At 40.0% G+C, this 57,671-nt stretch carries 60 protein-coding genes, 3 tRNA genes and 1 pseudogene (2 of these 64 only partly in view); 48 read left to right on the plus strand and 16 right to left on the minus strand.

Features of this window, described 5'->3' with window-relative positions; all coding sequences use genetic code 11:
- The 22 genes from SD427_RS05110 to SD427_RS05210 form a co-directional block, all read left to right on the plus strand.
- On the plus strand, positions 1-334 hold the end of the coding sequence (locus tag SD427_RS05110) for a ParA family protein (RefSeq protein WP_056214863.1). 440 nt of this gene lie to the left of the window's left edge; 334 of the gene's 774 nt are visible here — the last part of the coding sequence; the start codon falls outside the window, past its left edge; the stop codon is at positions 332-334.
- Positions 335-369: 35 nt separating this feature from the next.
- On the plus strand, positions 370-1,260 hold the full coding sequence (locus SD427_RS05115; RefSeq protein WP_320560203.1) for a ParB/RepB/Spo0J family partition protein: 891 nt from the start codon (positions 370-372) through the stop codon (positions 1,258-1,260).
- A complete protein-coding gene (locus tag SD427_RS05120; protein ID WP_320560204.1) occupies positions 1,261-1,902 on the plus strand; it encodes a DUF5683 domain-containing protein in 642 nt (213 codons plus the stop codon).
- 66 nt (positions 1,903-1,968) lie between these two features.
- Positions 1,969-2,670, plus strand: coding sequence for a 4-hydroxy-tetrahydrodipicolinate reductase (gene dapB / locus SD427_RS05125; RefSeq protein WP_320560205.1), 702 nt, complete (start codon positions 1,969-1,971; stop codon positions 2,668-2,670).
- A gap of 109 nt (positions 2,671-2,779) precedes the next feature.
- Entirely contained in the window at positions 2,780-4,435 is a 1,656-nt protein-coding gene (lepB, locus tag SD427_RS05130; RefSeq protein ID WP_320560206.1) for a signal peptidase I, read from the plus strand.
- A 61-nt stretch (positions 4,436-4,496) separates the two neighbouring features.
- The gene (locus tag SD427_RS05135; RefSeq protein ID WP_414017707.1) at positions 4,497-5,120 is read left to right on the plus strand and encodes a WbqC family protein; all 624 of its coding nucleotides are present in this window, start codon (positions 4,497-4,499) and stop codon (positions 5,118-5,120) included.
- An 84-nt stretch (positions 5,121-5,204) separates the two neighbouring features.
- The gene (locus SD427_RS05140; protein ID WP_320560209.1) at positions 5,205-6,881 is read left to right on the plus strand and encodes a S8 family serine peptidase; all 1,677 of its coding nucleotides are present in this window, start codon (positions 5,205-5,207) and stop codon (positions 6,879-6,881) included.
- A gap of 125 nt (positions 6,882-7,006) precedes the next feature.
- Entirely contained in the window at positions 7,007-7,501 is a 495-nt protein-coding gene (locus tag SD427_RS05145) for a lipocalin family protein (RefSeq protein WP_320560210.1), read from the plus strand.
- Between the two features lie 21 nt (positions 7,502-7,522).
- Positions 7,523-8,212 (plus strand): OmpA family protein, encoded by a 690-nt coding sequence (locus SD427_RS05150; RefSeq protein ID WP_320560211.1) that lies wholly within the window; start codon positions 7,523-7,525, stop codon positions 8,210-8,212.
- Between the two features lie 106 nt (positions 8,213-8,318).
- On the plus strand, positions 8,319-9,206 hold the full coding sequence (locus SD427_RS05155) for a decaprenyl-phosphate phosphoribosyltransferase (RefSeq protein ID WP_320560212.1): 888 nt from the start codon (positions 8,319-8,321) through the stop codon (positions 9,204-9,206).
- Positions 9,203-10,519, plus strand: coding sequence for an FAD-binding oxidoreductase (locus SD427_RS05160; RefSeq protein ID WP_320560213.1), 1,317 nt, complete (start codon positions 9,203-9,205; stop codon positions 10,517-10,519). The genes SD427_RS05155 and SD427_RS05160 overlap by 4 nt, the downstream gene beginning before the upstream one ends.
- 5 nt (positions 10,520-10,524) lie before the next feature.
- A complete protein-coding gene (locus SD427_RS05165) occupies positions 10,525-11,250 on the plus strand; it encodes an SDR family NAD(P)-dependent oxidoreductase (RefSeq protein ID WP_320560214.1) in 726 nt (241 codons plus the stop codon).
- Positions 11,251-11,439: 189 nt separating this feature from the next.
- Entirely contained in the window at positions 11,440-12,027 is a 588-nt protein-coding gene (locus SD427_RS05170) for an HAD family hydrolase (protein ID WP_320560215.1), read from the plus strand.
- Between the two features lie 105 nt (positions 12,028-12,132).
- Entirely contained in the window at positions 12,133-13,308 is a 1,176-nt protein-coding gene (locus SD427_RS05175; RefSeq protein ID WP_320560216.1) for a cysteine desulfurase family protein, read from the plus strand.
- Between the two features lie 84 nt (positions 13,309-13,392).
- Complete coding sequence (gene trxA / locus SD427_RS05180; RefSeq protein WP_027387734.1) at positions 13,393-13,710, plus strand: thioredoxin; 318 nt, start codon at positions 13,393-13,395, stop codon at positions 13,708-13,710.
- Between the two features lie 145 nt (positions 13,711-13,855).
- Positions 13,856-13,929 (plus strand) — tRNA-Asp (locus SD427_RS05185).
- Positions 13,930-13,965: 36 nt separating this feature from the next.
- Positions 13,966-14,039: transfer RNA gene (locus SD427_RS05190), tRNA-Asp, on the plus strand.
- 36 nt (positions 14,040-14,075) lie between these two features.
- A tRNA-Asp gene (locus tag SD427_RS05195) sits at positions 14,076-14,149 on the plus strand.
- 438 nt (positions 14,150-14,587) lie between these two features.
- On the plus strand, positions 14,588-14,983 hold the full coding sequence (locus SD427_RS05200; RefSeq protein WP_320560217.1) for an Arm DNA-binding domain-containing protein: 396 nt from the start codon (positions 14,588-14,590) through the stop codon (positions 14,981-14,983).
- On the plus strand, positions 14,970-15,251 hold the full coding sequence (locus SD427_RS19045; protein ID WP_414017716.1) for a phage integrase SAM-like domain-containing protein: 282 nt from the start codon (positions 14,970-14,972) through the stop codon (positions 15,249-15,251). The genes SD427_RS05200 and SD427_RS19045 overlap by 14 nt, the downstream gene beginning before the upstream one ends.
- A gap of 204 nt (positions 15,252-15,455) precedes the next feature.
- Positions 15,456-15,677 (plus strand): hypothetical protein, encoded by a 222-nt coding sequence (locus SD427_RS05205; protein ID WP_320560218.1) that lies wholly within the window; start codon positions 15,456-15,458, stop codon positions 15,675-15,677.
- Positions 15,678-16,081: 404 nt separating this feature from the next.
- Entirely contained in the window at positions 16,082-16,732 is a 651-nt protein-coding gene (locus SD427_RS05210) for a M1 family aminopeptidase (RefSeq protein ID WP_320560219.1), read from the plus strand.
- A gap of 703 nt (positions 16,733-17,435) precedes the next feature.
- On the opposite strand, the gene SD427_RS05215 is transcribed toward SD427_RS05210, so the two are convergent.
- A complete protein-coding gene (locus SD427_RS05215; RefSeq protein ID WP_320560220.1) occupies positions 17,436-18,032 on the minus strand; it encodes a hypothetical protein in 597 nt (198 codons plus the stop codon).
- A gap of 753 nt (positions 18,033-18,785) precedes the next feature.
- On the opposite strand from SD427_RS05215, the gene SD427_RS05220 reads away from it, so the two are divergent.
- The gene (locus SD427_RS05220) at positions 18,786-18,911 is read left to right on the plus strand and encodes a hypothetical protein (RefSeq protein WP_320560221.1); all 126 of its coding nucleotides are present in this window, start codon (positions 18,786-18,788) and stop codon (positions 18,909-18,911) included.
- 192 nt (positions 18,912-19,103) lie between these two features.
- Here SD427_RS05220 and SD427_RS05225 read toward each other — a convergent pair.
- Positions 19,104-19,253, minus strand: a pseudogene (locus SD427_RS05225) (transposase); the annotation flags it as partial.
- A gap of 655 nt (positions 19,254-19,908) precedes the next feature.
- Here SD427_RS05225 and SD427_RS05230 point away from each other — a divergent pair.
- Complete coding sequence (locus SD427_RS05230; RefSeq protein ID WP_320560223.1) at positions 19,909-20,085, plus strand: hypothetical protein; 177 nt, start codon at positions 19,909-19,911, stop codon at positions 20,083-20,085.
- 44 nt (positions 20,086-20,129) lie between these two features.
- The gene (locus SD427_RS05235) at positions 20,130-21,173 is read left to right on the plus strand and encodes a L,D-transpeptidase (RefSeq protein WP_320560224.1); all 1,044 of its coding nucleotides are present in this window, start codon (positions 20,130-20,132) and stop codon (positions 21,171-21,173) included.
- Between the two features lie 11 nt (positions 21,174-21,184).
- On the opposite strand, the gene SD427_RS05240 is transcribed toward SD427_RS05235, so the two are convergent.
- The 3 genes from SD427_RS05240 to SD427_RS05250 all read right to left on the minus strand — a co-directional run bounded on the left by SD427_RS05240 (position 21,185) and on the right by SD427_RS05250 (position 23,856).
- Entirely contained in the window at positions 21,185-21,712 is a 528-nt protein-coding gene (locus SD427_RS05240; protein ID WP_320560225.1) for a hypothetical protein, read from the minus strand.
- A 4-nt stretch (positions 21,713-21,716) separates the two neighbouring features.
- The gene (locus tag SD427_RS05245; protein WP_320560226.1) at positions 21,717-23,042 is read right to left on the minus strand and encodes a PDZ domain-containing protein; all 1,326 of its coding nucleotides are present in this window, start codon (positions 23,040-23,042) and stop codon (positions 21,717-21,719) included.
- 175 nt (positions 23,043-23,217) lie between these two features.
- Entirely contained in the window at positions 23,218-23,856 is a 639-nt protein-coding gene (locus SD427_RS05250; protein WP_320560227.1) for an alpha/beta hydrolase, read from the minus strand.
- A gap of 221 nt (positions 23,857-24,077) precedes the next feature.
- On the opposite strand from SD427_RS05250, the gene SD427_RS05255 reads away from it, so the two are divergent.
- Positions 24,078-24,533 (plus strand): hypothetical protein, encoded by a 456-nt coding sequence (locus SD427_RS05255; RefSeq protein ID WP_320560228.1) that lies wholly within the window; start codon positions 24,078-24,080, stop codon positions 24,531-24,533.
- A gap of 139 nt (positions 24,534-24,672) precedes the next feature.
- Here SD427_RS05255 and tyrS read toward each other — a convergent pair whose 3' ends face one another.
- Entirely contained in the window at positions 24,673-25,968 is a 1,296-nt protein-coding gene (tyrS, locus tag SD427_RS05260) for a tyrosine--tRNA ligase (RefSeq protein WP_320561017.1), read from the minus strand.
- A gap of 108 nt (positions 25,969-26,076) precedes the next feature.
- Between tyrS and SD427_RS05265 the strand changes: the two genes are divergently transcribed.
- The gene (locus SD427_RS05265) at positions 26,077-26,637 is read left to right on the plus strand and encodes a sigma-70 family RNA polymerase sigma factor (protein ID WP_320560229.1); all 561 of its coding nucleotides are present in this window, start codon (positions 26,077-26,079) and stop codon (positions 26,635-26,637) included.
- A 164-nt stretch (positions 26,638-26,801) separates the two neighbouring features.
- On the opposite strand, the gene SD427_RS05270 is transcribed toward SD427_RS05265, so the two are convergent.
- Positions 26,802-27,434, minus strand: a complete 633-nt coding sequence (locus SD427_RS05270) for a hypothetical protein (protein ID WP_320560230.1) — start codon at positions 27,432-27,434, stop codon at positions 26,802-26,804.
- Positions 27,435-27,542: 108 nt separating this feature from the next.
- Between SD427_RS05270 and lipA the strand changes: the two genes are divergently transcribed.
- Together lipA and SD427_RS05280 are read left to right on the plus strand one after the other, a co-directional pair.
- Complete coding sequence (gene lipA / locus SD427_RS05275; RefSeq protein WP_320560231.1) at positions 27,543-28,409, plus strand: lipoyl synthase; 867 nt, start codon at positions 27,543-27,545, stop codon at positions 28,407-28,409.
- Between the two features lie 173 nt (positions 28,410-28,582).
- The gene (locus SD427_RS05280; RefSeq protein WP_320560232.1) at positions 28,583-29,776 is read left to right on the plus strand and encodes an MFS transporter; all 1,194 of its coding nucleotides are present in this window, start codon (positions 28,583-28,585) and stop codon (positions 29,774-29,776) included.
- Between the two features lie 72 nt (positions 29,777-29,848).
- Here SD427_RS05280 and SD427_RS05285 read toward each other — a convergent pair whose 3' ends face one another.
- The 4 genes from SD427_RS05285 to SD427_RS05300 form a co-directional block, all read right to left on the minus strand.
- Positions 29,849-30,229 carry an STAS/SEC14 domain-containing protein gene (locus tag SD427_RS05285; RefSeq protein ID WP_320560233.1) on the minus strand — a complete coding sequence of 127 codons (381 nt, stop codon included), beginning with the start codon at positions 30,227-30,229 and terminating at the stop codon, positions 29,849-29,851.
- A gap of 151 nt (positions 30,230-30,380) precedes the next feature.
- Positions 30,381-31,058, minus strand: a complete 678-nt coding sequence (locus SD427_RS05290; protein ID WP_320560234.1) for an SIMPL domain-containing protein — start codon at positions 31,056-31,058, stop codon at positions 30,381-30,383.
- Between the two features lie 147 nt (positions 31,059-31,205).
- Complete coding sequence (locus tag SD427_RS05295) at positions 31,206-31,556, minus strand: hypothetical protein (RefSeq protein ID WP_320560235.1); 351 nt, start codon at positions 31,554-31,556, stop codon at positions 31,206-31,208.
- 86 nt (positions 31,557-31,642) lie between these two features.
- Positions 31,643-32,620 (minus strand): SIMPL domain-containing protein, encoded by a 978-nt coding sequence (locus SD427_RS05300; protein ID WP_320560236.1) that lies wholly within the window; start codon positions 32,618-32,620, stop codon positions 31,643-31,645.
- Positions 32,621-32,773: 153 nt separating this feature from the next.
- On the opposite strand from SD427_RS05300, the gene SD427_RS05305 reads away from it, so the two are divergent.
- From SD427_RS05305 to SD427_RS05315, 3 genes are all read left to right on the plus strand, one after another.
- The gene (locus tag SD427_RS05305) at positions 32,774-34,528 is read left to right on the plus strand and encodes a histidine kinase (protein WP_320560237.1); all 1,755 of its coding nucleotides are present in this window, start codon (positions 32,774-32,776) and stop codon (positions 34,526-34,528) included.
- Positions 34,529-34,569: 41 nt separating this feature from the next.
- Positions 34,570-35,304: a LytTR family DNA-binding domain-containing protein gene (locus SD427_RS05310; RefSeq protein WP_320560238.1), complete on the plus strand. Its 735-nt coding sequence runs from the start codon at positions 34,570-34,572 to the stop codon at positions 35,302-35,304.
- An 89-nt stretch (positions 35,305-35,393) separates the two neighbouring features.
- On the plus strand, positions 35,394-35,933 hold the full coding sequence (locus tag SD427_RS05315; protein WP_320560239.1) for a lipocalin family protein: 540 nt from the start codon (positions 35,394-35,396) through the stop codon (positions 35,931-35,933).
- A 111-nt stretch (positions 35,934-36,044) separates the two neighbouring features.
- Here SD427_RS05315 and SD427_RS05320 read toward each other — a convergent pair whose 3' ends face one another.
- Complete coding sequence (locus tag SD427_RS05320) at positions 36,045-36,521, minus strand: hypothetical protein (RefSeq protein WP_320560240.1); 477 nt, start codon at positions 36,519-36,521, stop codon at positions 36,045-36,047.
- A 112-nt stretch (positions 36,522-36,633) separates the two neighbouring features.
- On the opposite strand from SD427_RS05320, the gene SD427_RS05325 reads away from it, so the two are divergent.
- The 12 genes from SD427_RS05325 to SD427_RS05380 all read left to right on the plus strand — a co-directional run bounded on the left by SD427_RS05325 (position 36,634) and on the right by SD427_RS05380 (position 51,085).
- Entirely contained in the window at positions 36,634-37,884 is a 1,251-nt protein-coding gene (locus SD427_RS05325) for a CinA family nicotinamide mononucleotide deamidase-related protein (protein WP_320560241.1), read from the plus strand.
- A gap of 142 nt (positions 37,885-38,026) precedes the next feature.
- The gene (locus tag SD427_RS05330; RefSeq protein ID WP_320560242.1) at positions 38,027-40,054 is read left to right on the plus strand and encodes a M13 family metallopeptidase; all 2,028 of its coding nucleotides are present in this window, start codon (positions 38,027-38,029) and stop codon (positions 40,052-40,054) included.
- Positions 40,055-40,261: 207 nt separating this feature from the next.
- Positions 40,262-42,361: a M13 family metallopeptidase gene (locus SD427_RS05335; protein ID WP_320560243.1), complete on the plus strand. Its 2,100-nt coding sequence runs from the start codon at positions 40,262-40,264 to the stop codon at positions 42,359-42,361.
- Between the two features lie 256 nt (positions 42,362-42,617).
- Entirely contained in the window at positions 42,618-43,064 is a 447-nt protein-coding gene (locus tag SD427_RS05340) for a type VI secretion system contractile sheath small subunit (protein WP_320560244.1), read from the plus strand.
- A gap of 21 nt (positions 43,065-43,085) precedes the next feature.
- Positions 43,086-44,450, plus strand: coding sequence for a DUF5458 family protein (locus SD427_RS05345; RefSeq protein WP_320560245.1), 1,365 nt, complete (start codon positions 43,086-43,088; stop codon positions 44,448-44,450).
- A gap of 74 nt (positions 44,451-44,524) precedes the next feature.
- Positions 44,525-44,983, plus strand: coding sequence for a hypothetical protein (locus SD427_RS05350; protein ID WP_320560246.1), 459 nt, complete (start codon positions 44,525-44,527; stop codon positions 44,981-44,983).
- Between the two features lie 37 nt (positions 44,984-45,020).
- Positions 45,021-46,064, plus strand: a complete 1,044-nt coding sequence (gene mutY / locus SD427_RS05355; protein ID WP_320560247.1) for an A/G-specific adenine glycosylase — start codon at positions 45,021-45,023, stop codon at positions 46,062-46,064.
- Positions 46,065-46,251: 187 nt separating this feature from the next.
- Positions 46,252-46,809, plus strand: a complete 558-nt coding sequence (gene gldD, locus SD427_RS05360; protein WP_320560248.1) for a gliding motility lipoprotein GldD — start codon at positions 46,252-46,254, stop codon at positions 46,807-46,809.
- Between the two features lie 28 nt (positions 46,810-46,837).
- The gene (locus SD427_RS05365) at positions 46,838-47,761 is read left to right on the plus strand and encodes a PfkB family carbohydrate kinase (protein ID WP_320560249.1); all 924 of its coding nucleotides are present in this window, start codon (positions 46,838-46,840) and stop codon (positions 47,759-47,761) included.
- Positions 47,762-47,848: 87 nt separating this feature from the next.
- Positions 47,849-49,219 carry a peptidylprolyl isomerase gene (locus SD427_RS05370; protein ID WP_320560251.1) on the plus strand — a complete coding sequence of 457 codons (1,371 nt, stop codon included), beginning with the start codon at positions 47,849-47,851 and terminating at the stop codon, positions 49,217-49,219.
- 125 nt (positions 49,220-49,344) lie between these two features.
- The gene (locus SD427_RS05375) at positions 49,345-50,289 is read left to right on the plus strand and encodes a nitronate monooxygenase (protein ID WP_320560252.1); all 945 of its coding nucleotides are present in this window, start codon (positions 49,345-49,347) and stop codon (positions 50,287-50,289) included.
- 13 nt (positions 50,290-50,302) lie between these two features.
- A complete protein-coding gene (locus tag SD427_RS05380) occupies positions 50,303-51,085 on the plus strand; it encodes an alpha/beta hydrolase (protein WP_320560253.1) in 783 nt (260 codons plus the stop codon).
- Here SD427_RS05380 and SD427_RS05385 read toward each other — a convergent pair.
- Both SD427_RS05385 and SD427_RS05390 read right to left on the minus strand, forming a co-directional pair.
- Complete coding sequence (locus SD427_RS05385) at positions 51,082-51,699, minus strand: hypothetical protein (RefSeq protein ID WP_320560254.1); 618 nt, start codon at positions 51,697-51,699, stop codon at positions 51,082-51,084. The genes SD427_RS05380 and SD427_RS05385 overlap by 4 nt on opposite strands.
- A 32-nt stretch (positions 51,700-51,731) precedes the next feature.
- Positions 51,732-52,031, minus strand: coding sequence for a rhodanese-like domain-containing protein (locus tag SD427_RS05390; RefSeq protein WP_320560255.1), 300 nt, complete (start codon positions 52,029-52,031; stop codon positions 51,732-51,734).
- Positions 52,032-52,153: 122 nt separating this feature from the next.
- Here SD427_RS05390 and queG point away from each other — a divergent pair, with 122 nt between their 5' ends.
- The 4 genes from queG (at position 52,154) to SD427_RS05410 (ending at position 56,126) form a co-directional block, all read left to right on the plus strand.
- Positions 52,154-53,104 (plus strand): tRNA epoxyqueuosine(34) reductase QueG, encoded by a 951-nt coding sequence (gene queG, locus SD427_RS05395; RefSeq protein ID WP_320560256.1) that lies wholly within the window; start codon positions 52,154-52,156, stop codon positions 53,102-53,104.
- 331 nt (positions 53,105-53,435) lie between these two features.
- Entirely contained in the window at positions 53,436-54,113 is a 678-nt protein-coding gene (locus tag SD427_RS05400) for a TIGR02117 family protein (protein WP_320561018.1), read from the plus strand.
- A 244-nt stretch (positions 54,114-54,357) separates the two neighbouring features.
- Positions 54,358-54,816, plus strand: coding sequence for an SRPBCC family protein (locus SD427_RS05405; protein ID WP_320560257.1), 459 nt, complete (start codon positions 54,358-54,360; stop codon positions 54,814-54,816).
- Positions 54,813-56,126 (plus strand): deoxyribodipyrimidine photo-lyase, encoded by a 1,314-nt coding sequence (locus SD427_RS05410; protein WP_320560258.1) that lies wholly within the window; start codon positions 54,813-54,815, stop codon positions 56,124-56,126. Before SD427_RS05405 ends, SD427_RS05410 begins: the two co-directional genes overlap by 4 nt.
- Before the next feature lie 20 nt (positions 56,127-56,146).
- Here SD427_RS05410 and SD427_RS05415 read toward each other — a convergent pair whose 3' ends face one another.
- Both SD427_RS05415 and SD427_RS05420 read right to left on the minus strand, forming a co-directional pair.
- The gene (locus SD427_RS05415) at positions 56,147-56,653 is read right to left on the minus strand and encodes a hypothetical protein (RefSeq protein ID WP_320560259.1); all 507 of its coding nucleotides are present in this window, start codon (positions 56,651-56,653) and stop codon (positions 56,147-56,149) included.
- 226 nt (positions 56,654-56,879) lie between these two features.
- Positions 56,880-57,671: the 3' portion of a ketoacyl-ACP synthase III gene (locus tag SD427_RS05420; protein WP_320560260.1), read on the minus strand. It continues 270 nt past the right edge of the window; 792 of the gene's 1,062 nt are visible here — the last part of the coding sequence; the start codon falls outside the window, past its right edge; it ends in the stop codon at positions 56,880-56,882.

A 57,671-nucleotide genomic window follows, 5' to 3' on the forward strand; every position in this document is an offset into this window, starting at 1 on the left:
GTGTGAGTATTTCGCCCTGGAAGGGCTTGGCAAATTACTGAATACCATTAAAAACGTTCAGAAAATCCACAACAAAGACCTGGATATCGAAGGCCTGCTGCTTACCATGTATGACAGCCGTTTAAGACTGTCCAATCAGGTGGTGGAAGAAGTGAACGCACACTTTCCGGAAATGGTTTTTGAAACCATCATCAGCAGGAATGTAAGGCTCAGCGAAGCGCCGAGTTTCGGGGAAAGCATCCTGAATTATGATGCAGAAAGCAAAGGTGCGATCCAGTACATCCAATTGGCGGAAGAAGTTTTATTAAAAAACGAAAAATTAGTAAAGAATTAAAAAGCGTATAGCAGGAGCTAAAGCTGAAAGCAGACATGAAAGACAAAAAAAGAGCGATGGGACGTGGTTTGGGCGCCATTCTGAGTGCCGAATCCAAAGCAACGATCAATTCCGCAACAGACGAAGGAGCGGATAAGTTTGTAGGGAATATCGTAGAAATAGCCATTGAAGATATTTATCCCAACCCAACCCAGCCAAGAACTTATTTTGACGAAAAATCATTAAACGAACTTGCCCAGTCTATTACAAACTTAGGTGTTATCCAGCCTATTACCTTGAGGAAAGAAGGGGAAAGGTTCGAGATCATTTCAGGGGAAAGGCGTTACAGGGCCAGTAAGATGGCCGGTCTGGAGTCAATTCCTGCCTATATCCGCCTGGTCAATGATCAGGAGCTTCTTGAAATGGCCCTGGTGGAAAACATCCAGAGGGAAGATCTTGATGCCATCGAAATCGCACTGACCTATCAGAGGCTGATGGATGAAATCGGGCTTACCCAGGAAAATTTGAGCCAGAGGGTAGGGAAGGACAGAAGCACCATCACCAACTCAATCAGGCTGTTGAGGCTGAACCCCGATATTCAGAATGCCATCAGGAGCGGTGAGATTTCAGCGGGACACGGCAGGGCAATCATCAGCCTTGAAAATGAAGAGCACCAGAAGATTCTGTTTGACCTGATTATTAAGGAAAAACTGAATGTGCGCCAGGCAGAACAGGCTGCTACAGCACTGAAAAATCCAAAATCGGCAGCGGCAAAAAGAGCAAAGGTTGAACTTAACAACAATTACAAAAGGGCCCAGAAAACAATTGCTGATATCCTGGATGTAAAAGTTGAAATAAAAACCACCGGAAACGGTAAAAAAGGTAAAATTGTCCTGGACTTCAAAAATGAGGACGAACTGGAATATATTTTATCCCATATCAAATAAATGAAGAAAATATTTTTTATATTTTTCCTATGCCTGTTTGCGGTTGCCTATTCGCAGGTGAACCCCAATGACACCATCCGGGTAGAATACCACCCGACAGACAGCGTGTCTGTGGAAAGGAACAATACAGAGACGGAAGCCAGCGTGGTTTCGGATCTGGAGAAGGCAAACGGACCGACCGGGAAAACATTAAAACTGAACCCTACCAAAGCAGGACTGTATTCTGCTGTTTTACCGGGATTGGGCCAGTTTTACAATAAAAAATACTGGAAGATTCCCATTGTATGGGGAGCGGTAGGAGCAGGAGTCGGCATAGCGGTATGGAATGACAAGCAGTACAGGAAATACCGGGAATATTATATTGCCAAGCTCAACGGTACCCCTAATGAATTCGTGGATACCCATCCCTGGCTCGATAAAGTAGCATTGGGAAATGCACAGGACCGGGCAAAAAGGCAGAGGGATTATGCCATTGCCATTTCAGGACTGATTTACATCTTAAATATTGTGGATGCTGTGGTGGATGCCCATTTGTATGAAAGCCGCCATGATCCGGATCTTTCATTCAATACGGCTGTTATTCAGGATCAATATGGGTTTACCCCTCCGAAAACAGGAGTGAGTTTGAGTTACCGGTTTTAATCATTAATTAATAGATAAACTGTTTTTAATAAAATATTTGTATTAAAAACAGATAAATAAAAGAATATGAAAATAGCATTAGTTGGATATGGTAAAATGGGCAGGATTATCGATGAAATTGCCACGAAAAGGGGACACGAAGTTGTAGCCCGCCTGAAAGAAACCCCAACTGCTGAAAACCTGAACCATCCGGATGTTGTTATTGAATTTTCCCTGCCGGAAGCCGCTTACGGAAATATCAAAGCCTGCCTCGAAAATAAAATTCCGGTAATCTGCGGAACCACAGGATGGCTTGACAGAAAACCTGAAATTGAAAAGCTGGCTGTTGAAAACGGGACTGCCTTTTTATACGGATCCAACTTCAGCCTGGGCGTAAACTTATTCTTTGCACTTAACGAAAAGCTGGCCGCCCTGATGAAAAATGCAGATGATTATTCCTGCCAGCTTGAAGAAATCCACCATATTCACAAAAAAGATGCACCGAGCGGAACCGCAATTTCCATTGCAGAAGGCATCTTTAAAAACAACCCGAAATTCGATGCCTGGAAGCTGGAAGAGACTCAGGGAAATCAACTGGGTATTTTTGCTGTTCGTGAAGATGAGGTTCCCGGAACCCACAGTGTATTCTATAGAAGCGAAGTGGATGAAATTGAAATCAAGCATACCGCTTTCAACAGGAATGGTTTTGCCCTGGGTGCCGTGGTAGCTGCGGAATGGATCAGGGATAAAAAAGGGAATTTTGAGATGAAAGATGTTTTGGGACTTTAATTTTGTAACAAAATCCCTACATTGCGGACTTATAATAAATAATAATGAGCAGCAAATTACTCATTGCTCGTTACCGATTACTCAAATTATAGATTAGGCACAAAAATTTATGAATTATTTTTTAACTTATGCAGTATACGTTCTCATCTTATCTGTATTGATGGGGATTTCCACCTGGAAGCTGTTCAAAAAAATGGGGTATAATCCATTATTTTCCTTTATACCTTTTTACAATTACTTTATCATTTTAAAAGAAGCAAAGCAACCGGTGTGGTGGGCACTTTTATCCTATCTGCCAATTGTCGGACCGATCATGATGTCGGTTTTTCATATTTATCTCATGAAGAAATTCGGGAAAAGCCCGCTTCTGACAGCTATTCTTCCATTTGTTTATATGGCAAGTGTGAATTACTCTAAAAATCCGGAACTGATCGATGAAAGCGAAGATGACCTTTATTTAACGGATGAAGAGAAAATGGCGAAAAGTAAAAAGAAAGATTCCTTTTTAGGGTCTATTACTTTTGCCGTTGTATTTGCTACCATTATTCACGTGTTCGTTACCCAGCCTTTCGGGATCCCGACAGGATCTATGGAAAGAACCCTGTTGGTAGGTGACTTCCTTTTCGTTAATAAATGGAGCTATGGTTACCGCCTTCCCATGCGTCCGGTTGCCGTACCTTTCCTGCAGGGAACCATGTTTGATTCCGGTGAAAAAGGAAACCCCAAAGATGATCCGAAATCTTATGTTGACGGTATTAAACTGCCTTATGAAAGAATTCTGCAGTTCAGCAAGCCTCAAAGAAATGACGTGGTGGTTTTCAACTACCCGCAGGATTCCGTACACACGGCCATCGACAGAAAGGATCCTTATGTAAAAAGATGTGTTGCCGCTGCCGGTGATACTTTTGAAATGAGAGCCGGAAGGCTTTTCGTTAACGGGAAACCGGAAACTATTTTAGGAGATCAGGAAGTTCAGCATGCCTATACTGTAAATACCGGAACCCAGCTTGATATTCCGGGAATGTACAATACCTACGGATTTTTACCGGTAAGGGAAATGCAGAGCGATAAAGGCGGGTTTACCTATATGTTCCAGGGCCTCACGGATAGAACGGCAAAAGACATCAAAGCCCTGCCGAATGTCATCAGCATGGAGGAAAATATTTATCCTAAAGATTCCGCCACGATTTCATACAAATTGAATGCTGATAAAACAGCGTATACAAAAAGTATTGATACCACCCAATCCATTTTCCCGATCAACAAGCCTTGGAACCAGGATTGGTACGGGCCTCTGAAAATTCCTAAAAAAGGGGATGTTGTTACCATAAACACGGAAACACTGCCGGAATATCAATGGATTATTAAAAAGTACGAAAACAACACCCTGGAGACTAAAAACGGTAAAATCTTCATCAACGGGAAGGAAACCAATCAGTATACCATCCAGCAGGATTATTACATGATGGTGGGAGACAACAGGGATGCGTCTTTAGATGCAAGATTCTTCGGCTTTGTTCCGGAAGAAAATATTGTCGGGAAACCGATGTTTACCTGGATGAGCCTTCAGGGCGCATTCAAGGACGCGAGTTCCTCTTATCAGGCACCGTTTAAGGTACGTTGGGACAGGATGTTTAAAGCTACAAATACCGGTGAATCCAACAAAACCTCCTATTGGTGGATTGCAGCCATGATTCTTATCCTGTTCTTCGGATGGGAGTACTTTGTAAAGCTGTTGAGGAAAAAGAAAACGGAAGACGATTAATGATAAGTTAAATAAATATAAATAAAATGAAGTGTTTGAAAAAATGCTTCATTTTTGCATAATGAATATGAAGAATGTATTATTACCGGCATTTTACCTGCCGCCGATTTCATGGTTCTCAGTATTTTTAAACCCTGAAAACGAAATTGTTTTTGAAAGGTTCGAAAGTTTTCCTAAGCAGACATACAGGAACAGGGCCAATATTTACGGAGCCAACGGGAAACTGTCATTAATCATCCCTATTGCCCATAACGGCAGAAGAGAGCTGAAAGATATAGAAATCTCCTACCGTGAAGACTGGAGAAACCTGCACTGGAAATCCATCAAAACAGCTTATCAAGGTTCACCGTATTTCGAGTTTTATGAAGATAAACTCAGGAAAATATTTGATATTCAGGAAAAATACCTGCTGGATTTTAATCTGAAAGCACTGGAGGTGATCCAACAGATCCTGAAGACGGAAAAGGCATATTCTTTGAATGAAGAATACATCAAAAATCCGGAAGAAACCAGTTTCAGGGAAAAATTTTCAGCAAAGCTCCCATCAGAATTTGAAATGGATGAATATTATCAGACCTTTTCAGACAAGCTGGGATTTTTAAAAGATTTGTCAATTTTAGACCTGATCTGTAACAAAGGACCGGAATCTCTGACTTATATCAGAAATATTAAACAATTGTATTAATTTGAAATTGCCGTAACAGATGTATTGAACATATTCTGAAATCCGGTAATTTCATATAGCTTTAAATAAATAATTATACATCATATGAAAAAGGTATTGTTAGCTGCTGTTTTTTTAGCAGGATTCAGCTTTTCCTATGCTCAGGAGGCGAAAACGGGTGTTGATCCGAAAGAAGATAAAGATCTTATGACCTGGTATCATAAAGATTTTACGACATCAAAAGTATACGGAGTCAATACGGAAAACGCATATAAATTTTTAGAGTCCAAGGGGCTTAAACCGAAAACGGTAGTGGTAGGCGTTCTGGACAGCGGGGTTCAGGTAGACCACCCAGGACTGGTTAAAAATGTATGGTCAAACCCTAACGAAGTTCCGAACAACGGGAAAGATGATGACGGAAACGGATATATTGATGATATCCACGGATGGAACTTCATCGGCGGGAAAAATGCCGATATTGACATCGATAATATGGAGGTTACCCGCGTGGTAAAGAAATACAAGCCTCTTTTTGAAGGCGACGATTCTGCAAAAAATAAAGAAAATCAGGCTAAAATGCCGGAAGATTTTGCGATGTACATGAAGGCTAAGGAACTTTTCACCAAGAAAAGCGTAGAAGCAAGGCAGAGCGTTCAGATGTATACCATGATCAATGATGCCATTCCTACAATGGTGAAATTATTGAACGGTAAACCGGTTACCCCTGAAAATGTTGCTGCCATAAAACCTGCGGAACAGAAAGAAGCCATGGCTGCGCAGGTTCTTGCCCAGGTTTCACAAAGCCCTGAATTTAAAGGTAAATCTGCAGCTGAGTTTGAAAAAGCAATGAAGGGGCAGATGAAGGAAGCACTGGATTATTTCGGGCCTCAGTCTAAACAGTATGATCTGGAGTATGATCCGAGAAAAGAAATCGTAGGAGATAATTACGACAACTATGCTGAAAAATCGTACGGAAACAATCACTACGAAGGCCCTGACGCAGAACACGGAACCCACGTGGCAGGTATCATTGCAGGACTTCCGAACGGAAAAGAAGTTCAATACGGAGTTGCTTCAAAAGTTGCTAAAATCATGTCGGTAAGAACCGTGCCGAACGGTGACGAAAGAGATAAAGACGTAGCAAACGCCATCAGGTATGCTGTGGATAACGGTGCCAAAGTTTTAAATATGAGCTTCGGTAAGCCTGTTTCTCCGGGTAAAAATGTGGTTTGGGATGCTTTCAAATATGCTCAAGATAAAGGCGTTCTTCTGGTAAAGGCAGCAGGAAATGAAAATGAAGATGTAGCGGAACATCTGGCTTATCCTACGAACTTCAAAAATGTGACTGATGAAAAACCGTTTGTGAATAATGTGCTTGTGGTAGGGGCAAGCACCAATGACAACAATGCTTTAAGAGCAGGTTTCTCCAACTTCAACAAAAAAATGGTGGATGTTTTTGCTCCGGGACAGGAAATTTATTCCACTGTTCCTCATAATGAGTACAAATACCTGCAGGGAACGTCCATGGCTTCTCCGGTTGTAGCGGGAGCCGCAGCGGTGCTATTGGCTTATATGCCTAACCTGACGCCGGCTCAGGTCATTGAATCTCTGGTAAAATCCAGCAATACAAGCACAGCCAGCCAGTTTGCTGATTTCTCGCAGGCAGGCGGAGTAATTGATCTTAAGAAAGCGGCTGAATATGCTTATGCCAACTTTTACAATGGAAAGTCAGGTGCTGTAAAAAAAGCTGAAAAATCCGCAAAAAAGAAGACTAAAAAATAACATACCCTTCTGTATTTAAGGTTGAATCATAAAAAGTCCGGAATTTCCGGGCTTTTTTTATTTCCGTATTTTAATTTTGGCACGGTTTTTTGTGACTTATAGATAACAAAATAATAAACAACAAAATGAAAAAGTTACTATTTGCAGGGATGTTGGGAGCGTCATTCTTTGCAGTGTCTTGTTCCGGAGTCAAAAATGCACAGACGGCCCAAACCCAAAGATCTGAATTTCTTAAAATGAAAGGTGACTGGCAGATTGTCAGCATCAATTATGATAAACAGTTTAAAATCAAGCCCTTTGATGAAGGTGTTGATGCACAGTGCTTCGTAGGGAGCCACTGGAGGCTGATTCCGAATAACTGGACGGGAGCTTATACTTTAAACGGAGGCGGGACATGCGGAGCCGGATTTACACAGCCGATTAAAATTGATGTTGTGAGTGGCAATACATTCAGCTTTAAGAAAATTGCTGACGGGACCAAAGCCAAACAAAATACCGTAGGGTATACTTTAACTTTAATAAACCAGGCAACAGATCAGTTCTCTTTAGAACAGAATGTTCCTTTCGACGGAGAAAATGTAAGGGTTACTTACAACTTCGAAAGAGCCGGAATGAAATAAATAACTTAAACATTAAACAAAATGAAATTTACTAAAACATACATAGGAGCACTTTTCTTATCATCAGCTTTGTTGCTGACCAGCTGTGAGGCAGTACAGAATTCCAATCACCAGCAGAGAGGTACTGCAGTAGGGGTGGCATCCGGAGCTGTGCTGGGAGGAATCTTAGGGAATAACGTAGGAAGAGGAGGAAACGGTGCAATCGGTGCCGTACTTGGAGGTATTGTAGGTGGCGTTGCCGGGAATGTGATCGGTAATAAAATGGATAAGCAGGCGAGAGAGATTAAAGAGACCTTGCCGGGGGCTGAAGTGGAAAGAGTAGGGGATGGTATTAAAATCACACTGAATGAAAGCATCGTTAACTTTGATTTTAATTCTTCCGCATTAACCAGCGTTGCCAAAACAAACTTAGATAAACTGGCTCAGGTCTTAACCAATAATCCTGATACAAACATTAATATCTACGGACATACAGACAGCAAAGGTACAGACGAATACAATATGAACCTTTCCGAAAGAAGAGCGGATGCCGTAAGATCTTACCTATCTGGAAAAGGAATTGCATCGGGTAGGTTGTTTGCAAAAGGGGAAGGAGAAGCCATGCCGGTTGCTACCAATGATACAGATGCAGGGAGAGCAAAAAACAGAAGAGTGGAATTTGCAATTACCGCGAACGAAAAAATGATTAATGAAGCTCAGCAGGGGCAGTAATTATTTAACATATAAATATTTTCTAAAATAACCGCTTTTGCGGTTATTTTTATATTTTTATGCTGCTATTTTTTAAATCACTATTTTTGCATCTGAACTCGCATAAATGAAGAAATATTTAAAACTGCTCCGTGTGGAGCAATGGGTGAAAAACCTGTTTGTTTTTGTTCCTCTGTTCTTTTCAGGTAATATCAAAAACCTTGATTTACTGACTAAAAGTGTTTTTGCTTTTATCATCTTCTCATTAGCAGCCAGCGTTGTTTATATTTTAAATGACTACAATGATATTGAAGCAGACAGAAAACATCCGGAAAAAAGAAAAAGGCCATTAGCTAGCGGTGCAATCTCAAAACCGCAGGCCATAGGTATCTTTGCAGGGCTTGTTATTGCAGACATAGCACTGGTATTTTTTGCCCAGGCTTATTTTCAGGAAAACTTATGGAAGTTTGCGACCATCGTAGGCTTTTATTTTGTAATGAACCTTGCCTATACCTTTAAATTAAAGCATGTTCCTATTATTGATATTTCAATTATCGCCATCGGTTTTGTACTCAGGGTACTGGCCGGAGGATACATGACGGGGATCAGCATCTCACAGTGGGCTATCCTGCTGACTTTTGTCCTGGCATTGGTACTGGCCATAGGCAAGCGGAGAGGAGAATTGATCAATGCACAGGTCTCAGGAAAAACAAGGCGGGCACTGGATGGGTATAATGTACAGTTTGCAGATATTGCCCTTTCTATTTCCGTAACACTGGCCATTATGTGTTACCTGATGTTTACATTGTCACCCGAAGTGCAGGCAAGATTCCATTCCCGGGTTTTTTATACCGTGATTTTTGTTGTTTTTGCTTTTTTAAGATACCTGCAGCAGACCCTGGTATACAACAGGACAGAATCTCCTACCAAAATTGTTTACAGAGACAGATATATCCAGATCACATTATTATTGTGGGTTGCTGCATTTTTAATTCAAATCTACTTTAAAAAATGAAGCCGAATTTTATACAGAAGGTCACCAATTGGGGCAATTATCCCATAGTGGAAAAAGAAATGAAGTCGGATGACAGTTTCCGGAAAATAAAAGAATTTATACGGGATCATAATGAAGTCATCGCAAGAGGAAACGGCAGATGTTATGGTGATGCTTCATTGGGAGAACATATATTTTCAACGAAAAAATTAAATAAATTCATTAGTTTTGACCGCCTGAACGGGGTTATTGAGTGTGAATCCGGCGTTCTTCTTTCGGACGTGCTCGAGATTTCGGTTCCGCAGGGATATTTCCTGTATGTAACGCCGGGGACGAAATTCGTTTCTGTAGGCGGAGCCATTGCATCTGATGTGCACGGAAAAAACCACCATGCAGAAGGCTGTTTTTCAGAATATGTCATCGAATTTAAACTGATGGTTGAAAACGGTGAAATCATCACCTGTTCAAGAGAGGAAAATGCAGATAAATTCTGGTCTGCCATTGGAGGAATGGGACTAACCGGAATCATACTGACGGCAAAATTCAAGCTTAAAAATATAGAATCTGCTTACATCCGCCAGGAAAGCATCAAAGCAGAAAACCTGGATGAAATTTTCAGGCTGTTTGATGAAAGTGAAAGCTGGACGTATACCGTAGCCTGGATCGACTGTCTTCAGAAAGGGAAAAATATAGGAAGAAGTATCCTCATGAGAGGGGAACACGCTTTTCAGCATGAGCTTCCTCAGAATCTAAGAGAGAAGCCTCTGCGGTTAAAGAAGAAGTTTGAGCCGACAGTCCCTTTCTACTTTCCGGGGTTTGTTTTAAATGCCCTTACAGTAAAGCTCTTCAATCTGCTGTATTTTAACAAGCAGAGAAAAAAAGAGATTAACAATTTCACCGACTACGAAACATTTTTCTACCCTTTGGATGCCGTTCATGAATGGAACAGGATCTACGGGAAATCAGGGTTTATCCAGTACCAGATGGTGATTCCTAAGGAAACCGGCAAAGAAGGGATGAGGAAAATCCTGGAAACCATTGCCCACAGCGGAAACGGGTCTTTTTTAGCCGTTCTTAAGCTGTTTGGCAGACACAATCCGGAAGCTTATAATTCTTTCCCTGTGGAAGGCTATACGCTTGCCCTGGACTTTAAGGTCAACTCAAAACTGAAAAAACTGGTAGATCAGCTCGACCAGATTGTAGAAGAATTCGGCGGCAGGATTTACCTTACCAAAGACAGCATGAGCAGGTCTTCCCTTACAAATTACCTTAGGAATACCGAAAGCTCAAAATTTGTGTCCTTACAGCACAAAAGAATCTTAAATAACAAGTAAATCAAATGATCGTTTTAGGAAGTACATCGGAAGTTGCTCAGGCTTTTGTGGAAGAAGCCCTCAACAAAGGAGAAAAATTTGAAAAAATCTATCTGTTAACCTCAAACAGAGAAACTACCGAAAGATTTGCACGGCATATTGATGTGAAGTTTCTTCAGCAGGCAGAAGTTATTGAACTGGACCTGATGAAAGAAATCGATTATACACGGTTTGAAAAGATCAGTTCCGGGCTTTTGTTCTGTGCAACCGGTTATCTGGGTGAAGGAACTGAAGAAGGTTTATATGATAATAAAAATACCGAAAGGATTATTGATATCAATTACTCCAAATTGGTTCCTGTAATGAATTATTTTGCCCACAAATTCGAAAGCAGAAGATCAGGAACCATCATCGGGCTTTCATCTGTAGCAGGTGACCGCGGCAGGCAGAGTAATTTTATTTACGGGAGCGCTAAAGCAGCATTTACCGCTTACCTGAGTGGGCTGAGGAATTATCTTTTTGATAAAAAAGTGCATGTCATGACGGTAAAACCCGGATTTATGGCAACCAAAATGACCGAAGGGCTGCCGCTGAACCCGAAATTAACGGCCACCCCGAAACAGGCTGCCGCTTCTATTTTTGCAGCCTATAAAAAACAGAAGAATGTTGCTTATGTATTGCCGATATGGGGAATCATTATGATGATCATCAGGAATATCCCTGAATTTATATTCAAGAAACTGAAGCTTTGATCTGACAGATTAAAAACCTTCATTTTTAAAAAAAAAAATAAGAAAAGGTAGAATACAGACGTTATCAATACGCTTATGCTTTAAATTTATCCTGCTCTGTTGCATTCAACCGGTAAGATTTTAAACGGATTGAAGGGCTTCTGAAATATATTTGCAGCCTTTATGTTAAATAAAAATTAATTAAAATAAATGAAAAAACTGTATTGCTTTGATTTTGATGGTACATTAACTTACAAGGATACGATGTTTATGTATCTGAAATTTTATGATCCCACAAAATTCCGGCTGCAGTTTCTAAGACATGTTCCGCTTTTTATTTTATTGAAACTGAAGCTTGCTGAAACGGAAAAGGTAAAGAAAAGCTTTATCGGATCCATTCTCAAAGGACAGACCCGGGAAAAAATTGAAAAAAAATCCCTCCAGTTTTTTGAAGCGCACTATCCTAAAATTGTCCGGGAAAATGCACTGGATTTTATCCGGAATATTGACCGTGAAAATACCCAAAGCCTTATGGTTACCGCTTCACTTGACATTTGGGCAAAACCTTTTGCAGACGCCTTTCAGATGCAGCTCGTTTCCACAAAAGCAGAATTTAAAAACGGTATTTTTACCGGGAATTTCATTGGCAGAAACTGCAACGGAAAAGAGAAACTGGAAAGAATCCGGTCTGAAATCAGCGATACCAGATATGATAAAATTATCGCATTCGGGGATACTTCCGGAGATAAGCCGATGCTTGCCTGGGCAAATGAGGGACATTATCAATTTTTTCACTAATTTTGAACAGTGAAATTAGATTGATAAGAATTCAGGCAGATAATTGTTTTTTCCTTACAATCAGAACTGTTACATATTCCGTACAAATTAAATATTCAAAGTGAAATGAATAAAATATACCTAGATAACGCTGCTACAACGCCTCTTTCGGAAGAAGTTATCGATGCAATGGTGGGGACCATGAGAATGAATTTCGGTAACCCGTCTTCAACGCATAGTTTCGGACAGGAAGCAAAGATCCTTATCGAAAACGTAAGGCGTCAGGTGGCAGACTATCTCCATGTGACCCCGGCTGAGATCATCTTTACCTCGTGCGGTACAGAATCCAACAACATGATCATCAAATCCTGTGTTGAACATCTTGGCGTAGAAAGGATCATCAGTTCCCCTCTGGAGCATAAATGCGTATCTGAAAGTATCCTGGATATGAAAAGCAGAAAAGGGGTGGAGGTAAACTATATCCGTCCCAATCAGAAAGGGGATATTGACCTTCACAAGCTGGAAGAGCTTTTAAAAGCTTCCGATAAGAAAACGTTGGTAAGCCTGATGCATGTTAACAACGAGATCGGAAATATTTATGACATTAAAAAAATAGCAGAGCTGTGCAAGGAAAACAATGCGCTTTTCCATTCTGATACGGTACAGACTATGGCGCACATGAATCTGGATTTCTCCGATATAAAGGTTGATTTTGCTTCGTGCAGTGCCCATAAGTTTCACGGACCTAAAGGCGTGGGTTTTGCCTTTATCAGGAAGTCCAGCGGTTTGAAGGGGATTATTACAGGAGGCCCTCAGGAAAGAACGTTGAGAGCAGGTACGGAAAACGTAGCGGGAATTGTCGGTCTGGGGAAAGCTTTGGAACTGTCTCTTGCCCACCTGGAAGACTATACCATCCATATGCAGGAAATCAAAAGATATGCTGCCGAAAAGCTTACAGCAGAAATTCCCGGGATTAAATTCAACGGGAGAAGTGCTGAGATGGAAAACAGCCTTTATACGGTTTTAAGTGCTTTATTGCCTTACAAAAATCCGTTGATCGGGCTTCAGCTGGACATGAAAGGGATTGCGGTTTCTCAGGGCAGTGCATGTTCATCAGGGGCATCCAGGCCTTCAATGGTAATGATGATGGTTTTATCAGAAGATGAAATGGATGACTGTACACCGCTGAGGATCTCATTCAGCCATATGACGACCAAGGAAGATATCGATGCGCTGGCTGATGCCCTGAAGGAAATTTCGGAAGGTTTTGTTATAGAAAATACAAATGTTGAGCATAGATAACAATATGCTGCAAATGGTGTAATTTTGGTGGCATATTTAACAAAGGAACAGTTAGAAATAATATTAATTAATAAAAAAAATAAAATGGCTTTAGAAATTACGGACAGCTCATTTCAGGACACGGTTTTAAAATCAGATAAACCGGTATTGGTAGACTTTTGGGCAGTATGGTGCGGACCTTGCAGAACCTTGGGACCGATTATTGAAGAAGTAGCAACAGATTTTGAAGGGAAAGCGGTAGTAGGAAAAGTAGATGTTGACAACAATCAGGAAATTTCTATGAAGTACGGTATCAGAAATATCCCTACGGTTCTTATTTTTAAGAACGGTGAAGTGGTAGACAAATTGGTAGGTGTAGCTCCAAAAGAGGTGATTGCAGAAAAATTAAGTGCACACTTATAAAAATAATAAGTTTGATAATGAATGCCTTCCGTTTCAGGGAGGCATTTTTTTTGAAAATAGTTTGTATGTAACGAAAAAAGTTGTACTTTTGCCATCACAAAAAAGAAGCGAAGTTCTTTAACAAGAAACAACATTTAAGAAATTTGATCCGGTAGTTCAGCTGGTTAGAATGCCGCCCTGTCACGGCGGAGGTCGCGGGTTCGAGTCCCGTCCGGATCGCAAAAGTTTTCTTCAATTTACTTTTAAAACAAAATTGATCCGGTAGTTCAGCTGGTTAGAATGCCGCCCTGTCACGGCGGAGGTCGCGGGTTCGAGTCCCGTCCGGATCGCAGAAAGTTTTCATCAATTTACTTTAAAACAAAATTGATCCGGTAGTTCAGCTGGTTAGAATGCCGCCCTGTCACGGCGGAGGTCGCGGGTTCGAGTCCCGTCCGGATCGCAACTATTAAAACAAAATAGTGCAGAACGCTTTAAAACGTATGTTTTAAAGCGTTTTTTGTTTTATGCCTGTTCAAATAGAGCTAAAAATTAACAATATAGAAGTGACCTATTCATTGACCAAAGAAAATCTGCATAAAGCAGGTCACTGAAAATTTGAATATTCAATTCGATAATTTTTAAAATTATCAATCGAAGAAGTGACCTTGGTCAGTGGACCTGTATATTTAGATAAAATAGGTTACTAAAAACTAGAATATTTGGCGGAATGGTTTATCGGATTGTTAATCCATATTGACCCATTACAGTGACCTTCTCAATCGGTCTGTCTAAGGTCACTGAATGTCTGGAATATCCCTCTGATAAGCCAGTTCAGAAAGTGAATATCTTGTTAATATGTTTTACTGAAGTTAATTTTAAACTTTTAAAAGACAAATAAATGAACAAGACATTTAATTTACTTTTTTATGTAAAAAAGTCCAAGATAAATTTGGAAGGAGAGGCTCCCGTTTATTTGAGAATTACAATTGATGGTAAAGTATGCGAGATAAGCACCAAACTTAGCATACAAATTTCTAAATGGATTTCCAAGGCGCAAAAAGTGTCCGGGTCGACAGAGGCAGCCAAGCCATTTAATTTTTATCTCAAAACTTTTGAACAAAAGGTATACGACACCTATAACGTATTGTTGAGAAATGAGGGTGTCGTTACTAGTCAAATACTTAAAAATAAAATTTTAGGTACCGTTGAGAGAGCCAGAACATTAATCCACATTTTCCGGGATCATAATGATCGTATGGAAAAGCTGGTAGGATTTGAGTTTGCTAAAGGTTGAGTTTGCTAAAGGTACTTTAACACGTTATAAAACTTGTCTGAATCATACTCAAGAATTTCTTTTATGGAAGTACAATCTTTCTGAAATAGACATCAAAAAAGTAGATTACGGCTTTCTTAGTGATTTTGAAATGTTTTTAAGAACGGAAAAGAAATGCAACAACAATTCAGCAGTAAAATATGTTAAGAATTTTGGGGAAATTATCAGAATCTGTATAGCCAATGGGTGGCTAGAAAAGGATCCGTTTGTTCATTACAGCTTGAAGTGACAAATATTCTACTCACTGACTTTTACATTGCTTTTTATCTTTGTTGCCAGTCAAAAAGGTTCATCGATGAGCTATGAACTTAATTAGGATGGTCAAAGCAGTATCTTAAAAGTTGATCTCGAATATTCAACTGTTGATACAAATGCTACTATATTCCGTTTTGGTGATCCTTATTTTGGAGGTCAAAGTGATATATTTAATGTTTTGGACAATATTAAAAGTTCAGAATCAGAAGAAATTAATATTGATGGTTCCCAGAATCTTATCACTGTTAAGCATAAAAGAGCAAACAAACATAAAATTTCATATGAAATTAATGGTACTGTTGCTGCAAATAATGGTAATGCTGCCATAACGAAAGAACTTTTTCGTCCTGTAATTAATAAGGGGCAGTTTATATTTGCTATCCGGATTTTTTATGTTTAGCCTTAAAAATTTACAGGTTACAAAGGCAAGCTTGAAATTTAGTAGTATATCTGCCGGAATGAAAAGTTTTTACTCCTGGGATCCTGATGCAGATGCAACCAAGACCAGCATTATTCCGATAGATGATCTTAAAACTGTCTTTATTGCAATTGGGAATGATCTTCAAATACAAAAGTACTTTTCAAAAAAAACAATATAGTACTCTCTAACATCAAATAATGATTCAGAAAATAATATTCAATCTTTGACGCAACCGTTTTCTGAAAATTATTTTCCTAGCCTGAACTCTTATTGGAAAAGTGACATGGGAAAATATTACTATTTGCATGTCAATTCTTTAAATTCAGCACATAAAAATTTTGCAGGCGGATTAGGTTGGGGTTCCGGTTTTATCATGAAGTATTATGGACCAATTTAACTCTGAAAAAAAAATTGTCATTGCTCATGAATCATCACATCTTTGGATAGGGCAAAGGATGATGATTGGTAATGATAATTTTGATCATCAGTGGTTTGGTGAAGGCTTTAATGGTTATATATGTTATATAAATCTGCTTAATTCAGGTATTTTTTCAGAGAAAGAATTTATTAATGAAGCTAATAAAAAGATCTTTAGTCCTCATTACAGCAATCAATATAGATCTTTACCAAATGATTCTATAGCTAAACTCTATTTAAAAGACCAAGAGGTACAAAGACTTCCCTATACAAGAGGATGGATCTATGCATTTTATCTTGATAATCAAATTAGTTTTGCTAGCAAAGGAAGGAAAAGCCTGAGGGATTTTCTTCAGAAATTATATAAATTTAATAATAAGCAAAAAAAGAAAAACAGCAACTATAATCTTGCTCTAGAAGATTTTAAGAAAATACTGTCAGAATATCTACCCCAAAATCAAGTGGATTTTGAAATTGGAGAATATATGATAAAAGGCAATTTAATTGATCTATCAACTATGTATTGGTCGAAAGAATTTAACTTTACCTCCCGCGATGATATTCCAACAATTTTTTTAAAAAAGGGGCAACATCTAAAAAACTTTTATTCATGGTAAAGAATCTGTAATATTTTAACTATAAATAATCATTGCTTAAGATTATTCTCCATAATTTTAAGTCTATTTAAAACGTTTATAAGTAAGTTTTTAGTTAACAATTTATCCTTGTTACTTTCAATTTTCTTGGAATATAGAATCTTCTTAGTGCCTTTAAAAATTAAATAAAGAAGATATCTAAGTAATCTCCTCGTACTTTTTATTGAATGAATATTAATGAAGGTGCGTAAAAGTATCATTAACAATTCTTCGCTATCTTCTTTATTAAGAATATATTCGGATACAAAAATATACGCTCTATATTGTATTCGGCATATATTTCTTTAAATCCATCCTTTTGCAATATGTATGTCGATATTAAAACTCGATATTGCAATGTATCCGCAACTGAGGTCGGTTCTATTAAATTTATGTTAATTTAAATTTATACACATTTTATACTAAAAAAGTGATGATGCATTTTAATTACATTTAAAAAGTCGACATGCAAATTGAGATTGAAAACAAAACCTTATCACAAATAGTACCGGCTAGCATTGCAAGATATTGACATGTATGTGCTGTCTCGTTTATAGCAGCACATTTATTAATTAATTATAGATTTTTTTTACCTCTTTCTACAGGTATAGGGATTGATTCATTTTGGTTTTTAGTAAAAAACTCTGTAAAGATTTAGGTTTAAAAGAGGTAGTTGCCACTATGTTTATGGGTTGCTAATATCCGTTCTATTGTCTGCAGCAACATATTTTTTATTTATAAATAATACGTCTACTGTGACATTGCTTTCATTCAGATTATAAATATCTCCTGTAATTCGCCAGTTTCCGCCATCGACTGATCTTGCCATATATCCAAACTGCCTTTCTGAGTTGGGAACACTTGCATCGGTTGGAAATTGATTGTTCACATTCTGAATACTGTAGGTATATCTGATATTAGATACTACAGCTTCCCACTTCGCACAGGTCATTCCTGTATCGAAGCCACCGCCAACGATGCCAACAGGAAAATCTCCAACTAAATATCTACGGATAACAAACATTGAGGTTGAAGCATCAGTTGTAACACCTGTGGCAGCAGGAACGGGATCTCCTTCTTTATAGTCAACATCACCAGTGTTGCTATTTTGAACTAAGACTCGTGCATAGTTGGTATTAGTTGCTTCATCAGAAGTTGTTCTTAATCTGAAAGATCCATTTACATCTAAAGTTCTCGTTGGTGTCGTTGTACCAATACCAACCTGCGAGTTTAATGTTGCAGCAAAAAATAGCCCTAGAAGCGCAGTAAATTGTTTTGTCATAATGTATAATTTTTTAATGAAATTTTTAAGAAGTATAGTTGATTTATATTATTAATCTATATAAGTTTTTCTACTAAATTTAATTGATTGTTTCAAATACATTTTGCTCTAAAATTGTATTTCTTATTGCGTTCGGTAAGTATATTTTAGGATTAAAAGTGATTCCTGATCAATTTTAATCCTATTAATTTTCCCATTTGAAAAATTCTTGCCGCTAACAAGGTTTTTTACTAATAAGAAAAATATGCTACAATTCACAAATAAAAATTAGATGAACAAATTCATAAGTTTTTTTAAAAAGATGAGATAATAAATTTTAAATATTTTGAAATAATCTATTTTCGAATATATATTAACTTCAGATTGAGTAATAAGAAGTGGTCGAATATAGAGAATATAAAAGTTAGATTTTGTACAAAATATTGAAAATATGTATTTTATACATTTGAAAATATAAGATAATTAATATGAAAATTACTTTTATTTTTAAAATATCTCAAATTATAATGAATAGTTATATTTTATTATTTTTCAATTATTAATTATATGCAAATATTATTATTAAATATGTAATAGTATTGAAATGATTGATATTTTATATTTTAAACCTTAATTATTTTATTAAATGAATTATTTATTGATAAAAATAATTATTAATGAATAGTTTAAACTTGCTGTCCTTATAGTTCATTGATAAATATTTCTTTATAACAGTATGTCAGGAAAATACGGGAGAACTAATCACAGACTAGTATGGAAAAAGCATGGGAACATTTTAAAAATATAAAAAGTAAGATTGATAAAAACCTTTTTAAAAGTGCTTACAAAGATCTTCGTTTAGGTATAGGTTCATTTGAAAATAATATAAAAGAGAAATAACTGCATATGATGAAAAGTTTATACGCATTCCGTGTTCTAATTCGGAGTAAACAACCAGTTCCCGCTTATCGGAAGGTGTCAAAGTTTTTGCGATCACATCTTTCATCACAACATTTTCCAAAGTAAGTTATGCCACAATTTTTTTTTCTGCGCGAGTTGTTTCTCAAATTCTTTCATTTTTGAGAGTTGTTATACATCCAAACCACCATATTTGCTTTTCCATTTGTAAAATGTCGGCTGACTGATGCCGTGTTCTCGGCAAATCTCCTTCACTGTCTCACCTTGATTTTGCTCAGATAAGATCTTGATGATCTTAACTTCTGAAAATTTACTGTTTTTCATAGTTTTCCAAATCTAAAAACTATATTTTTAATTGTTCCGATTTCTAGGGAAAATTAAAAAATCTTTTTAATTTTATTTCGAAGGTTTTACAGATCGATATTTTATTCTCCCATAATCATTATATTTTTTTCATTACGTCTACTTCTCACATTGAGCTTATATTTTATAAATGAAGTCAGAAGAATTATTGAAGTTAATAGAAATATATTGAGAGAATACTTTCTAAAATCAATCATTGAATAATCAAAAAATAAGTATTTTTTAAATTCATTTGGCAATGCAACGAATACAATATTGACAAACAATATGAAAATTATTATTTTATTTTGTACAGTATTCCAATTAAAAAATTGGTTTAAAAATCTTGCCATAGTAATATGCTTTTAAAATTTAACAAAGCTCTTCACAGAACAATCATCATTGAAATAAGTTTCAGCCGCGCTTTATTGACTTTTGTTGAAAAGTTGTGCTCTAAAATTGAGCATAATTCTGTACTTTTATACCCTTGACTGGTATTTGTGTACTTAGTTGAATGCCTAGGAAACATCCTCTAAGTTACTAAATGTTAGTCAATTATGCAAATAAAAACCACCTTATTTTACTGATTTTCAAAGGGTTATACGTTTTTGCCATGTACTAAAATTTTGTTTATATTTTGTATTCTTTAAGCAGAGACGTTTATTACAAAGGGTTTTCCGAGAATGTAGACAAGTGCCTGACTTATCACCTCACTTCCACAGGTAAGTATACTTCCGGTACGGAAGACTGGGACATTGTGTATTCCCGTTTTCTTACAGTAATTTACCTGAGCATTTTTATTATCTCTGTTTAGGTCTGATATTTGCATAAATAGCAGGACAAAGATCAAATGTATCAATGAAAAACATACCTATAAAAAAATCATTTTTATTCACTTTATGTATCGCTTTAATGCTGGTTTCCTGTAAGAAGGAAATGGAAAAAATCAATGATAAAATGAATGATACGGCTGCTTCTGTCACAGAAAATTCAGACAATGAGGAAAAAGACTCGGTAATTGCAGAAAGAGATTCAGTAATCCAGAAAGAATCTCTGCCTCCGGCTATGCAGGAAGACGGCTTCTACAATGCCTTTATCTTCCCGAAAGATAAAAAGATGAAAGATTCCTTATTTGCTGTTTTTAATAAGAAATATTCTGAAAAAGAGCGGTATGCGATCCTGGCTTTGAATAGGCTGGATTCAAAAAACAAATGGAATGCCGACACCTTGGTCGTACCGGCAAAAATAGATACGACGCTGATGGAATATTCACCTTTTCCGATGCAGATCGATGTATTGAGCCCCGTGAAGAAATTCGTGGTTTTTTCATATCCTATCCAAGCGTACGGCGTATATTCAAACGGGACACTGGTTAAGTGGGGGCCTACCAGTATGGGTAAAAAGAATGCCAAGACCAAAACGGGTTTAACATTCGCCAACTGGAAAAAGCAGCTTGCTATTTCTACCGTAAGCAGCGAATGGAAACTGCCTTATAATTTTAATATTTTCAATCTGGACGGCATCGGGTGGCACCAATACGACCTTCCGGGATATCCTGCTTCGCATTCATGCCTTCGTTTGTTGATGAAAGATGCCAAGTGGCTGTACGGATATGCAGAAACCTGGGTGCTGAACCCCGGAGGAGCAACCACAAAAGCCAGAGGGACACCTGTCCTGGTCTACGGAGACTATAAATGGGGCGGAAGAAAGCCCTGGAGAAAACTCCTCGATGATCCCAATGCCAACAGCATTTCAGTAGAAGATATGTCCAGAATGATTGAACCCAATATCGAAAAAATCCTGAAGGAACAGGATAACAGGGAAAAGGTAGTGGATTCGATCAGGGCGGCAAAAGCTGTATTGGAGCAGATGCCGGAGAACCCAAGAACCGAATCACCTTAACCGCAGCACCGTTAATCATCTGTTTTTTCAAAATGCAATGTGGATTCCTCAGCAAACCTTCTGAGTTTCAGCATTTCGTCCCTGCCTTTGTACTGCCCGAATCTTGCCGCGGAATAAGTAAGGGCAATGCAGGCGAGCATAACGAATGATGCCGTAAGCGCCCATGGGAAATCATTGCTGTTGATTTGTTTTTCAACATAGTACATTGAAAAAAAGACCATCCAGAATATAGAAAAAGTAAAATATAGAAACATAAAAAAAGTCCAGACCGCAGAACTGGGGCCGAATACGCCTAAGACTGCGGTTTTTTCATCCTCGGTTTCTATTCTTAAAGAAAGCCTCGGTTTCCAGTAGTTATCATCCGGTGTCTCCACGCAGATCGTAGCGATCTCCTTATTGATGTTTCCGGAAAATTCATCTTTATGCTCTGAAAGGTATTTTTTAAGATTATCGGCATATTCCTCCTTTGTTAAGTCTGTAAACATCGTAAATCTTGGCCGGGTCCTGATTTTATCCAGTGTTGTTTCTTCTGTATTCATAGTATTATTCCTGATAAGGTATTGGGTCTTCTAAGATAAAACTTAGCGTCATAGGTTTATTTTTTCTTTCAATGAGCATCTCTATTGTCCTGCCTTCCGCTGATTTCATGATCTCTATGATCCGTTGTAAAGTCATATCTGCAGTTTTCTTGCCATTAATGCTGATCAGCCTGTCATCCTTCATGAATCCTGCTCGGGCACCCGGTGAATCTTTACGTACGCCGGCGATGGAAAAGGCAGGTTTTAATACAAAATGGTACTGTAGATTGTTGTTAATAACCTCAACACTTCCGTTGGGGCTTTCTTTCGTTTTTGCCGGCAGGTTTACCAGGTCTTTAGCCCATTCCGTTCCGTCCTGTCTGAAATCAAGCCCGCTCATATTAAAATGGAAAGGATCATCAAAATTGCGGTTTTTCTTTAAATATATTGTCTGCCGTTCATAATCAAAAGCTACAGTAAAACGTTTCATAACCTCACCGCCTACAGAACCTTTCCTGTCTTTAACCCAGTTTACATGCTGGATCGAATATTCATCGGGCATCGCGGCAATCGGTTTTTTAAAGATAAACGGCCCCAGGTAGAAATTACGGATCCGGCTTCTTTTCCCGTAAATGTCCCCGTTAAAGCCCCTCCCTAAAAAGTCATCGATATAGGGCTGTTTATAAACGAAACCCGGGATTACAGCAGGGAAGAGCCATATCGCATCACTGTTCCCGAGATCAATCAGCAATTTTGAATTTTGTTTTTCATCCGTTACTTCCAAATCGGCATACAGGTAAGGTTTTTTTTTCTCGATGCGGAGGCTGAACGATTCATAGTTTTTTACTTTCTTCCTGAAAAGGGCATCATCATTATACACCGTTATTTTTTTCGAGACGTAATCAATGACTACCGGATGGTTTTTGAAAAAATGATAGCCGATAATGCCGTTTACAGGAATTCCCACATGAGAAGAAATATTAAAATCCTGATCGACAATGATAAAAAGCGTCATTGAATCATTTATATAATTTTTTCCGGTCTTTCCTGTATTATGGTCTGAGCGGAAGCCGTCAATACTGGTATTTCCGCCCAATCCGGAAAACTTTATTTTCTCAAGGCTGGCGAGTTTCAGCTCCTCATTTTCAAGGCTGAAGATAGAAGTCTCCGCCACACCTGTATCCAGCAGAAAAGTGAGATCCGCACCGTTAACATTGATGGGAATAAAAATTAAATTCCCGATGAGCCTGAAAGGGATAACTGTTTTTTTAGCATCATGAACCTTAAACGAGCTTTGGGCATTGACCAGAATGCCTAAGAAAAATACCCAGAAATGCCGCTTCAGTTTCATATACTGAATGTACTGAATTTATCCTTGCCTAAATAAAAAACATTCTCAAAAGTGAGAATGTCTGTATATTTTATAATGAATAAAGGGCAATATTGGTTTTCTTAAACCCGTCTGAACTTAATGATAATGACCTGAAAGCAATCCTAATCAAACGTATTAAATCTCTTAACGCATATTATTTTGAAAAGAAATCCATCAGGTCCATGTAGTTTTTCTGGTTCACTCCGTGGCCGCTCATATATTCCCTGAATGTAAAGTAACAGCTGAGGTCGTACAGCAGGTCTGCTGCCTTTCTTCCCCATTCCAGAGGTATCACGGCATCATCCGTTCCGTGGGAAACAAAGAAGCGAAGCTTTTCCAGTTTTTTCTTGTCTTTTACAATAGCAGGCATCAGCTTTTCCTCAGGATAACTGCTTAAACAGGCCACCAGGTTAAACATTTCCGGATACTGCAGAGCCAGTGCATAGCATAAAATCCCGCCCTGGCTGAAACCGCAGAGGTGGGTTTTGCCCTGTGTGATGCCGTAATGATTGATAATTTTTAAAATACTTTCCAGAACGCTGTTCAGTGATCCTGTTGCCTGCGGAACATTGATAAATTCATCCGGGTTATTGAAATTGATGTCATACCAGGAGTATCCCTCAAACTGTGTTGATCCCGGTGCCCTGAAGCTCACGATAATCCAGTCCTGCGGAAGGGTTTCCCGAAAGCTGAAAAGGTCCTGCTCATTGCTTCCGTAGCCGTGAAGCATGAAAAGGACAGAAGTATCAGGCGTAATATGTTCAGGTTCTCTTACGATGTAATCTAAATTCATGATGCAAAGATAAATAATAATGGCTTAATGTAACAGAAACAGGAATTCAAAATAGGTGTTTTATCAGGCTTAAAATGTATAAATCATTTAAACAAAACCTGCCTTAAAATCTTTTATTGATTTGATATTATTTACAATTTTTTGTTGGAAAATTTTCATGAAAGGTATTTTTATATTGATAAAAAACCTATATTTGAACCATTAAAAATCTATTTGGAGAAATGAAGCAATTTTACAAATCAAAAAGTTTACTGAGGCTTTCTTTTTTATTCGCCGTATTATTTTCTGTACTTTCAGTATTTAATTCATGTAAAGATGACGATGATGAGGATGAATTTACAGATCATATTGTTAAGCTTGAAGCCAGGATAATTACAAACGGCCCTCAGTCTCCTCCGACGGGTTCTCCTACAGGTAATTTCAAGACTGTGGTTACCCAGATAGGAACATCACCAAGTACAACTTTTAATCCTACAGGGATTACCTGGTCAACGGGTGATATTTTTGTAAATTCAAGCCAGTCTCAGCTTAATCTGGCGGCAAATGCTGTCCTGCCTTATTCAGATTCGGAATTGATCGTTAATATCTGGGTAGATGGAGAAATTGTAAAAACCAAGAAAGCAGTTGGGGTAGGAGAGAAGAATGTATCTACTTTTTACAGCTTCTTAGAATTGTAAGAATAATTATTAATATCATATACACAAGACTGTCTTTATTTAAGGGCAGTCTTTTGTATAGATGAATGAGAATATAAAATAACATGGGCGCGGAATCAATTCCGCGCCCATGTTATTTTTTATTAAATCCTGAATTAACTTAGATAACCTTCACAATAAAATAACTTTTCTTCCCTTTCTGAAGCAGTAAAAACGTGCCGTCAATAAGGTCGCTTTCATTGGCAGTGAAGGTATCGTTGATTTTCTGTTTGTTCACAGAAACGGCATTTCCCTTAATCTCTCTTGAAGCTTCACTCTTGGATTTCAGAAATCCTGATTTTTCAGAAAGAAGGTCAACAGCAGGGATACCCAGCACATCAGACTTTTCCAGTTCTTTCTGCGGAACGCCTTCAAATACTTCAAGGAAGGTTTCCTCATCCAGGCTTACCAGATCCTCCGCCGTTGAACGTCCGAAGAGAATCTCCGAAGCTTTGAGGGCTTTCTCATATTCTTCTCTTCCGTGCACCCAGACCGTCACTTCTTCAGCGAGTTTTTTCTGAAGAGCTCTCTCGTGCGGTGCTGTTTTATGATTTTCAATTAATGCTTCAATTTCTTCTCTGCTTAAGAAGGTATAGAATTTAATGAACCTTTCGGCATCACCATCCGTTGCATTCAGCCAGAACTGGTAGAATTTATACGGTGAAGTCTTCTTTTTATCCAGCCAGTAATTTTCGCCGCTTTCGGATTTCCCGAACTTGGAGCCGTCGGCTTTGGTAATTAAAGGCACCGTCAGGGCAAAGGCTTCTCCCTGTGCTTTTCTGCGGATCAGTTCCGTACCGGTGGTAATATTTCCCCATTGGTCTGAACCGCCCATCTGAAGCTTTACATTATTATTCTGGTACAGGTGCAGAAAATCATACCCCTGGATCAGCTGGTACGTAAATTCCGTGAAGCTCATTCCATCTGCGCCGCTTTCCCCGGAAAACCTCTTTTTCACGGAATCTTTTGCCATCATATAGTTGACCGTAATGTTTTTACCAACATTTTTAGCAAAATCAAGGAAAGAAATATTTTTCATCCAGTCATAGTTATTCACCAGCTCCGCTTTATTGGGGCCGTCCCCTGAGAAATCCAGGAATCTTGAAAGCTGGTTTTTCAGGCAGTCTACATAATGAAGAAGCGTTGCTTCATCCAGGAGGTTTCGCTCCGCAGACTTTCCGGACGGGTCACCGATCATTCCGGTAGCACCTCCAACCAGAGCAACGGGCTTATGGCCGTGCTGCTGGAAATGGGCCAGGATCTTGATCTGGATAAGGCTTCCGATATGCAAAGAATCAGCAGTAGGGTCAAATCCGATATACGCGGTGGTAACCTCTTTATTCAGTTGTTCATCGGTTCCGGGCATCATATCGGCAAAAAGACCACGCCATTTCAGTTCTTCTATAAAGGAATTCATTGCTATTTTCTTTAAATTATACGGTGCAAAGATAATAAATTCAGTGGGATGTCGCCCACGGTCTTCGCGCTTTGCAGATTTCATCCAAATCCGTTATATTTGTCTATCATGAACGACGAACAATTATTCCTGCTCATCGGTAAAGCGAAGGCAAAGGACCAGAAAGCCCAGACCAGGCTCATCAATATTTTTTGGGTAGATGTTTTCTCTTTCGTGATGAAGAAAGTTCATGATGAAAACGATGCCGATGAAATTACGGTGAACGTTTTTTCAAAAGTGCTTTCAAAGCTGGATATGTACGATCCGCATTTTCAGTTCAAGACCTGGGTGCTGACGATTGCGCAGAATACCATCATCGATTTCTGGAGACGGAAAAGCCGTGAAAACCAGGACCCTACAGAAAATCTGGAAGAAGTAAAAAATCAGTATGCCAAATCTCCGGAAGAACTGATGATCTCTGCCGAAGAACAGAAGAAAATCATTAAAACCATCGAATCGCTGGATGCCAATTACCAGGATATTATCAAATTAAGGTTTTTCGAAGAGAAAAGCATTAAGGAGATTGCAGAAGAACTGGGGATTTCCGTAGCCAATACCAAAGTCCGGGTAATGCGCGCAAAAAAAGTTCTTGCTGAATTATTGAAGAACAACGAGTTTGAGGATATTTGATTATATGGATTGATTATTTACACTTGTTTAGATTTAACTTTAAAAATTAATATTTTGAATATCAGGTGATTAAGCAGATATGATTCAATAAGAATCTGCGGTCAGATATTTAAAATTATATTTTTAAATAAGCATCTTCAGTACTAAGTTGCTCATGTTAAAAATCATAAGTAAACATCTTCTTTTGTCTCAGGAAGCGTGATTTTCCTTTGCTCTTTCTGATGCCTGTTCTGAAGATTGACTTTCAATCCTTTTTTAATATACATTTCCTTTTTTGATTTTCCGTATTCGGCGGTATTTTCAACCTCTTTTTCAAAATTCAGCTGTCCTGTGGAAAGATTAAAGTCCACACTTGAAAAATATTCTTCCGGTTTTCCATAGGTGGAAGCATATCCGATCAGCTCAAAACGGCCGTTCTGAAACCTGTATTTATCAGTATAGCCCCATTTCCAGCTGCTTCCTCCGGCCTGGGTAATCATCAGTATTCCTTTTTTGATTTCGGTATCCTGGTAAGGGTCACCCATCATGCCGCCTCCTTTGCTTCCCAATACCGCATTTCTTGATTTTTCAAGGATTGTCCATTTTCCATTGACTTTTTTCAGGATCTGTATTTCACGGATATTTCCTGAATCAGTAACATCCTGCGTATTATAAATCATTACTTTTTCAGGAATTCCATCGCCGTCCAGGTCACCGTCCACGGTTTGAATTATTTCGGAACCTTTCGGCTGGAATTCTTTCTGGGCATAGCCGTACGTGCTGAAAATGGCGAATAGGAAGCAGACGGTATTTTTCATAAAGTAATTTTAGCAGTTAAAATTACAAAATTATATGTTTCATCAATCTTTGTCTTTGATTGTTTCGATAAAAAATTCACTAACTTTGAACCTCAATTTGAGAAATAAATGGAGAATCTAATTCAGGATACCACCGTTCAGAAACCAAAATGGATTCGTGTAAAGCTGCCTACCGGCAAGAATTACAGGGAATTAAGGACTTTGGTTGATAAATATAAGTTAAATACCATCTGCCAGAGCGGAAGCTGTCCGAATATGGGGGAATGCTGGGGAGAAGGTACCGCCACATTCATGATTTTAGGAAATATCTGCACAAGGAGCTGTGGATTCTGCGGGGTAAAAACCGGGAAACCCCTCGATGTCAACTGGGATGAGCCTGAAAAAGTAGCCCGTTCCATCAAATTAATGAAAATCAAACATGCAGTACTGACCTCTGTAGACCGTGACGATTTAAAAGATATGGGATCGATCCTGTGGGGCGAAACGGTAAATGCCGTAAGGAGGATTTCCCCCGGAACCACCATGGAAACGCTGATTCCGGATTTCCAGGGGGTTACGAAGCACATAGACCGCCTCGTTGAAGTGGCACCTGAAGTAATTTCCCATAACATGGAAACGGTAAAAAGGCTGACGAGAGAAGTAAGGATCCAGGCAAAATATGAGAGGAGCCTCGAGGTTTTAAGATATCTTAAAGAAGCCGGCCAGCGAAGGACAAAAACCGGAGTAATGCTCGGCCTGGGAGAACATAAAGATGAAGTATTCCAGACCATTGAAGATATAAGGAATGCCAATGTAGACGTTATTACAATGGGGCAGTACCTGCAGCCGACCAAAAAACATTTACCCGTAAAGAAATTCATTACCCCTGAAGAATTTGATGAGTTCGGGAATTTTGCCAGAAGCCTCGGGTTCCGGCATGTGGAAAGCTCGCCGCTCGTAAGAAGTTCTTACCACGCAGAAAAACATATTCATTAAAGTACAGATCGCTCCGCTTCAACCGGAGCGATTTTTTAATAACCGCAAAATGGGTTTGAAGTTAATATAGGACCGGTTTACATCATTCCGGTTAAAGTATACATAATGATTTCTGCGCAATTTTGCATTCTTAAACAAGGAATTGCATCCTGACGATAAACAATAAAGAAATAATGAAGATTGATAAAAGAATTATTCCCCTGGCCATCGGAGGCCTGGGGATCGGAACTACTGAGTTTACAATTATGGGCCTGCTGCCGGATATCGCAAGAAGCCTGGATATCAGTATTCCCGAAGCGGGTCACCTGATTTCAGCCTATGCTTTCGGGGTAGTGGTGGGAGCGCCGCTTTTGATCGGGTACTCCGTAAAATTTCCTCCTAAAAAAGTACTGATGGCACTGATGGTGATTTTCACCGTGTTCAATGCCCTGTCTGCCATTGCACCGGACTATACGACGATGATGATAATCCGTTTTCTGTCCGGACTTCCGCACGGTGCCTTCTTCGGTGTGGGAACGGTTGTGGCAGCCAGGATGGCATCCAAGGGAAAAGCAGCGTTCTATATTTCACTGATGTTCACCGGGCTTACGGTGGCTAATCTTGCCATGGTACCTCTGGTAACGTATATCGGGCATATTTTTCACTGGCGCTGGTATTTTGCAATTGTCGCGGTAATCGGGCTGCTGGCATTGCTCTTTTTAAAGCTCTGGCTTCCTGTTCTGGAGGCCAATAAAGATACCCGCTTTACGGAAGAGATAAAATTCCTTAAGAGAAAACAGGCCTGGCTGGTTCTGATGATCACAGGAATCGGTTTCGGAGGGCTTTTTACCTGGTTCAGCTATATCACTCCGCTGATGACCGTGGTTTCCGGTATACAGGAAAGCCGGATGGCCTATGTGATGGTTTTGGCCGGGGCCGGAATGGTGGTGGGCAATCTCGCCGGTGGATATGTATCTGACCGGCTGAGTCCTGAAAAAACATGTGTTTTACTGATGACTCTAATGATGGCGGCACTGGCAGGTGTGTTTTTCCTTTCAGAATACCAGGGGATTTCACTGGCGCTGACTTTCATCTGCGGAGCCTTATCCATGTCAGTTGCTGCTCCGATTAACATCATGATGATGAAAGCCGCTCCGAAAAGCGAAATGATGGCTGCCGCTTTTATGCAGGCCGCTTTCAACATAGCCAATGCAATGGGCGCTTTTCTGGGAGGGATTCCGTTGGAGAAAGGCTATTCCTATAATTATCCGTCACTGGTTGGGGTTGGGATGACCATGATCGGGCTGGTAATCGCTTTCCGGTATAAAAGCCTGTACGGATCAGGCTCCGAGGATAAAAATAAAATGGCAGCGGAGCGTATTTCCTGAAAATAATAGATATATCCGGCGGGCTCATCTGAGCCCGCCGGATATATCTTGATACAGACAGCTTAGCTTTGCCTAAACTTCTACTTCATTTCCGTTTTTACACCAGTATAATGCATTATAAAGGTTCTCTTTAGGAAAAGATTTGAATTCTCCCGGCATTACCACACTGAAAATATCAGTGAATTTCTGTACGCCTTCCTTATCTGTCACAATAGCTGCCCGGTTCCAGTTGGTCAGGTTTTTTAATCCTAACAGGACATCCTGCATCCATGCACCCATGCTGAACTTATCAAGGTCCGTATTCAGGTAAAGTAAATAATTAAGTTCATTATACTGTTCTACCTTCTGTTTCACATGAGGAATGACAAGGTTTTCAAAATCTTCTTTCGTTATCTCTCCCGTTGCGCTGAAAGCGGCAACATTTTCCGGAGCTTCTGGAATAATCGTTATCATATCGTTATATCTGTTGTGGTTTGATTTTACGTTGATAACAAAAATTAAACCATTATAAATTCTGAGAATCTGACAAAATCATTTCAGCAGCCGGAGCATTTTTAAGTTTCCACAGGCATGTTTCGTAATCAATTCGGGATAGATATGGCATTTAAAGGATTTCATACCTTGTTTTGATGCTGTATTTAAGCTTGATATTGTCAATATTGTCAAAAGAATAATCAATTCCCGTATCTGCGGTTTCCATCTGTACGTTGCTTACCCTGGCAGATTTATAGGCAACAGGTAAAATCATATCACTGGTATAATCTTCGATCTCCGTGATTTCAAGGGGAGCTCCGACTTTTTTACCGATGCTTTCCATCAGGTAATCCGCTTTTTCTCTCGCTGCTTTTAAAGCGTTGATCTTAACGGCTTTCCTGTAGTCCGCGATTTTTGTATTCTTGATTTCCGCGATGTTGACATTGCTTACCCATTTCTGGTTAAGGTTTTCAAACAGGCCGGACATGTCCGCTTTTTTAGTGACTTTAAACTGAAAGCTTTTGGTAAAAACCTTGGTTTTGGAATACAGGTTCTGGTACATCGATTTGAATTTGATGTCCTCGTTTTTTATTCCGCTTTCCTTCAGGATATCAAATAACTTTTTCTCGTTACTGGCCAGGTCGTTTTTATTATCTCCCTTAATTCCGACATTAAAGATGATTTCATCCGGTTCCACTTCCATCTCAGCAACACCGGTTACTTCAACAGCATTTTTCTTTACTTCCTGTGCATTCGCAAAACCTGTCAGTGTAAAGAATCCGATTAATAAAAAATGTGTCAGTTTCATAATTGCCTTTTTTAATTCTAAAGTAAAAGTAGGGAATATTAAAGCCGGAAACCGGAAGACTTGGTGAACGGGGATTTTCACTGGGTGAAATGGAATAATCAGATTTGATTTGATTAATTTCTAATTAATTTTCTGCGGACCGTTTCATCAGTGGGTTAAAATAATCGATTTGCCGCCCTGTGTGACCAGCTTTTTCACCTCAGTAAATAATTTTGTTTTTATGATAAGTTCATCTGCATTTTCGGAAATGGAATAGACATTTGATGTCAGTAATGCGTGATCCGGCGCATGTCCGAATAATTTCGTTGAATCCGATTGACGGACAGAATAAAAATCAACTTTATAGTCACCGCGGCTGTCCTGATAGTATTTGTAAATAATTTTTTCATTTTTATCACTTGAAATGATTTTGGTTTCTATAAAATTCCGCTGTTCCAGGAAGGAGCAGTTCTGCAAAAGCAGTGCAGGAAGCAGGAGAAGGAGTACATGTTTTTTCATGAGACAATTGATATGAGATCTGGTGATTGTTTTTACAAATGTATACTATGTTAAACAGCTGGCTGTTAACGCAGTTTCAATTAATGTTAAGGTTTTGTAAGCAGGCTCAGGTCTTTAATTTCTCCGTTGGGCGTAACTAAGATATAACGGTTGGTTTCCTTCACAGGCTGAACAGCTGCAGCTTCCCGTGTCTTTTCCTTTTCACGGTTTACCGTGAGTTTGATTTCATACATCACCTGGATCACGGGCTCATGGATCACAGGATTGATCACAAAATCAAATTCCTTATCCAATATGGGCTGATAGTAAGATGTAATGGATTTAGAAGCCTGCGTGACGTTGGTAAACTTATTTAATGCCAGGGAAGAACTGTTGTACGCTTCGTAAGATTTGTACATTTCCGTAGGCAGGGAAGTTCTGTAGCCATCACTGATGCTTTTACCGGCCGCAGCAAAGCTTTCACCCAAAAGGCTTTCCAGATTTTTTATTTTTTCCTGTAAAGCAAGTCTTGCCCTGTTCATCAGCTCTTTCCGGATATTTTCCATACTGCCGGCAAAATAATCGACCCGTACCAGATCGTAAATTTCATTTTTTGATAAAACGGATATAAAATCATTGAGCTGAGAGGGATCGGTAAACTTAAGATGAATGTTTTTCTTCAGTTCAAACCCGGCAGGCACTTCATTATAGGTCTTTTTGCTGAATGTTTTCTTCTCAGCAAGATACTGGTAAACCGGAACAAAAGAAATCATGTCCACATAGATTCCTATACTTTTGTTAAGCCTTATCCGGTCTAAGGCAGAATAGATCCGCTGATCCATCAACTGGTTGACTTCCTCTGCACTTCCCCCGGTCTGCGTAACGCTGAATATGGCAACATAATGCTCTGCTTTTACATTCGCCAGTCCTTTTACACTGATGAGATTTTCATTTGCAGCAGGTGTGGCAATACTGATATTGACATCACTGTACTGAACCTGATTCCGGTAATTGATATTCCCCGAAACCTGTGAAAAAGAAAAGTTAAAAAATAAAACCGAAGCGGTTAACAGAATGTTTTTCATAGTTTTATATTTGAATTATGCTGCAAACTTAGCTTCAAAAACCCGGGGAGAAACTCCGGACTTGGTAAAAGCGCAATCCCACTTGGTGAATCGTTTCCGGCACACTGCAGATATGCATATCTTTGTTTTATGGAAAGGGTTAAAATTTTTTTGTTGCTGTTACTCATGTTTACCGGGACTACAATGCATTCCCAGGTTAATATGGCACAGGAAATCCGGACGCAGAGCAAAAAACTTCAGAAGGCCGTTGATAAGGAGGACGAATCTGCCCAGGCTGATTCTTATTACCGGATTGGCGAAGCGTTCTTTAATGACGGGAATTTTTCAAAAAGTGAAGCCTATTTTTCAAAAGCGAAAACCATCTATGAAAATCTTAGAGATAATCCCAATATAGAAAAAGCAAGCCGCAGGTTGGCCCAGTCGCAGGAAAAACAGAACAAGATTTCGCCGGCCATCAGCAACTACAGCAGAGCAGCAGAGGCGGAGTCCGGGCCTTCCAAAGCACAATCTGTGAACTCCAATGATGCGGCAAGGCTTTCATCAGCTTCACCTGAAATCAAGACAGAAGCCATTCAGAATAACATCCGGATCAATGAAAAGGAAAATGAAAAGGCAGACCTGGCCATGAGTTACAGCCAGATGGCGGATGTGAATATCAGGGAGAAAAATATCCGGGGAGCAGAAGAGAATTTAAATAATGCCTACAAAATTTCTAAAAAAGAAGCGCCTCAGCAGGCTTTAGAAATCAACCGGAAGCTGACGGATTTTTACGTTAAAAATAAAAAATTCGACAAAGCCATTGAAACCCAAAAAAAGGTTTTAAGAGAAGATTTTGTGAAAGGGGATTCCCGGAAGGAAGTAGAGCAGATGCAGGAACTGGCTGATATTTACATCAGGAAAAACGATACGGAAGGTGCCATTGGTTTGTTTAAAAAATCCTATAGTATTGCTTTGAATAAAGGCCACACGCTGGAAGCACAGAAAAGCGTCAGGAAACTGGATAGTCTTTTTGATGTCTCCGGGAATACCCGTGCTTCTGTCCGGCTGTACCGGGATTTCCTTGGGAAACTGCCTGATCTGGTCGCCAAGGACAAAAGCCTGGCAGATGATAAGATCCTTGAAGATACGGAACAGCGGATCGAGCAGCTGGAAAAAGAAAAAACACTTAAGGATGAATTGATCCGCAAAAAGAATATTTTCAATTACGGGCTGATGGGTGCCTTGATAATCCTGATAATCCTGGTCATCTTTATTTTCAGGACGCTGAAAAAGGTGCAGGTAAGAAATAAAAAAATCGCTTTGCAGTCGCTGCGCCGTGAAATGAATCCGCATTTTATCTTTAACAGTTTAAACAGTGTAAACCATTTTATCGCAACCAATAATGAGTTGGAGGCCAACCAGTATTTAACAAGGTTCTCTAAACTTATGCGTGGCGTCATGGAAAATTCCGCTGAAGATTTTATTCCTTTTCAGCAGGAACTGGACTTGCTTCAGAATTACCTGGCCCTGGAGAAAACACGTTTTACCGATAAATTCGATTATGAAATTGAGGTTGATGAAAATTTAAATATCCAAAGCCTGAAAGTTCCCGGCATGCTGGTACAGCCGTTTCTGGAAAATGCAATCTGGCACGGTTTACGTTACAGAACCGCAAAAGGATTCCTGAAGCTGAGCTTTAAAAAAGACAAACAGCATCTGATCATCAGGATCGAGGATAACGGAATCGGGATTGAAGAAAGCAGGAAGCAAAAAACACAGCACCAGAAAACACGCGAGGGCCGCGGCATGAAAAATACCCTGGAAAGGATCTCGCTTCTTAATGATCTATACAGACAGGATATTGAATGCAGCATTACAGATAAAAAAACGGAACCGGGCGTTTTGGTGGAAATAAGCTATAAATTATAAAAAGCTGATTTTAATATGAATTGTAACCTAATTCCTAAAACATGAAAATACAATCCGTCATCGTAGATGATGAAAAAATGGCAAGGGATGTTTTAAGAAACTACCTCACCAAATACTGTCCGCAGGTTGAGATCGCGGGCGAGGCTGAAAACATTAAAGAAGCTGTCCCGCTGATTTCCGAAAAGCGTCCGCAGCTTGTTTTTCTGGATGTGGAAATGCCTTTCGGAAATGCCTTTGACGTTCTTGAAGCTACTCGTGAGTTTTCTTATGAAACCATTTTCATTACTGCCTTTTCACAATATTCACTGCAGGCTTTAAATAAGTCGGCAAGCTATTATATTTTAAAACCGATCGACATTCAGGAACTCATTGCAGCCGTAAATAAGGCAGCGGAAAGTATTGAGAGAAAAGAGGAACTTAACCGCAATAAAATCCTCCTAGAAAACCTGAAGCTGAAACCTGAAAAACAACAATTGATTTTGCCGACTTTGCAGGGTTTTGATGTGGTAAAAACGGAAGACATCATCAGGCTTCAGGCAGACGGGAATTTTACACAGGTCTACCTTACCGACGGCTCAAAGAAAATGGTCTGCCGCTTTTTAAAGCACTTCGATGACCTTCTGGAAAAACCGTTTGTGAGGGTTCACCGTTCGCATATCATCAATACCGGTTTTGTGAAATCCTATCACAAAAGCGGAACGGCAACATTGTCAGACCATACGGAAATTGAAATCTCTGGAAGCTTCAAAGAAGAGTTCCTGAAAATCTTTTCCTGATCTAAACAATGCCTTGCAGATAATGAAAGTTAAACATCAATTTAAGGCATCATTTTTGAAGTTTAAGGTACCACATCAATAGGTATATTATGAAAATGCTGAAAAAAATCGCAATCCCCGTTTCACTGGGTATTTTAGGGTTGGTTATCTTAAACTCATGTTCCGTAGGAATCCCTGATGGAGCGACGGCTGTAAAGGATTTCAATGCTGACCGTTACCTGGGGAAATGGTATGAAATCGCCCGTTTTGATTACAGGTTTGAAAAAGATTTGGATAATGTAACCGCAACTTATTCCAAAAATGAAGACGGGACCCTACGCGTTGCCAACCGTGGTTACAATTATGTGAAAAAAGAATGGAAAGAATCCATAGGTGAGGCAAGATTTGTAAATGATCCGTCAGAAGCCAGGCTGAAAGTATCGTTCTTTAAACCTATTTGGGCAGGATACAACGTAATTGATATCGATGATAATTACCAATATGCCTTGGTCGTAGGGAACAGTGTAAAATACATCTGGATCCTTTCAAGAACAAAAGAAATTCCCGAAACCATCAGGCAGAAATTCCTTGAAAAGGCAAAAAGCCTTGGCTATAATACCGGTGAGCTGATCTGGGTAAAACATAATTAAGTCATTACCAGAAACTTATTATTCCCAATATAATAATATAAGGTTTGTCATTCCATAATAACCTAATGCTTATTTGGCAGCACGCTCCCATGGAATGACAAACTTTATTTTTTAGTTTAACCGTTTATATTCTTTCCATTCCTCGAAACGATAGTCGATTACCTGCTTCATCAGGTCATAATTTTCGTACTTATCCTCAATGTGGTAAAAGGTTTCATATTCATAGTCATGTTCTTCAGCTTTAGTATCAAAAAGATTCACATAATCATCGGCAAATGAACTGAACCTGTTTCCGAAATCCGTATCATCTTTATAATAGTCTTTTGCAAAGCTGTTTCCCATCGTATTGAGATCATGCTCGGAAAACTTTCCGTCCAGGGCTTCCATCACAAATTCCGCACCTGTGATCTCCCTGCGTTTTAACACTTCTATTTCCTCCCGGACATCTTCTTTCAGCTCATCGGAAATCAAATCTTTATCAATGCACCAGTTCAGGAACATACCGGTATGGGTAGCCCCGTTTTTTTCGGGAAGCCCTTCAGGAAAATCATTTCCGTAATGCCATGAAGCATCATCGTATTTAGACATACTTAATTATAGTTTTAAACAATTCCTGCCAAAAATATAAAAAATCAATTTATATTGTCCGGCAAAGAGAATTTCCCGTCATTTGTAAAAGAATTTTTTCGAACATTAATATATGAAAAATGCTGTTCTGATTACCATCGGTGATGAAATCCTTTCAGGAAATACGGTAGACACCAATTCCAATTTCATTGCTTCGGAGCTTAAAAATATAGGGATACAGGTTTCACAGATCCTTACGATTTCAGATGAAATAGAAACCATTAAAAAAGCAATCGGGTCTTCTTTTGAAACGGGTGATTTAATCATCACAACGGGCGGTTTAGGCCCCACACGGGATGATAAAACCAAAAAAGCCATTGCTGAATTTTTCAGTGATGAAATTGCCCTGGATGAGGTTACCTTCAACCATCTGAAAGCTTATATGGAAAAGCGAGGCCGGCTGGAAATCCTGGAGCGGAACCGGGAGCAGGCTTTTGTGCCTACAAAATCCACGGTTTTCCAGAACCATTTCGGGACGGCACCCTGTATGATGATGGAGCAGGACGGGAAACTGCTGTTCAGTCTTCCCGGTGTTCCTTATGAAGTGAAGCCGCTCATCAAGGACCAGATCATCCCTTACCTGCACAATAAATTCAGCCTGCATTATATTTCATCAAGAATTGTGTCCGTAGTCGGGATCCCGGAAAGTATTCTGGCCGATACCGTTGAAAGCTGGGAACTGGCTCTGCCTGAAAATATCGCTTTGTCCTATCTGCCGGTTGGGACCCGTGTCAAGCTGAAGCTTACGGCAACCGGTGAAAATGAACCTTTCCTGGAGCAGCAGCTGGAAGATGAGATCCGGAAACTGCTTCCTCTGATCGATGGTCATGTGATTGCTACCTCCGGAGATAAAATTGAGAAAATCCTGGCGGAAATCCTGGCAGAAAGAAAACTGACAATTTCCACGGCAGAAAGCTGTACCGGCGGGGAACTGGCAAAAATGCTTACCGTAAATCCCGGCAGTTCATCTTATTACACCGGCGGAATGGTAGCGTATGCCACAGACCGGAAAATAGAGATCTTAAAAGTTAAAAAAGAAACCGTTGATGAGTTTACCGTTGTAAGTGAACAGGTAGCTACAGAAATGGCGGAAGGCTGTCAACAACTGTTTGGTACCCGTATAGCTCTGTCTACCACAGGAGTGGCCGGGCCCGGAAAAGGGGAAGACGGCAAAGAAGTGGGGACGGTTTTCTACAGCATCAGGATTGATGATCAGGCCGTGACTTCAAAATTATACCTGCCGCATCTCGAAAGGCCGGATTTTATGCATTTCGTTTCACAGAAAGTCCTTCAGGATCTGGTATCGATGCTGATCGGCAACTGATCGTTTATAGACTTATCCTGAAATCAGTTAAAAGAACCGGAAATGAGAAAGGAGCTGCAGCTTCCTGCTGTTTTTATAAATTCTGTTCCTGAACGTAACAAATTTTAAAAAGTATATACTTATTATATAAATTGTAATTATAATGAAAAAACTAACACTTTCCCTGTTTTTGCTGGCAGGGATCTGTTCACAGAATGTGAGCGCCCAGTCTGCAGACAACGGTCTGGATCTTAGCCTGATGGATAAATCAGTTCGTCCACAGGATGATTTTTATAACTTTGTAAGCGGAACATGGATGAAAACCGCCAAGATTCCTTCCGATAAGCCAACCTGGGGAAGCTTCAATAAACTGGCAGACGATACGGACAACAATTCCATGACCATTTTGAATTCTCTTCTGAAAGACAAGTTCGCAGACGGAACAGAAGGCAGGAAAATTCAGGACCTGTATGCAACCTACATGAACATGCAGAAAAGAAATGCCGACGGGATCAAGCCGATCCAGGCAGACCTGAATAAAATCGATGCCATTAAAAACCTTGCTGACCTTCAGAACTATTTAATCTCCGTAACCAAAGACGGTGAAAATACATTCTACGGATGGGGCGTGGACGCAGACCTGAAAAATTCTAAAATGAATGCCGTGTATCTGGGTAACGCATCACTTGGACTGGGAAGGGATTATTACCAGAAAGTCAATGAAAAAAATACGGAAGCCCTTGCAGAATATACAAAATATGTAGCTTCCATGCTTAAAGAAATAGGCTACAAAAATGCCGATGCCGCTGCCAAAGGAATTGTGGCTTACGAAAAGAGCATTGCACAGACCTATCTTACCAACGAGCAAAGCCGGGACAATACCCTTCAGTACAACCCTGAGACCATGTCACAGCTTTCAGGACTGGTTAAAAATGTCGATCTTCCGGGCTATCTTAAAAAAGTCGGGGTAAGTGCAGATAAAGTAATCATCGGGGAACTGGGATATTATAAGAACCTGGATAAATTTATCAGTACACAGAACCTTCCGGTTATCAAAGATTACCTGAAATTCCACCTGGTTCACGGGAATGCATCTTATTTAAGTGAAAAACTGGGGGATACCAGATTTGCGTTCTACGGGAAGTATTTAAGAGGCCAGCAGGAGCAGAGAGCATTAAACAAAAGAGGATATGAGCTGATCAACGGTACTTTGGGTGAAGCTTTCGGAAAATTATATGTTGATAAATATTTCCCGGCAGAAGCCAAGGCGCAGATGGTGGAACTTATCGACTATTTAAAGAAAAGTTTTGCCGTTCACATCAACGGCCTTGCCTGGATGTCTTCCACCACAAAGGTAAAAGCCATGGAAAAACTGAACAAGTTTACGGTAAAAGTGGCTTATCCGGATAAATGGAAAGATTATTCAAAGCTGGATATCGTTTCAGAAGCCAAAGGAGGAAACCTGTATTCCAACCTTCAGAATATCACGGAATGGCAATACAACAAAGACCTTGCTAAAATCGGGAAGCCGGTGGATAAGACAGAATGGGGAATGACGCCGCAGACGGTAAATGCCTACTATAATCCGGTAAACAACGAAATCGTTTTCCCGGCCGCCATCCTTCAGCCGCCGTTCTTCAATCCTAAAGCAGATGCTGCCGTTAATTTCGGTGGAATCGGTGCGGTAATCGGTCACGAAATGAGCCACGGCTTTGATGATTCAGGGGCACAGTTTGATGCAGACGGTAACCTGGTAGACTGGTGGACTTCGGAAGACAAGGCCAACTTTGAAAAAGCAACAAAAGCACTGGCTTCCCAATATGATAAATATGAGCCGGTAAAAGGGACAAACGTAAACGGAACCTTTACCAACGGTGAGAATATCGCCGACTTAGGCGGAGTGAATATCGCTTATGATGCCTTACAGATGTACCTGAAAGACAAAGGGAATCCGGGTACAATCAGCGGTTATACACAGGACCAGCGGTTCTTCCTGAGCTGGGCAACGGTATGGAGAACGTTGTCAAGCGAGAAATATATGGTAAACCAGGTGAAAACAGATCCGCACTCTCCTGGGTATTTCAGGAGTTTCGGCCCGTTAACCAATGTTGATGCCTTCTACAAAGCGTTTGACGTTAAAGAAGGAGACAAGCTTTATAAAAAGCCTGCAGACAGAATCAAAATCTGGTAATAATATACCGTAAGAAAATAATAAACCGTTCAGCAATGAGCGGTTTTTTTGTGAAAAACAAAAGGTAAAAAGCGTTGTGCAGCTTATGTAAAGAATCATTAAATATCAATTTCAGATACCAGGCTTTTACGATTAATCATTTATCAGTGATAACCAATCATCATATTTCGTATATTTGATAAGTTGTGTAAATCAAAATTATATTCAATGAAAAAGATAAATATCGGAATACTGGCCTTATCAGGGCTTGTATTTTTAAACTCATGCGGTGCAGCCAAAACGGCCGGCAGTCAAAAACCCGAACCTATTAAAGAAGTAGTATCAGAGCCGGTGAAAAAAGAAGAAATAAAAGAAGAAGGAATCAATTTGTCCTATATGGATAAAAGTATCCGCCCGCAGGATGACTTTTTCAGCTATGTCAACGGAAATTGGGTGAAAACCACGCAGATTCCTTCTGATAAAGCCAGTTGGGGTTCCTTTAATGCCCTGAGAGAAAATGTAGACGATTCTTCTCTGGATATTTTAAATAAAATTTTATCCGAAAATTACACGGCAGGTTCCGAAGGACAGAAAATCCAAAACCTGTATGCGTCTTTTATGGATATAGATAAAAGAAATGCAGAAGGCCTGGCTCCGATAAAAGGAGACCTGGCAAAGATCGATGCCATCAAAAACCTGAATGACCTTCAGAAGTATCTGCTGGAAGCCACAAAACTGGGTGATAATTCATTCTATGGCTGGAGAGTCGGCGCAGATATGAAAAATTCCAAGATGAATGCCGTGTATCTTGGCGGCCCTGATCTTGGTTTGGGGAGAGATTACTACCAGAAAGTAAATGAAGCCAATACCAAAACGTTAGCAGAGTACCAGGCATACGTGGGGAAATTATTCGGTGTTTTGGGATATAAAAATGCTGATGCTGCCTCAAAAAATGTCGTTGATTTTGAAAAACAGCTGGCCAATTATCTGCTGACGCTTGAGCAGAACAGGGATGCAAATTTAAGGTACAATCCGAAAAATGTATCTGAACTTCCTGCTTTGGTTAAAAATATCAACCTGGCAAAATACCTGAAAGAGGCCGGAGTAAATACTGATAAAGTAATCGTCGGCGAACTGAAGTATTACCAGAACATGGATTCGTTCCTGACACAGAAAAACCTTCCCCTGCTGAAAGATTACCTCAAATACCATCTGATTAACGGCAATGCAAGCAATCTGGATGAAAAACTGGAACAGGTGAGGTTTGATTTTTATTCCAAATATCTTCAGGGACAGAAAGAACAGCGCCCGATGAATAAGAGAGGCCTTTCTCTCGTCAACAGTGTTCTCGGGGAAGCTTTCGGTAAACTCTATGTTGAGAAATACTTTACGCCTGAAGCGAAACAGCAGATGGAAACCTATATTGATTACATCCTGAAATCATTCAAGACCCATATTGATGACATGGACTGGATGTCTCCGGCTACCAAAGTAAAAGCACAGGAGAAATTATCCAAGTTCACGGTAAAAATCGCATATCCTGATAAATGGAAAGACTACAGCGAGCTGAATGTAGAAGCCCCGAAACAGGGAGCTACCTTATATTCCAACCTTCAGAATGTATCTGCATGGCAATACCAGAGAAGCCTTGATAAAGTAGGGAAGCCTGTTGACCGGACAGAATGGGGCATGACTCCGCAGACGGTAAACGCTTATTACAGCGGTTCAAATAACGAAATCGTTTTCCCGGCAGCCATCCTTCAGCCTCCGTTTTACAACCCTAAAGCAGATGCTGCCGTGAATTTCGGCGGGATCGGAGCCGTAATCGGGCATGAGATTTCTCACGGTTTTGATGACAGCGGTTCCAGGTTTGACGGTGACGGTAACCTTAACAACTGGTGGACCGATGAAGACCGTAAGAATTTTGATGCAAAAGTAGGGCAGCTGGCAGCACAGTACAGCGCTTACGAGCCCGTGAAAGGAAGTTTTGTCAACGGTAAATTCACCAGCGGTGAAAATATCGGCGACCTGGGCGGCGTCGCGGTGGCGTATGATGCCCTTCAGATGTACCTTAAAGATCACGGGAATCCCGGACTGATCAGCGGTTTCAATCAGGACCAGCGGTTCTTTATGAGCTGGGCAACGGTCTGGCGTACAAAATCCACAGACCAGTATATGACCAACCAGGTGAAGACGGATCCGCATTCCCCGGGTGTGTTCAGGGCTTTCGGGCCGTTGGTGAACCAGGATGGATTCATCAAAGCATTCGATATCAAGCCCGGAGATAAAATGTATAAAGCCCCTCAGGACAGGATAAAAATCTGGTAATCCGGATTTTAAAAGTTTAATGATTTAAAAACGCATCGGAAACGGTGCGTTTCTGTTTTATTTTCCCTAGCTTAGTAAAAGGATAAAATATGGATATGATTGATATTTTAACGGATTATTAAATATTTTAATAAAAACCTTGACAAAATTTTTTATGTTACAGTTTTTTTTTAAATTTAAACATTGGATTGGTCAGCTATTTGATGCTGATAAAAACGATTCACACCAACTTATAACATCTCAAAATAATAATAATATGGCAATGTTTAATTATGGCGTTGGCGGAAACGAAATAAAAGTGGACGCTAATGAAGCTATTCAGAACATACAGGAAAATAAATCGCTGATCGTAAGCCAGCTTACTACCGATGAATCTTATGTCCCTGAAATTGTAACCGGCTTAAAAACAATGGATGATGTCTTCAGGCATTTCCAGCCTTCTGTGAGCGTACAGCACGAAGCGGAAGACGGCAATGTGGTAGAAGAAGAGTTCCGTTTCCAGAGTCTCAGCGACTTCACTCCCAAAAGTCTTACCCAGAAATCAGATTATTTACAGCAGCTCAGCATTGAGCAGGAACAGTACAATAAAATCGTACGCCAGCTGAAAACCAATAAAATTCTGCGTAATATGCTGGAAAATGACCAGACAAGGGCGGCGTTTGTCGAAGTGTTAAAAGAAGTGGCTCAGGAACTTGAAAAATAATCTAAAGACGTTACATTAATCATGGACAGTAAATTACAGGCAGCTGAAAACCAGCAACAGCAGGGACAACAGCAACATGCAGGTCAGCCAAAAGGTAATCCGGTTGCCGAACTCAATAAAATAGGAGGTTTTGGTTTTGTAGAATCCGTTGTAGACGGCATCGCTAATATGAACCCCACCAGAAAAGCAAGGAAAGAAATTTTTCTTACAGACAGCAATAAAGCAGAAGAACGTAAAGAACTGCTTCAGAAAATAAACCTTTGGGTGGATCTTCTGGAAGGCAACGAATCTGCGGATAAAATGGCAGATATGTGTAAAAACAAAGCACAGTCTGCAGAGCAGAATTTAAAGCTCAATCTTAAAAATACCCTTGATACCGTTCGTGAACTGGAAACCAACTACAGAACGGTCGCCCAGTTTTACAAAAACACAGAACTGGATAAAGTGGATAATGTAAGCATCGTCAATGCAAGCCTTGATCAGGTTTCAGACTTGGACAATCCTGTTTTCATCGATGCAATTTCGGAAGAATTTAAAAATTACTATGACCGTCTTGACCTCAGGGATAATTATTCCATCCTTGCGATTCCTGGGTATCTGGGATCCAATAAAGTTATTGAAAAGTGGGCAAAGATCTGTAATGAGAACAAAGTGATGATGGTTACGGATTTTGCCAATCTTGACAAGCCGGATGATGTAGTAGACTTATTCCATTCGGCAAACCTCACAGGCGGTGAGCTGCACAGAAGTAACGTGATTATGACGTGTAACTGGCTTGTAGGCCGTGGAAAAGCAGAAGAAATAGGCGAGGAGGAAAATGTAGAGCTTCCGCCTTCCACTTCACTGGCAGGAAAGATCCATAAAACGCTGATGTCTCAGGTAGCTGCAGGTAAAAAGCATGGAAACATCAACGAAGTGGATGCTGTAAAATTCGAGCTTAAAAAGAGCGAGATTTCCCAGCTGGAAAAAATGGGACTGGTTCCCATGGTCAACGAATACGGGAAAATCATGGCATTCTCTGCAAAAACATTATTTACAGGAGATAATATCGGTCTTCAGACCTATTCCGTAGTGCGTGTATTCGACTATGTAACCAAAGTATTACTGGATTTCCTCAATAGAAGAGCATTCGAAAACTGGAATGCGAAGAATGAGGATGATTTAAGAAGACAGGTAGTTCAGTTCTTAGACAATATCAAAGGACCTGATAAACTGATTGAAAAATTTAAGATCGTCCGCTTCGAGCAGGACAGGGTCAATAAAGACAGGGTGTGGCTGGATATCCGTTTAACTCCTTATTTCCCTACCAAAAGTTTTGTTATTAAACTTGACGGGCACAAAGGAGATGACGGAAACGAATGGGATGCACAATACACTCAGGAATAAAAAATATTTATCAAGAATAATAAAAACCGATGCAATTTACATCGGTTTTTTTCTACCAAATCTTTAAAATTATAATGATGAAAAGAAGGCTGCTGTACTTTTTACCGGTACTTTTCATGACTTTTTCAATAAGCTGCGAAGATAAGAAGCTCCAAAACGAGCATAAAATTGATCTTTTTGCCAATGAAAGACAGGAAGGGACCGCTTATGTTATGGATGAACAGGAATGTTTTAATGCCAGCGATATGGTGGTTTCCGCTTCAGATGTAAAACTGGCAGACAGTTCTTCCGGCCGCGGCCGTCCTGTCTTTATCTATAAAATTGCTTCAGGAAAAGTCTTAAAAACAACAAGGGATTCTGTTGTTGTATTTCCGTTTGAGATATTGTCTAATCAAATGTTGAAATTGAAAAAAGATACCATGTATATGTATCTTAAAAAACTGGAAGGCTATCCTTTTATTGCCAAAGAAAAAAATCTGAAATACCAATGGCTGAGAACGGCCCCGGTTTATTCTGTAAAGAAAGAAGAGTAAATTATATTATCTTTGCCGGTATAAATGAGATGGTTTTTTGGAAAAGACAAAAGAAGATTCAAACTTTAAGCAGATAGGCAGTAAACTTCTGTCATGGTATAAAATAAATGCCAGGGATCTCCCGTTCAGGCAGACCAGGGATCCTTATAAAATCTGGATCTGTGAAATTGTTTTTCAGCAGACCAGGATCAGCCAGGGGCTCGGCCACTACAATAATTTTGTCGGAAGGTTTCCGGATGTGAAAACTTTGGCAGATGCTGAAGAGGATGAGGTCCTGTTGTACTGGAAAGGGTTGGGCTACTATTCAAGAGCCCTTAATATTCACAAGGCTGCACAGCAGATTATGAATGATTACCAAGGTGCTTTTCCGGATCAGTATGAAGAGATTTTAAAGCTGAAAGGCGTAGGGAAGTATACAGCAGCAGCCGTTTCCAGTATTTGTTTTGACGGTAAGATGCCAGCTGTTGACGGTAATTTTTACCGTGTGCTCAGTCGAGTCTTTGCTGATGATTTTGATATTTCAGGCTCCCGCGCGTTTACTTATTTTTCAGAATTGGCACAGCTGGTTCTTCCGGAAAATGTCGGGGATTTTAACCAGGCCATGATGGACCTGGGCTCGGAAATATGCAAGCCGAAAAATCCACTCTGCCATGAATGCCCTCTGCGTGAAGACTGCCTGGCTTTTTCATTAAGCAGGGTTTCGGAATTTCCGGTAAAAACAAAAAAAGCAAAGGTTCAGGATCTTCATCTCAAATATTACTTTGTTCACAGGAACGGGCAGTTTTTAATCCGGCAGCGGAAAGATGATTTCATCTGGAAAAAGCTGTTTGAGTTCCCTGATGAAATTCCGGAAGAGCTGATGCCTTTTATCCGGAGTGTACGGACTATGCAGCATAAGCTTACCCACAAAAACCTGAGCCTGGAAATTTTTAATGTTGAAATTGATTCCCAATCGGTTTGGGACCATTTTATTGCTGGAAACCAGTATATTATTACTGATGATGCCGGCTCTCATGAAAAGTCATTCCCGAAACCGCTGGAAAATTATATACGGAGCAGGCGCGAAGAATTGTTTTTTTAATTAAGAATACCTGAGACATGAAGAATTTTAAAACGGAATAATTTACATTTTTTCATACATAATATAAATTAAATGGCTCACCAACTTCGCTTTAAGACAGTTTTAATCCATCTGTTTATCATTTAAACCCGCTGAAATCCTGAAATTTGTGCCTTTAAATCTGAAATCTAATTTGTACTTTTGCAAAATGTTTAAAAATGCCCTTTTTATTTTTGCAGCCCTGCTTCTGGTAGCCTGCGGAAAAGATCCGGTACCAAAGCCTTACGGGGAACTGCGGCTGGAATATCCGGCACCGAAATACCAGAAATTTGAGAACAGTTGTTCCTATACGTTTGAATATTCTGATTTTGCAAAAATGACAGATGCCAAAAAGCCCTGCTGGTATTACCTGAACTATCCCAAAATGAAAGCCAAGATTTTCGTGACGTATTACCCGATACAGAATGATTTTGCCGATCACATCCGGGAAGCCGAAAAAATGGTGTACGAGCATACCATTAAAGCAAGTGCCATTGACACAAAGTCTTTTGAATATCCTGGTAAAAAAGTCTACGGAAACTTTTATGAACTGAAGGGGCAGAGTGCGTCTAACCTGCAGTTCTATATTACAGACAGCACGAAACATTTCGTAACGGCTTATTTATATTTTAACACAAGGCCGAAGCCAGATTCTCTGGCTCCTGCAGTGGATTATATCAAGAAAGATATGAAGCACCTGCTGGATACCTTTGAATGGAAAAATTAACTTACTTTTAATATACTTTGAAAATAATATGAAACTTTTAGTTGTAGGAAGTGTTGCATTTGATGCTATTGAAACGCCGTTCGGCAAAACAGATAAAATTTTAGGAGGTGCTGCAACCTATATCGGAATCACATCATCCGTTTTAGGAGTAAAATCCGGAATCGTTTCTGTAGTGGGAGGAGATTTCCCGCAGGAGCATCTTGATATGTTTACAGACAGGGACATCAATATTGAAGGAATTGAGATCGTAAAAGAAGGAAAGACCTTTTTCTGGTCCGGAAAATACCACAATGATTTAAATACAAGAGATACTTTAGCAACAGAAGTCAACGTCCTGGAAAACTTTGATCCTAAGATTCCTGAATCTATGCAGGATGCAGAAATTCTGCTCTTAGGAAATCTTCACCCCGGCGTGCAGCTTTCAGTACTTGAAAAAATGCACAACCGCCCGAAGCTTGTGATCCTGGATACAATGAATTTCTGGATGGACAGCGCCTGGGATATCCTGATGGATATGATTGCCAAAACCGATGTTATCACCATCAATGATGAAGAGGCAAGACAGCTTTCAGGAGAATATTCTCTGGTAAAAGCAGCCAAGAAAATCCACGGTATGGGCCCTGAATATGTAATTATCAAGAAAGGCGAGCACGGTGCCCTGCTTTTTCATGACGATAAAATATTTGCCATTCCTGCACTTCCGCTGGAAGAAGTGTTCGATCCTACCGGAGCCGGAGATACCTTTGCCGGGGGCTTTGCAGCCTATCTCGCCAAAAAAGGAAAAACTGATTTCGAAACCATGAAATCTGCATTGATCGTTGGTTCTGCTATGGCTTCTTTTACGGTAGAGAAATTCGGAACGGAGCGAATCCAGGAAGTAAACGAAAAGGATATGTTCGAAAGATTGAGACAGTTTAAAGAACTGACAACTTTTGACATAGAACTCCAGTAACTCCCTCTTTTTAAGAAATATTTATAATAAAAAATTTAGTGTAATTCATTAAGAATTCTAAATTTGCAACTTGTTTAAAATAGTAAAATGACAAATAAACTTAAGATCACTTTTCTTTTTGGGATTTTCATCATGATGATGGGGGCCAATACCATGAAAGCCCAGCTGAAACAGGGAGATCTCATCGATGGTATTGCAGCGGTAATCGGTGATGAAATTGTTTTGGAATCTGATGTAAATGAGCAGATGAATTATGCAAAACAGCAGGGAGCTTCCAATATTGATAAGTGCGAGTTTCTGGAAAACCTTCTGAACAATAAGCTTCTGGTTTATGAAGCCAGAAAAGATACGTTGATTGAGAATCGTTCTGCAGCAATCAAGGAACAGGCTAATGCGAAATACCAGCAGCTTCTTTCCCAGTTTCCTGACGAAAAAGCAATGCTGACGGCCTATAAGTTCAGAAACGGTTATGAAATGAAAAATGCGATCGAGAAAATCGATATCGATCAATATTACGGGCAGGCCAAATACCAGAGAATTACCGAAAAGGCTGATGTTACGCCCAACGAGGTAACCGATTTCTATAATCAGTACAAGGCACAGCTGCCTGAGATCAAGGATGAGGTATCATTGTCACAGATCATGATGTTTCCCAAGCTTACGGAAGCCCACAAGCAGGACCTGATCAACAGGCTTAATAAAATCAAGAAAGATATTCAGGGAGGCGAAACTTTTGAAAGCCAGGCGAGGATTTATTCTGAAGATCCGGGGTCAGCTTCCAACGGCGGTCTGATGAAGAACATTTCAAAAGGGCAGATGGTAAAGCCTTTCGAGGCGGCGGCACTGAACCTTCAGGAGGGGGAAATATCAGAACCTGTAGAAACGGAATTCGGGTATCACATTATCCAGCTGGTAAAAAAGTCAGGAAAGATCTATGAAGCAAGGCATATTCTTCTGATGGCAACGCCTACGGATGATGAAGTGAAAACGGCAAGGGTAAAGCTTGACAGTATCAGAGGACTGGTTCAGAGCGGTAAAATCACTTTCAAAGATGCAGCTTTTAAATTCTCGGATGATAAAAGAACCAAATTCAACGCCGGGGTTATTGCGGGAGCTGACGGTTCTAACAAACTTGAAAGAGAGACGGTTCCCGGAACCATCAGCTACGAGCTGGCAGGTTTAAACAAAGGGGACATTACCAATGCTTTTGATGATGAAGATGAAAGAAAGAGAAAAGTGGTGAAGATTGTAAAAGTTGAAGATGTAATTCCTGCACATCAGATTACTCTTGAAACTGATTACGACCGGATCAAGCAGATGGCACTCAACAAAAAGAGAAACGAAATGGTTGAGAAGTTTGTCAGTTCAAGGCTCCCGACTACATTTGTTTCAATCGACGGCCGTTATGATTCATGTAATCTTAAAGGAAGCTGGAAGAAAGATTCAGTTAAAAAATAAAACCAAAACCTTCAGAATATCTGGAGGTTTTTTTACGCTCTAAAGTCCCGTTACATCGTAGTTTTTAGTATTTTTACGGCATGAGCAATTTTATAGATTTTAACTCGGCTAAAAAACTTCACGATATGCAGCAAAGTCAAAACAGGATTACCCGGCTGTTCGGTATCCAGTACCCGGTGATCCAGGCAGGGATGATCTGGCATTCCGGCTGGAAGCTGGCCTCAGCGGTTTCCAATTGCGGAGGCCTCGGCCTGATTGGCGCCGGCAGCATGTATCCTGATATCCTCAGGGAAAATATCCGGAAATGCAAAGAGGCCACAAAGAGGCCTTTCGGTGTTAATGTCCCGATGCTTTATCCCAATCTGGATGAAGTCATTCAGATCATTCTGGAAGAAGGCGTGAATATTGTCTTTACATCCGCTGGGAACCCGAAGACCTATACAGAAACTTTACAAAAAGAAGGATTAAAAGTAGCCCACGTCGTATCATCTACAAAATTTGCCATAAAATGCGAAGAAGCAGGCGTCGATGCCATAGTAGCCGAAGGATTCGAGGCAGGTGGCCACAACGGGAGGGATGAAACCACAACGTTCTGCCTGATCCCCAATGTGAAAAAGCACATCTCAAAACCCCTGATTGCGGCCGGCGGAATTGCCCTCGGTTCGCAGATGAAAGCGGCCATGGTTCTCGGAGCCGACGGCGTACAGATCGGGTCCCGTTTTGCAGCAACCGTTGAAGCCAGCGCGCACGATAACTGGAAACAGAAAATTACGGAACTTCAGGAAGGTGATACCCATCTGACTTTAAAAGAACTCGCACCTGTAAGAATGGTGAAAAACAAGTTCTTTAATGAACTGGAAGATATTTATACGGCCGGAAAGAATAAAGACTCCCTGATCGCCTCTCTGGGCCGGGCGAGGGCAAAGCGAGGCATGTTCGAGGGCGATATGGAAGAAGGCGAGCTGGAGATCGGGCAGGTGTCCGCTTTAATTGATGAAGTGCTTCCTGTGGAAACAGTGTTCCGGAATTTACTGAACGAATTTAACGAAGCAGGCAATCCCGGACTGTAGTAAATTATGTTAAATGGAAGGGAAGATCATTGATATAAAAGGCAAAAAATTATATACAGCGTACAGCAATTTATTTGAAAACAGGCCGGTCCTGGTCTTTCTGCATGATTCCTTAGGCTGCACGCAGCTTTGGCGTAATTTTCCTGAACAACTGGCAGCAGCAGTGCAATTCAATGTCTTAGTCTATGACCGTCTGGGATACGGCAAATCTTATCCGATGCTTACCCATGAAAGGGAAAACAATTACATGGAACTGGAAGCGGATGTACTGAATGACCTTCTGGGTATCCTGGGCATAGAGGAAACCATTCTGTTCGGTCACAGCGACGGTGGTACCATTGCGCTCATCACCGCGGCCAAATACCCCGGAAAAGTAAAAGCCGTAATCTGTGAAGCCGGACACATTTTTGTGGAAGATGTAACCGTAAAAGGAGTGAAAGATGCATTGCAGGCATATCAGACCACCAATCTTGCTGAACGCTTGGCAAAATACCACGGCGACAAAGTGGAAATGATGGTAAAAGCCTGGACGGAAACCTGGCTAAGCGATCACTTTAGAAAATGGAATATTGAATATCTTTTAAAAAACATAAAGGCACCACTGTTATTTATACAGGGCGAACAGGATGAATACGGAACCTTGGATCAGATGGAAAAAACAGTTTCCCAGGTAAGCGGAGGCACGGAAAGATTCATCATCCCGGAAGCCGGGCATACACCGCATAAGGAAAAGCCGGATGTGGTTTTGCAGAAATGTGCTGATTTTATAAATAAGGCAATATATAAAATGAGTTAGTGATTTTCAATCTCAGCCAGGATATTTTCCCGTGCCTTACCTTCATATTGAACCGTAAAATCCTCAGTCTTAAAAATACGTTCTAAGTCTAAGAAATGTTTCAGTACTTTTTTTCTTCCCGGCTTATACAGCAAATCAGGATAAACGGAATATTCTTTCCTGATCTTTTGGGTATAATCAATATAAGTTTTCCGGTCTTTTCCGAGAATCGAAAGATCTGCATCCAGAAGGTAATTTGTATCGCGGTCATCAGATTTCTGATGGGATTTTGTAGCCATAATTTGTTTTGAAATCCTTTCAACCGCGTCATGGGTGATGTTTAGTTTCTGCAGGGCTGATGCCGCAAATTCCGCACTTTTTTCCTCATTTGATTTTGAAGCCGCGCTGTAAATTACATCATGGTAAAAAACAGAAAATGAAATTTCTGTAAAATTCCCGATCTTGCTTCTCACGGTTTCAAGTTCGGTAAATATATGCTCAAGATGTTCCAGGTTATGGTAATGCCTGCCTTTCCCGGTATACCTTTTTTCAATATCAGACCATAATTGCTCAATAAGGTTTTTGTCTTCTGTGAATAACAGACAGTTTTCAGAAAATCTTTCCTTTAAATTCATAAGTGCCGGTTTTTAAATAAAAAAAGGAACTTTTAAAAAGTTCCCTGATTTGCTTCAATGGTTTGTTTCAGTTCAGCCCAGCCGCCGCCGTTGTAACCGTCTTTTAAGCCTTGTGAATTTAAATATTCCAGTGCTTTCCCGCTTCTGTTCCCGCTTCTGCAGAAAATCACAACCGGTTTTTCAAGAGATAAGATTTCATCCTGCCGGTCTTCCACTTCACCCAACGGGATATTTTTGGCACCGTCTATATGGCCGTCCATCTCCAATTCCATGGGTTCACGAACGTCGATTAATTCATAATTTCCTGATTTTAAAACTTCTGATAAAGACATGTTATATTAATATTTAAGGTTAGAATTTGGATTTAAATCATTAAAAAGGACAATACAGCAATTCAATGATTAAAAGCCCAAACAAATTTATAAAATAATCTTAGTTTTGCAAGGTAAAAATAATGAATTCAAACGCTGAGAAATATTCACAATTGATAAAGTCCACGGCAAAACGCTTTGGGTTTCAGGCCTGCGGTATTTCGAAAGCGGATTTCTTGGAAGAAGAGGCGAGGCCGCTGGAAAACTGGCTGAAGAATAATTTCCATGGCGAAATGAAATACATGGAAAACCATTTCGATAAAAGGCTGGATCCGAGGCTGTTGGTAGACGGCTCAAAATCGGTAATTTCCCTATCCTATAATTATTTTCCGGAAGAGAAAATCTCTGCCTTAGACAATTTTAAGATTTCAAAATATGCCTATGCAGAAGATTACCATGAAGTGATCAAAGAAATCCTGCGTGAAATGGTTGCCGAGCTGCAGGAAACAATCGGGGAATTCGGGTTCCGGGTCTTTGTGGATTCCGCTCCCGTCCTGGAGCGGAGCTGGGCAAGGAAATCCGGGATCGGCTGGGTAGGGAAGAATGCCAACCTGATTACCAAACAAAACGGCTCATTTTACTTCCTGGCAGAAATTATCTGTGACCTGGAACTGATTGCAGATCATGAAACCACAGACCACTGCGGGACCTGCCGGAAATGCATTGATGCCTGCCCTACCGGTGCCATTGTTTCAGAAAAATTGATTGACGGAAGCAAATGTATTTCTTACGCAACTATTGAGCTTAAAAATGAGATTCCGGATTATTTTAAGGATAAGATGGACGACTGGATGTTCGGATGCGATGTATGCCAGGACGTGTGCCCGTGGAACCGGTTTTCAATGCCTAACCGCCAGAGCAGGTTCCGCCCGAATGAAGCATTAAAGAACTTTAAAAAAGGAGAGTGGAAAGAGCTTACCCAGGAACTGTTCTCGGAAATCTTCAGAAAATCACCCGTAAAGCGGACAAAATTCGCAGGCCTGAAACGCAATATCGAGTTTCTGGAAAAGCCTTCAGATAATGATATAACCTGATAGTTTTGAATTTCACCGTTCCGGGCTAAGTCGTAAAAGTCATCCGTTTTTACATGAGTGCTGCAAAAACTGGATATGATATAAATAAAGTCCTTTAAGGAGAATTTAACTTAAAAAGGTATAAATCTAAATCTATCTTATCGTAAACTAACGTTTTTTCTGTGTCCTTTTCGGAGCCACTTTCACCCTTACTTTAAATCTTTTGCTTGATTTATTGTTTTTACGCATATTTGTGAATGTTTTGTACTTAAATTTAAATAAATTTCCGTTCAGAAAAAATACCTTTATAAAAATTATACGTTAATTATTAATCATATCAAAAAACATGACGGTGAAAAAAATGGCAATACTTATTCTTAAAGCTTTAGGAATCCTGGTAGGAATTATAGCGGTCTATGCCGCATCAGCATATCTCCTTCCTTTTATTGAAGTTCCGGCAAAAGACGACGGGCAGAAGAAAGATATCGCGGTTTATATCTATACCAACGGCGTGCATACGGATATCGTTATGCCCGTGAAAAACGACCTGCAGGACTGGGGAGCAAAAATACCGTTTTCCAATACAAAATCCGGGGAAACAGATTATAACTTCGTAGGTATCGGATGGGGCGACAAAGGCTTTTACCTGGACACCCCGACCTGGGCAGATCTTAAATTTTCCACTGCCTTCAAGGCGGCATTCTGGCTGAGCGAATCGGCAATGCACTGCAGTTATTACCGTACGATGAAAGAAGGGGACGACTGTAAAATGATCATGATCAGCAGAGACCAGTATAAAAAACTCGCAGCGTTTGTTGAGAAAAAATTTGACCGGGACGAAAAAGGGAACTTTATCCTGGTTCCTACCAAGGCCGTCTACGGCAATAATGATGCTTTTTACGATGCTCAGGGAACATACAGCTTTCTGGATACCTGCAACACATGGACCAACGACGCTTTAAAAGCCGCCGGGCAGAAAGCCGCGCTCTGGACGCCTACGGACTACGGGATTTTCATTCATTATAAATAATATTCCGGTAATTTTCTGTTCTGACAGGCTGATGGAGTGAAGAATTCTGTCCTGTATTTTTATGACAGGTTAATAGTTTTCTCTGTATCTACATCTGCAGAATCTAAAAAATCAAAAGAGATCTAGTTAAAAATCAGGGCCCGAAATTTTTATAACATTCAAGTCTGGAATTTAAGTCGGCCGGATAAAGTACGGACAATTGCCAATGTGGTATTTTTATTGCACTTCAACGTCATAAAAAATAATGAAGCACCGCCTCTACCGCGAACAGCAGCTGAACTGCGACCTGGATACCGCCTGGAAATTCTTTTCATCTGCCAACAATCTTTCTGAAATTACTCCGAAGGAAATGAAATTTATCGTTTTAACCCATTTTGACAATGACGAGATTTACGAAGGAATGATCATTGATTATTTTGTTTCCCCTTTGTTAGGCATTAAAATGAAATGGAAAACGGAAATCATCCAGGTGGATTTAAGAAAAAGCTTTACCGATTTCCAGAAAAAAGGCCCGTATAAGCTGTGGCACCATCATCATGAGTTCATAGAAAACGAAAACGGTGTCCTGATGAAAGATACCGTAGACTATGAGCTGCCTTTAGGGTTCCTGGGAGAAATAGCACATACGCTTTTCGTGAAGTCCAAGCTGAACCATATTTTTAATTACCGCTTTAAAATCCTGAAAAAACGTTTTAACAGATGAAAGATAAAGATACTACAGCAAAAGATGCCGTCAATATGTTCTGGTTCCGCAGGGATCTCAGGCTGGAAGATAATGCAGGCCTCCACAATGCGTTAAAAGCAGGCTGTGATGTGCTTCCCGTATTTATTTTCGACAAAGAAATCCTGGATAAGCTTGACAACAAGGCCGATAAAAGAGTCGATTACTTTCATCAGGCTTTAAGCGGAATGCATAAAGAGCTGAAAAAACATAAAAGCGGGCTTCGGGTGTTCATCGGGAAGCCGTTGGAAGTATTTAAGGAAATAACAAAAGATTATAAAATAGGTACGGTTTTCACCAATACGGATTATGAGCCGGCAGCGGTAAAGCGCGATAAAGAGATTAAAGATTTTCTAGAGCAAAAGAATATTGGCTTTGAAAGTTTTAAAGATCAGGTAATCTTTGAAAAAGATGAAGTGGTAAAAAAGGACGGAACGCCTTATACCGTTTATACTCCGTTTTCCCGGAAATGGAAAGAAACATTAGGATCAGGAAAAACAGAAAGCTTTACAACGGATTTCTCACACTTCCTGAAATATGCCGCGCCGAAATTTCCTCAGCTTGAAGACCTTGGGTTCAAAAAAACGGATATTACATTTCATGAGCCGTTTCCGGAAAAGTCGGTGATCGATGATTATGACCGGTACAGGAATTTTCCGGGACTGGACCATACCACCCGCCTGGGCGTGGCTCTGCGTTTCGGGACTATTTCCGTGCGGAAATGTGTACAGTTTGCCCGTGAACATAATGAAACCTGGCTGAATGAGCTGATCTGGCGGGAATTTTTTATGCAGATCCTTCATCATTTCCCGAAAGTAGTGAACCATCCGTTCAAAGAAAAATATGAAAATATAGAATGGCGGAATAATGAAAAGGAATTTGCGCTCTGGTGCGAAGGAAAAACAGGCTATCCCATTGTAGATGCCGGCATGCGCCAGCTCAATGAAACAGGCTTTATGCACAACAGGATAAGAATGGTAACGGCCAGCTTTCTAACGAAACACCTGCTGATCGACTGGCGTTGGGGCGAAGCTTATTTTGCAGAAAAGCTTCTGGATTATGAATTGTCTTCCAACAACGGCAACTGGCAGTGGGTGGCAGGCTGCGGCTGCGATGCAGCACCTTATTTCAGGGTATTCAATCCTTCCGAACAGACCAAAAAGTTCGATAAAGACCACAAATACATCAATGAATGGCTCAGTGAAGAGGATCAGGATATCGAACCTATTGTAGAGCACGTGTCTGCCAGGAAAAGAGCGCTGGATGTATACGGAAAAGCAGTAAAAAGATAAGAATCACCGGTACTTTACCCTTATAATGTATTGGTAAGCCCGAGTTTTTTCAGGGCCGTTTCGTTCAGGTAGATTTCATCAAAATAAGTGAGTGACTCCACATCTTTGAATTTTTGGAACATGCGCTCATTTTTGTTGAATGAAAGCTCGATGGATTCATTATACGCAGCGGTGATCCTGACTACAGAATAACCGTTGTAGGCAATTTTGAAACCTTCGAAAAGACATTTCTGCTCAGCTTCCTGATACAGCCTGTATTCATCCGAAGCAATGCCGCTTTCAGGATCATAGGGTTCTTTACGGTTATGCTCCAGCGATTTCCAGGAAGTGTAGTTCTTAGGTTCTTTCAGGATATTTCCTGTCTGTCCTACCGGTACAAAAAGTTCCAGGGTGAGGGGTTCTTTCAGAAAATTCGCATAATTATTCATCAGTTTTAAGGTCTGCAGATCAGCATATCCTTCATGTGAATAATATTCAATAACGAAATCCGTCATCGGAATCAGTTTGTGAGAGGCATTGATGGGCATACGTACTTTCTTAAGGCAAATTATTAATAATCTTTTTTGAAAAAAACGAAGATAAGTAAATTGTTAAAAAGGATAAAATTATTTTGAAATTCCTGATCAGGGACTTTTTTTCCTGAGTCTTTAAAATAAAAAAAGATTGATATGCTGTTAATATCAATCTTTAATCTGTATATTATATATGGAAATACGTTGAAATTAATTACATCAGTCTGCTTTCCGTTATGGTTTAAAACTTATAAACAAGCGCATTGATATTCATCCCAGCTCCAACCGATGCAAACAGGACCACGTCGCCCTTTTTGATGTTGTGAAGTTCCAGTTCATCATTAAGAATCATGGTAAGCAGGGTAGGTATGGTGGCTACACTGCTGTTTCCGAGCTTGCTGATGACCATAGGCATAATGTTTTCAGGTGTCGGCACACTGTACAGCTGATAGAACCTGTCAACAATTGCTTCGTCCATTTTTTCATTGGCCTGATGGATGATGATCTTGTTAAGGTCATTAATGAAATATCCGCTGCTGTCCAGGCATTTCTTCATCGCATCCGGCACATGAACAAGTGCGAATTCATAGATTTTCCTCCCGTCCATTTTGATGTATTTGGTATCAGGGCAGCTTTCCTGGTTATAGGATTTTCCGAAAAACAGGAAATCTTTTTCATTAAGGGTATGTGAAGCTGATAAATGGGACCTGATCCCGGAATCATCATCAGAATTGGCTTCCAGCACTACCGCACCGGCGCCGTCAGCATAAATCATACTGTCTCTGTCATGAATGTCTACAACGCGGGACAGGGTCTCCGCACCGATCACCAGGCATTTTTTGGCAATACCGGATCTGATGAATGCATTAGCCTGGATTACGCCTTCGAGCCATCCCGGGCACCCGAACAGGACGTCGTACGCCACACAGAAATTATTCCTGATTTTCAGGAGATGCTTTACCCTTGACGCAAGGCTCGGGACTGCATCAGACTGGATGGTACCGAAACGCACATCGCCGAAATTATGGGCAAA

Source organism: Chryseobacterium sp. JJR-5R (assembly GCF_034047335.1).
Lineage (GTDB): Bacteria > Bacteroidota > Bacteroidia > Flavobacteriales > Weeksellaceae > Chryseobacterium.

Coding starts and splice junctions, on each gene's coding strand:
- SD427_RS05375 (WP_320560252.1), top strand. CDS start 49,345: ATGCAGCAAAGTCAAAACAGGATTACCCGGCTGTTCGGTATCCAGTAC.
- SD427_RS05250 (WP_320560227.1), bottom strand. CDS start 23,856: ATGAATTTAGATTACATCGTAAGAGAACCTGAACATATTACGCCTGAT.
- SD427_RS05315 (WP_320560239.1), top strand. CDS start 35,394: ATGAAAATGCTGAAAAAAATCGCAATCCCCGTTTCACTGGGTATTTTA.
- SD427_RS05200 (WP_320560217.1), top strand. CDS start 14,588: ATGAACAAGACATTTAATTTACTTTTTTATGTAAAAAAGTCCAAGATA.
- SD427_RS05135 (WP_414017707.1), top strand. CDS start 4,497: ATGAATATGAAGAATGTATTATTACCGGCATTTTACCTGCCGCCGATT.
- SD427_RS05345 (WP_320560245.1), top strand. CDS start 43,086: ATGGACAGTAAATTACAGGCAGCTGAAAACCAGCAACAGCAGGGACAA.
- SD427_RS05160 (WP_320560213.1), top strand. CDS start 9,203: ATGAAGCCGAATTTTATACAGAAGGTCACCAATTGGGGCAATTATCCC.
- SD427_RS05390 (WP_320560255.1), bottom strand. CDS start 52,031: ATGTCTTTATCAGAAGTTTTAAAATCAGGAAATTATGAATTAATCGAC.
- SD427_RS05335 (WP_320560243.1), top strand. CDS start 40,262: ATGAAAAAGATAAATATCGGAATACTGGCCTTATCAGGGCTTGTATTT.
- dapB (WP_320560205.1), top strand. CDS start 1,969: ATGAAAATAGCATTAGTTGGATATGGTAAAATGGGCAGGATTATCGAT.
- SD427_RS05325 (WP_320560241.1), top strand. CDS start 36,634: ATGAAAAATGCTGTTCTGATTACCATCGGTGATGAAATCCTTTCAGGA.
- SD427_RS05235 (WP_320560224.1), top strand. CDS start 20,130: ATGAAAAACATACCTATAAAAAAATCATTTTTATTCACTTTATGTATC.
- SD427_RS05380 (WP_320560253.1), top strand. CDS start 50,303: ATGGAAGGGAAGATCATTGATATAAAAGGCAAAAAATTATATACAGCG.
- tyrS (WP_320561017.1), bottom strand. CDS start 25,968: ATGAATTCCTTTATAGAAGAACTGAAATGGCGTGGTCTTTTTGCCGAT.
- SD427_RS05240 (WP_320560225.1), bottom strand. CDS start 21,712: ATGAATACAGAAGAAACAACACTGGATAAAATCAGGACCCGGCCAAGA.
- SD427_RS05280 (WP_320560232.1), top strand. CDS start 28,583: ATGAAGATTGATAAAAGAATTATTCCCCTGGCCATCGGAGGCCTGGGG.
- SD427_RS05290 (WP_320560234.1), bottom strand. CDS start 31,058: ATGAAACTGACACATTTTTTATTAATCGGATTCTTTACACTGACAGGT.
- lepB (WP_320560206.1), top strand. CDS start 2,780: ATGAATTATTTTTTAACTTATGCAGTATACGTTCTCATCTTATCTGTA.
- SD427_RS05310 (WP_320560238.1), top strand. CDS start 34,570: ATGAAAATACAATCCGTCATCGTAGATGATGAAAAAATGGCAAGGGAT.
- SD427_RS05155 (WP_320560212.1), top strand. CDS start 8,319: ATGAAGAAATATTTAAAACTGCTCCGTGTGGAGCAATGGGTGAAAAAC.
- SD427_RS05370 (WP_320560251.1), top strand. CDS start 47,849: ATGACAAATAAACTTAAGATCACTTTTCTTTTTGGGATTTTCATCATG.
- SD427_RS05245 (WP_320560226.1), bottom strand. CDS start 23,042: ATGAAACTGAAGCGGCATTTCTGGGTATTTTTCTTAGGCATTCTGGTC.
- SD427_RS05175 (WP_320560216.1), top strand. CDS start 12,133: ATGAATAAAATATACCTAGATAACGCTGCTACAACGCCTCTTTCGGAA.
- SD427_RS05145 (WP_320560210.1), top strand. CDS start 7,007: ATGAAAAAGTTACTATTTGCAGGGATGTTGGGAGCGTCATTCTTTGCA.
- SD427_RS05165 (WP_320560214.1), top strand. CDS start 10,525: ATGATCGTTTTAGGAAGTACATCGGAAGTTGCTCAGGCTTTTGTGGAA.
- SD427_RS05170 (WP_320560215.1), top strand. CDS start 11,440: ATGAAAAAACTGTATTGCTTTGATTTTGATGGTACATTAACTTACAAG.
- SD427_RS05340 (WP_320560244.1), top strand. CDS start 42,618: ATGGCAATGTTTAATTATGGCGTTGGCGGAAACGAAATAAAAGTGGAC.
- SD427_RS05210 (WP_320560219.1), top strand. CDS start 16,082: ATGGACCAATTTAACTCTGAAAAAAAAATTGTCATTGCTCATGAATCA.
- SD427_RS05330 (WP_320560242.1), top strand. CDS start 38,027: ATGAAAAAACTAACACTTTCCCTGTTTTTGCTGGCAGGGATCTGTTCA.
- SD427_RS05320 (WP_320560240.1), bottom strand. CDS start 36,521: ATGTCTAAATACGATGATGCTTCATGGCATTACGGAAATGATTTTCCT.
- SD427_RS05115 (WP_320560203.1), top strand. CDS start 370: ATGAAAGACAAAAAAAGAGCGATGGGACGTGGTTTGGGCGCCATTCTG.
- SD427_RS05215 (WP_320560220.1), bottom strand. CDS start 18,032: ATGACAAAACAATTTACTGCGCTTCTAGGGCTATTTTTTGCTGCAACA.
- SD427_RS05255 (WP_320560228.1), top strand. CDS start 24,078: ATGAAGCAATTTTACAAATCAAAAAGTTTACTGAGGCTTTCTTTTTTA.
- SD427_RS05300 (WP_320560236.1), bottom strand. CDS start 32,620: ATGAAAAACATTCTGTTAACCGCTTCGGTTTTATTTTTTAACTTTTCT.
- SD427_RS05285 (WP_320560233.1), bottom strand. CDS start 30,229: ATGATAACGATTATTCCAGAAGCTCCGGAAAATGTTGCCGCTTTCAGC.
- SD427_RS05415 (WP_320560259.1), bottom strand. CDS start 56,653: ATGCCCATCAATGCCTCTCACAAACTGATTCCGATGACGGATTTCGTT.
- SD427_RS05140 (WP_320560209.1), top strand. CDS start 5,205: ATGAAAAAGGTATTGTTAGCTGCTGTTTTTTTAGCAGGATTCAGCTTT.
- SD427_RS05350 (WP_320560246.1), top strand. CDS start 44,525: ATGATGAAAAGAAGGCTGCTGTACTTTTTACCGGTACTTTTCATGACT.
- SD427_RS05385 (WP_320560254.1), bottom strand. CDS start 51,699: ATGAATTTAAAGGAAAGATTTTCTGAAAACTGTCTGTTATTCACAGAA.
- SD427_RS05365 (WP_320560249.1), top strand. CDS start 46,838: ATGAAACTTTTAGTTGTAGGAAGTGTTGCATTTGATGCTATTGAAACG.
- SD427_RS05295 (WP_320560235.1), bottom strand. CDS start 31,556: ATGAAAAAACATGTACTCCTTCTCCTGCTTCCTGCACTGCTTTTGCAG.
- SD427_RS05410 (WP_320560258.1), top strand. CDS start 54,813: ATGAAAGATAAAGATACTACAGCAAAAGATGCCGTCAATATGTTCTGG.
- SD427_RS05270 (WP_320560230.1), bottom strand. CDS start 27,434: ATGAAAAATACCGTCTGCTTCCTATTCGCCATTTTCAGCACGTACGGC.
- SD427_RS05220 (WP_320560221.1), top strand. CDS start 18,786: ATGGAAAAAGCATGGGAACATTTTAAAAATATAAAAAGTAAGATTGAT.
- queG (WP_320560256.1), top strand. CDS start 52,154: ATGAATTCAAACGCTGAGAAATATTCACAATTGATAAAGTCCACGGCA.
- SD427_RS05265 (WP_320560229.1), top strand. CDS start 26,077: ATGAACGACGAACAATTATTCCTGCTCATCGGTAAAGCGAAGGCAAAG.
- gldD (WP_320560248.1), top strand. CDS start 46,252: ATGTTTAAAAATGCCCTTTTTATTTTTGCAGCCCTGCTTCTGGTAGCC.
- SD427_RS05405 (WP_320560257.1), top strand. CDS start 54,358: ATGAAGCACCGCCTCTACCGCGAACAGCAGCTGAACTGCGACCTGGAT.
- lipA (WP_320560231.1), top strand. CDS start 27,543: ATGGAGAATCTAATTCAGGATACCACCGTTCAGAAACCAAAATGGATT.
- trxA (WP_027387734.1), top strand. CDS start 13,393: ATGGCTTTAGAAATTACGGACAGCTCATTTCAGGACACGGTTTTAAAA.
- SD427_RS05150 (WP_320560211.1), top strand. CDS start 7,523: ATGAAATTTACTAAAACATACATAGGAGCACTTTTCTTATCATCAGCT.
- SD427_RS05120 (WP_320560204.1), top strand. CDS start 1,261: ATGAAGAAAATATTTTTTATATTTTTCCTATGCCTGTTTGCGGTTGCC.